This window comes from Pseudomonas sp. M5 (genome assembly GCF_016907075.1).
GTDB lineage: Bacteria > Pseudomonadota > Gammaproteobacteria > Pseudomonadales > Pseudomonadaceae > Aquipseudomonas > Aquipseudomonas putida_E.
Window position 1 is genome coordinate 2,831,213 of sequence record NZ_JAFBBH010000001.1, and the last position, 57,671, is coordinate 2,888,883.

49 protein-coding genes, 1 tRNA gene and 2 pseudogenes (2 of these 52 running past the window's edge) are annotated in these 57,671 nt (G+C 58.9%); 23 read left to right on the forward strand and 29 right to left on the reverse strand.

The window, feature by feature from the left end:
• On the forward strand, window positions 1–758 hold the 3' portion of the coding sequence (locus JOE27_RS12910) for a FecR domain-containing protein (RefSeq protein WP_204918900.1). 175 nt of this gene lie to the left of the window's left edge; only the last 758 of its 933 coding nucleotides appear in the window; its start codon lies off the left edge, out of view; it ends in the stop codon at window positions 756–758.
• Between the two features lie 95 nt (window positions 759–853).
• A tRNA-Met gene (locus JOE27_RS12915) sits at window positions 854–930 on the forward strand.
• 76 nt (window positions 931–1,006) lie between these two features.
• On the opposite strand, the gene JOE27_RS12920 is transcribed toward JOE27_RS12915, so the two are convergent.
• The gene (locus JOE27_RS12920) at window positions 1,007–1,618 is read right to left on the reverse strand and encodes a LysE family transporter (protein ID WP_204918902.1); all 612 of its coding nucleotides are present in this window, start codon (window positions 1,616–1,618) and stop codon (window positions 1,007–1,009) included.
• Between the two features lie 145 nt (window positions 1,619–1,763).
• Here JOE27_RS12920 and JOE27_RS12925 point away from each other — a divergent pair, with 145 nt between their 5' ends.
• Window positions 1,764–2,678, forward strand: a complete 915-nt coding sequence (locus tag JOE27_RS12925; protein WP_161871131.1) for a LysR substrate-binding domain-containing protein — start codon at window positions 1,764–1,766, stop codon at window positions 2,676–2,678.
• On the opposite strand, the gene JOE27_RS12930 is transcribed toward JOE27_RS12925, so the two are convergent.
• The 3 genes from JOE27_RS12930 to JOE27_RS12940 form a co-directional block, all read right to left on the reverse strand.
• Entirely contained in the window at window positions 2,618–3,202 is a 585-nt protein-coding gene (locus tag JOE27_RS12930; protein WP_174141596.1) for a D-Ala-D-Ala carboxypeptidase family metallohydrolase, read from the reverse strand. The genes JOE27_RS12925 and JOE27_RS12930 overlap by 61 nt on opposite strands.
• Window positions 3,203–3,308: 106 nt before the next feature.
• Window positions 3,309–3,764 carry a ribosomal protein S18-alanine N-acetyltransferase gene (rimI, locus tag JOE27_RS12935; RefSeq protein WP_012316291.1) on the reverse strand — a complete coding sequence of 152 codons (456 nt, stop codon included), beginning with the start codon at window positions 3,762–3,764 and terminating at the stop codon, window positions 3,309–3,311.
• Window positions 3,761–4,549, reverse strand: coding sequence for a hypothetical protein (locus JOE27_RS12940; RefSeq protein ID WP_046784589.1), 789 nt, complete (start codon window positions 4,547–4,549; stop codon window positions 3,761–3,763). Before JOE27_RS12940 ends, rimI begins: the two co-directional genes overlap by 4 nt.
• 220 nt (window positions 4,550–4,769) lie before the next feature.
• On the opposite strand from JOE27_RS12940, the gene mksB reads away from it, so the two are divergent.
• From mksB to mksF, 3 genes are read left to right on the forward strand one after another with little or no spacing between them, the layout of a single operon-like run.
• Window positions 4,770–6,047: an Mks condensin complex protein MksB gene (mksB, locus tag JOE27_RS12945; protein ID WP_012316293.1), complete on the forward strand. Its 1,278-nt coding sequence runs from the start codon at window positions 4,770–4,772 to the stop codon at window positions 6,045–6,047.
• Entirely contained in the window at window positions 6,037–6,744 is a 708-nt protein-coding gene (gene mksE, locus JOE27_RS12950) for an Mks condensin complex protein MksE (RefSeq protein ID WP_204918905.1), read from the forward strand. The genes mksB and mksE overlap by 11 nt, the downstream gene beginning before the upstream one ends.
• Window positions 6,741–9,572 (forward strand): Mks condensin complex protein MksF, encoded by a 2,832-nt coding sequence (gene mksF / locus JOE27_RS12955; RefSeq protein WP_115273842.1) that lies wholly within the window; start codon window positions 6,741–6,743, stop codon window positions 9,570–9,572. Before mksE ends, mksF begins: the two co-directional genes overlap by 4 nt.
• 118 nt (window positions 9,573–9,690) lie before the next feature.
• Here mksF and JOE27_RS12960 read toward each other — a convergent pair whose 3' ends face one another.
• The 5 genes from JOE27_RS12960 to rplU form a co-directional block, all read right to left on the reverse strand.
• The gene (locus JOE27_RS12960; protein ID WP_039603157.1) at window positions 9,691–10,152 is read right to left on the reverse strand and encodes a CreA family protein; all 462 of its coding nucleotides are present in this window, start codon (window positions 10,150–10,152) and stop codon (window positions 9,691–9,693) included.
• Window positions 10,149–11,267 carry a glutamate 5-kinase gene (gene proB / locus JOE27_RS12965; protein WP_012316297.1) on the reverse strand — a complete coding sequence of 373 codons (1,119 nt, stop codon included), beginning with the start codon at window positions 11,265–11,267 and terminating at the stop codon, window positions 10,149–10,151. Before proB ends, JOE27_RS12960 begins: the two co-directional genes overlap by 4 nt.
• 87 nt (window positions 11,268–11,354) lie before the next feature.
• A complete protein-coding gene (gene cgtA, locus JOE27_RS12970; RefSeq protein WP_046784592.1) occupies window positions 11,355–12,581 on the reverse strand; it encodes an Obg family GTPase CgtA in 1,227 nt (408 codons plus the stop codon).
• Window positions 12,582–12,770: 189 nt separating this feature from the next.
• Entirely contained in the window at window positions 12,771–13,028 is a 258-nt protein-coding gene (gene rpmA, locus JOE27_RS12975) for a 50S ribosomal protein L27 (RefSeq protein ID WP_008092023.1), read from the reverse strand.
• A gap of 38 nt (window positions 13,029–13,066) precedes the next feature.
• Window positions 13,067–13,381, reverse strand: coding sequence for a 50S ribosomal protein L21 (gene rplU / locus JOE27_RS12980; protein ID WP_008092021.1), 315 nt, complete (start codon window positions 13,379–13,381; stop codon window positions 13,067–13,069).
• Window positions 13,382–13,626: 245 nt separating this feature from the next.
• On the opposite strand from rplU, the gene JOE27_RS12985 reads away from it, so the two are divergent.
• From JOE27_RS12985 to JOE27_RS12995, 3 genes are all read left to right on the forward strand, one after another.
• A complete protein-coding gene (locus tag JOE27_RS12985; protein ID WP_039603156.1) occupies window positions 13,627–14,595 on the forward strand; it encodes a polyprenyl synthetase family protein in 969 nt (322 codons plus the stop codon).
• 160 nt (window positions 14,596–14,755) lie between these two features.
• A complete protein-coding gene (locus JOE27_RS12990) occupies window positions 14,756–15,097 on the forward strand; it encodes a zinc ribbon domain-containing protein YjdM (RefSeq protein WP_012316300.1) in 342 nt (113 codons plus the stop codon).
• 83 nt (window positions 15,098–15,180) lie between these two features.
• On the forward strand, window positions 15,181–15,426 hold the full coding sequence (locus JOE27_RS12995; protein WP_039603155.1) for a hypothetical protein: 246 nt from the start codon (window positions 15,181–15,183) through the stop codon (window positions 15,424–15,426).
• Between the two features lie 114 nt (window positions 15,427–15,540).
• On the opposite strand, the gene JOE27_RS13000 is transcribed toward JOE27_RS12995, so the two are convergent.
• The 5 genes from JOE27_RS13000 to JOE27_RS13020 form a co-directional block, all read right to left on the reverse strand.
• Entirely contained in the window at window positions 15,541–16,158 is a 618-nt protein-coding gene (locus JOE27_RS13000) for an FKBP-type peptidyl-prolyl cis-trans isomerase (protein WP_012316302.1), read from the reverse strand.
• A gap of 85 nt (window positions 16,159–16,243) precedes the next feature.
• Window positions 16,244–16,549 (reverse strand): DUF6482 family protein, encoded by a 306-nt coding sequence (locus JOE27_RS13005; RefSeq protein ID WP_046784593.1) that lies wholly within the window; start codon window positions 16,547–16,549, stop codon window positions 16,244–16,246.
• A gap of 144 nt (window positions 16,550–16,693) precedes the next feature.
• Window positions 16,694–17,182, reverse strand: coding sequence for a TIGR00645 family protein (locus JOE27_RS13010; RefSeq protein ID WP_012316304.1), 489 nt, complete (start codon window positions 17,180–17,182; stop codon window positions 16,694–16,696).
• 201 nt (window positions 17,183–17,383) lie between these two features.
• A complete protein-coding gene (locus tag JOE27_RS13015; protein WP_012316305.1) occupies window positions 17,384–17,722 on the reverse strand; it encodes a hypothetical protein in 339 nt (112 codons plus the stop codon).
• A 163-nt stretch (window positions 17,723–17,885) separates the two neighbouring features.
• The gene (locus JOE27_RS13020) at window positions 17,886–20,324 is read right to left on the reverse strand and encodes an ATP-binding protein (protein WP_046784595.1); all 2,439 of its coding nucleotides are present in this window, start codon (window positions 20,322–20,324) and stop codon (window positions 17,886–17,888) included.
• A gap of 251 nt (window positions 20,325–20,575) precedes the next feature.
• On the opposite strand from JOE27_RS13020, the gene JOE27_RS13025 reads away from it, so the two are divergent.
• From JOE27_RS13025 to JOE27_RS13035, 3 genes are all read left to right on the forward strand, one after another.
• Window positions 20,576–21,064 (forward strand): DUF3015 domain-containing protein, encoded by a 489-nt coding sequence (locus JOE27_RS13025; protein WP_012316307.1) that lies wholly within the window; start codon window positions 20,576–20,578, stop codon window positions 21,062–21,064.
• Window positions 21,065–21,138: 74 nt separating this feature from the next.
• The gene (locus tag JOE27_RS13030) at window positions 21,139–22,992 is read left to right on the forward strand and encodes a DUF4105 domain-containing protein (RefSeq protein WP_046784596.1); all 1,854 of its coding nucleotides are present in this window, start codon (window positions 21,139–21,141) and stop codon (window positions 22,990–22,992) included.
• Window positions 22,993–23,193: 201 nt separating this feature from the next.
• Window positions 23,194–23,691: a GreA/GreB family elongation factor gene (locus JOE27_RS13035; RefSeq protein WP_119687790.1), complete on the forward strand. Its 498-nt coding sequence runs from the start codon at window positions 23,194–23,196 to the stop codon at window positions 23,689–23,691.
• Window positions 23,692–23,727: 36 nt separating this feature from the next.
• Here the strand turns inward: JOE27_RS13035 and gdhA are convergent, their stop codons facing one another.
• The 3 genes from gdhA to JOE27_RS13050 all read right to left on the reverse strand — a co-directional run bounded on the left by gdhA (window position 23,728) and on the right by JOE27_RS13050 (window position 27,585).
• Window positions 23,728–25,068 carry an NADP-specific glutamate dehydrogenase gene (gene gdhA / locus JOE27_RS13040; RefSeq protein ID WP_046784598.1) on the reverse strand — a complete coding sequence of 447 codons (1,341 nt, stop codon included), beginning with the start codon at window positions 25,066–25,068 and terminating at the stop codon, window positions 23,728–23,730.
• A gap of 244 nt (window positions 25,069–25,312) precedes the next feature.
• Window positions 25,313–26,980 (reverse strand): energy-dependent translational throttle protein EttA, encoded by a 1,668-nt coding sequence (gene ettA, locus JOE27_RS13045; RefSeq protein ID WP_012316311.1) that lies wholly within the window; start codon window positions 26,978–26,980, stop codon window positions 25,313–25,315.
• A 206-nt stretch (window positions 26,981–27,186) separates the two neighbouring features.
• Complete coding sequence (locus tag JOE27_RS13050) at window positions 27,187–27,585, reverse strand: hypothetical protein (protein ID WP_046784618.1); 399 nt, start codon at window positions 27,583–27,585, stop codon at window positions 27,187–27,189.
• Between the two features lie 258 nt (window positions 27,586–27,843).
• Between JOE27_RS13050 and JOE27_RS13055 the strand changes: the two genes are divergently transcribed.
• The 3 genes from JOE27_RS13055 (at window position 27,844) to JOE27_RS13065 (ending at window position 34,243) form a co-directional block, all read left to right on the forward strand.
• Entirely contained in the window at window positions 27,844–31,674 is a 3,831-nt protein-coding gene (locus tag JOE27_RS13055) for a GGDEF and EAL domain-containing protein (protein WP_204918907.1), read from the forward strand.
• A gap of 195 nt (window positions 31,675–31,869) precedes the next feature.
• Window positions 31,870–33,123 (forward strand): serine hydroxymethyltransferase, encoded by a 1,254-nt coding sequence (gene glyA / locus JOE27_RS13060; RefSeq protein ID WP_012316314.1) that lies wholly within the window; start codon window positions 31,870–31,872, stop codon window positions 33,121–33,123.
• A 163-nt stretch (window positions 33,124–33,286) separates the two neighbouring features.
• The gene (locus JOE27_RS13065; RefSeq protein ID WP_204918909.1) at window positions 33,287–34,243 is read left to right on the forward strand and encodes a bile acid:sodium symporter; all 957 of its coding nucleotides are present in this window, start codon (window positions 33,287–33,289) and stop codon (window positions 34,241–34,243) included.
• A 136-nt stretch (window positions 34,244–34,379) separates the two neighbouring features.
• Here the strand turns inward: JOE27_RS13065 and JOE27_RS13070 are convergent, their stop codons facing one another.
• The 4 genes and pseudogenes from JOE27_RS13070 to JOE27_RS13085 all read right to left on the reverse strand — a co-directional run bounded on the left by JOE27_RS13070 (window position 34,380) and on the right by JOE27_RS13085 (window position 36,095).
• Complete coding sequence (locus JOE27_RS13070; RefSeq protein ID WP_204918911.1) at window positions 34,380–34,622, reverse strand: hypothetical protein; 243 nt, start codon at window positions 34,620–34,622, stop codon at window positions 34,380–34,382.
• A gap of 488 nt (window positions 34,623–35,110) precedes the next feature.
• Window positions 35,111–35,335, reverse strand: a pseudogene (locus JOE27_RS24985) (XRE family transcriptional regulator); the annotation flags it as partial.
• Window positions 35,336–35,365: 30 nt separating this feature from the next.
• Window positions 35,366–35,563, reverse strand: a pseudogene (locus tag JOE27_RS24990) (LysR family transcriptional regulator); the annotation flags it as partial.
• A 25-nt stretch (window positions 35,564–35,588) separates the two neighbouring features.
• Window positions 35,589–36,095 carry a MarR family transcriptional regulator gene (locus tag JOE27_RS13085; RefSeq protein WP_012316321.1) on the reverse strand — a complete coding sequence of 169 codons (507 nt, stop codon included), beginning with the start codon at window positions 36,093–36,095 and terminating at the stop codon, window positions 35,589–35,591.
• 125 nt (window positions 36,096–36,220) lie between these two features.
• On the opposite strand from JOE27_RS13085, the gene JOE27_RS13090 reads away from it, so the two are divergent.
• Together JOE27_RS13090 and JOE27_RS13095 are read left to right on the forward strand one after the other, a co-directional pair.
• On the forward strand, window positions 36,221–37,033 hold the full coding sequence (locus JOE27_RS13090) for an alpha/beta hydrolase (protein ID WP_012316322.1): 813 nt from the start codon (window positions 36,221–36,223) through the stop codon (window positions 37,031–37,033).
• Entirely contained in the window at window positions 37,026–38,198 is a 1,173-nt protein-coding gene (locus JOE27_RS13095) for an MFS transporter (protein WP_204918913.1), read from the forward strand. The genes JOE27_RS13090 and JOE27_RS13095 overlap by 8 nt, the downstream gene beginning before the upstream one ends.
• Before the next feature lie 154 nt (window positions 38,199–38,352).
• Here the strand turns inward: JOE27_RS13095 and JOE27_RS13100 are convergent, their stop codons facing one another.
• From JOE27_RS13100 to JOE27_RS13120, 5 genes are all read right to left on the reverse strand, one after another.
• Window positions 38,353–38,574: a hypothetical protein gene (locus JOE27_RS13100; protein ID WP_012316324.1), complete on the reverse strand. Its 222-nt coding sequence runs from the start codon at window positions 38,572–38,574 to the stop codon at window positions 38,353–38,355.
• 812 nt (window positions 38,575–39,386) lie between these two features.
• Complete coding sequence (locus JOE27_RS13105) at window positions 39,387–39,857, reverse strand: helix-turn-helix transcriptional regulator (RefSeq protein WP_204918916.1); 471 nt, start codon at window positions 39,855–39,857, stop codon at window positions 39,387–39,389.
• A complete protein-coding gene (locus JOE27_RS13110; protein WP_204920635.1) occupies window positions 39,854–41,218 on the reverse strand; it encodes a HipA domain-containing protein in 1,365 nt (454 codons plus the stop codon). The genes JOE27_RS13105 and JOE27_RS13110 overlap by 4 nt, the downstream gene beginning before the upstream one ends.
• Window positions 41,219–41,375: 157 nt before the next feature.
• Complete coding sequence (locus JOE27_RS13115) at window positions 41,376–41,954, reverse strand: plasmid pRiA4b ORF-3 family protein (protein ID WP_204918919.1); 579 nt, start codon at window positions 41,952–41,954, stop codon at window positions 41,376–41,378.
• An 845-nt stretch (window positions 41,955–42,799) separates the two neighbouring features.
• Window positions 42,800–44,452: a Shedu anti-phage system protein SduA domain-containing protein gene (locus JOE27_RS13120; protein ID WP_204918921.1), complete on the reverse strand. Its 1,653-nt coding sequence runs from the start codon at window positions 44,450–44,452 to the stop codon at window positions 42,800–42,802.
• Window positions 44,453–44,623: 171 nt separating this feature from the next.
• On the opposite strand from JOE27_RS13120, the gene JOE27_RS13125 reads away from it, so the two are divergent.
• Window positions 44,624–45,427 carry a restriction endonuclease gene (locus tag JOE27_RS13125; protein ID WP_204918923.1) on the forward strand — a complete coding sequence of 268 codons (804 nt, stop codon included), beginning with the start codon at window positions 44,624–44,626 and terminating at the stop codon, window positions 45,425–45,427.
• Window positions 45,428–46,218: 791 nt separating this feature from the next.
• Here JOE27_RS13125 and JOE27_RS13130 read toward each other — a convergent pair.
• Entirely contained in the window at window positions 46,219–46,941 is a 723-nt protein-coding gene (locus JOE27_RS13130) for a hypothetical protein (RefSeq protein WP_204918925.1), read from the reverse strand.
• Between the two features lie 625 nt (window positions 46,942–47,566).
• Between JOE27_RS13130 and JOE27_RS13135 the strand changes: the two genes are divergently transcribed.
• The 5 genes from JOE27_RS13135 to JOE27_RS13155 all read left to right on the forward strand — a co-directional run bounded on the left by JOE27_RS13135 (window position 47,567) and on the right by JOE27_RS13155 (window position 55,410).
• A complete protein-coding gene (locus tag JOE27_RS13135; protein WP_204918927.1) occupies window positions 47,567–49,747 on the forward strand; it encodes a hypothetical protein in 2,181 nt (726 codons plus the stop codon).
• Window positions 49,748–49,929: 182 nt separating this feature from the next.
• Window positions 49,930–52,194, forward strand: a complete 2,265-nt coding sequence (locus JOE27_RS13140) for a DEAD/DEAH box helicase family protein (RefSeq protein ID WP_204918929.1) — start codon at window positions 49,930–49,932, stop codon at window positions 52,192–52,194.
• Window positions 52,195–52,368: 174 nt separating this feature from the next.
• Window positions 52,369–52,728 (forward strand): IS66 family insertion sequence element accessory protein TnpB, encoded by a 360-nt coding sequence (tnpB, locus tag JOE27_RS13145; RefSeq protein WP_009687920.1) that lies wholly within the window; start codon window positions 52,369–52,371, stop codon window positions 52,726–52,728.
• An 18-nt stretch (window positions 52,729–52,746) separates the two neighbouring features.
• Complete coding sequence (locus JOE27_RS13150) at window positions 52,747–54,327, forward strand: IS66 family transposase (protein ID WP_204918931.1); 1,581 nt, start codon at window positions 52,747–52,749, stop codon at window positions 54,325–54,327.
• A 162-nt stretch (window positions 54,328–54,489) separates the two neighbouring features.
• Window positions 54,490–55,410 carry a hypothetical protein gene (locus JOE27_RS13155; RefSeq protein WP_204918933.1) on the forward strand — a complete coding sequence of 307 codons (921 nt, stop codon included), beginning with the start codon at window positions 54,490–54,492 and terminating at the stop codon, window positions 55,408–55,410.
• A 222-nt stretch (window positions 55,411–55,632) separates the two neighbouring features.
• On the opposite strand, the gene JOE27_RS13160 is transcribed toward JOE27_RS13155, so the two are convergent.
• Window positions 55,633–56,205, reverse strand: coding sequence for a hypothetical protein (locus tag JOE27_RS13160; protein WP_204918935.1), 573 nt, complete (start codon window positions 56,203–56,205; stop codon window positions 55,633–55,635).
• Window positions 56,206–56,599: 394 nt separating this feature from the next.
• On the reverse strand, window positions 56,600–57,671 hold the 3' portion of the coding sequence (locus tag JOE27_RS13165) for a phospholipase D-like domain-containing protein (RefSeq protein ID WP_204918937.1). Its footprint extends 770 nt past the window's final position; the window shows 1,072 of its 1,842 coding nt (coding positions 771–1,842); its start codon lies beyond the right edge, outside the window — the gene reads right to left on this strand; its stop codon occupies window positions 56,600–56,602.

Genomic DNA, 57,671 nt, shown 5'->3' on the forward strand with positions numbered 1-57,671 from the left:
AATTGCAAGCGCCACCAGCACGGCCTCGCCCGCGCCAGGTCACCGTGCGACGCAGCCACCTCGGCAAAGGGCTGGCATTGCTGTTCCTGCTGGCGCTGGCCGTGTTGGCGTACCTGTATTGGCCACTGATGCAGCGCCTGGGCAGCGAGCTGCACACTGGCGCTGGCGAGCGGCGCAGCGTACGCCTGGCCGATGGCTCAACACTGCACCTGGACAGCGCGAGTGCACTGAATGCCGACCTGCGCGGGCGTACCCGCCTGCTGCAGGTTGTGCAGGGCCAGGTCGAGCTGCACGTGATGCTCGACGGCCGCGCCCTTGAACTGCAGGTGGACGATGCGCGTATCCAGGTATTCGGCACTCGCCTGATGGTGGGGCGCCATGCCGGGCATGACGAACTGGTGGTGCTCAATGGCAAGGCCATGATCGCCCAGGGTAGCGACCAGCGCATGGTGTCGGCGGGTGAGCGGGTGACCTTCACCGATGCCCGGATCAACCCCGTGCAGAAGGTCAATGTCAAAAACGCGAACGCCTGGCGCAGCGGCCACCTGCGCGCCATCGACATGCCGTTGGGCCAAGTCATCGAACGCCTGGCCAGCTACCAGGGCCGCCGCGTATGGATGATGGACGAACAGGTGGCCGATCGGCGGGTAAGTGGCGACTTCAACCTCGACCGCGCCGGCGAAACCCTCGACGCCCTGATTGCCGAGCAGCGCCTGCAGGTGTACAGCATTCTTGGTCAATGGCTGATCGTGCGCTGAAAACAGGCTGGGCGGCTAAGTTTTTGAAAGCGTGCAAATTTTTTTTGAAATGAGTGTTGACACAGGGGCATCACAAGGGAATAATGCGCGCCATCGGCTACATAGCTCAGTTGGTTAGAGCATAGCATTCATAATGCTGGGGTCCGGGGTTCAAGTCCCTGTGTAGCCACCAAACTTGAAAAGGGCTTACCGCAAGGTAGGCCCTTTTCTTTTGCCCGCAAAAAAGTTTGCACCCTTCTCTATCGCTTTCAGCGCACCCCCGACACCGCCACTGCCAAGCCAAGCCCTATCAGCGCTACACCAATCAGGCGGTCGACCAGCCGCTGGCGCTCGATCATTACCTTGCGCAACCCGGCGTAGGAAAAAAACACCGCCACCAGACTAAACCACGCCCAGTGGGCCAGCGACATGAACGCACCATAAGCGAAGTCCAGCGCCAACGGGCTACCTGGCTGCACGACCTGGGTGTAGGCACTGATCACGAACAGCATGGTTTTGGGGTTGAGGGCGTTGGTCAGGAAGCCCGTGCGCAAGGCAGCCAGCAACCCCACAGCCGATTCCTGGCAATCAAGACTGATGCGGGTGGTGCTGGTCAGCGACTGATATCCCAGATAGATCAGGTATCCCGCGCCCAGCATTTTCATGGCCAGGAACAGCGCAGGGCTCTGACTGATGACCACGGCAATGCCCAACACCGTGTACAGCACATGCACCTGAACGCCGAGGGCTATACCCACAGCCGCCGCCAGGCCGGCCTTGCGGCCCTGTGCATAACTGCTGCGGGTGACCATGGCGAAATCCGCGCCAGGGCTGACGACGGCCAGCAGGGTGAAAAGGGCGATAGCGAAAAGCTCAGTCACGAAGGAAGTCCTCGATATGCGATGAAAATGCACAGATGTCGCCATTATCGAAATAACAGTTAGCTGGGAAAATCGATTTATAGTTACGCGAATCCGCTAGTTTTTCTCACACAGGTGCCGTGCCGTCGCTGGCAACTTCAAGCCCATGAAACTTCCCCCACTCACTGCCTTGCGTTACTTCGACATCGCCGCCGAAACCGAAAGCTTCGTGCGGGCCGCCGAACGCCTGCACGTCACCCATGGCGCCGTCAGCCGCCAGGTTCGCCTGCTTGAGGAAAGCCTAGGCGTCGAGCTGTTCGAGCGCCGTAACCGGGCAATCTTCCTGACTCCGGCCGGTCGCGCACTGCACGGCACCACCCAGGCCATCTTCGAGCAACTCGAAAGCGCAGTGCAGCGCCTGCAGCAGCAGGAACCGGACAATGTGCTGGTCCTTTCTTGCGAGCCGACCATCGCCATGCGCTGGCTGATCCCCCGCCTGCCCCGCTTTCATGCCGCCCACCCGGACCTGCAACTGCACCTGGTGGCCGCCGGTGGGCCGCTGGACTTTGCCCGCAGCGGCGTTGACCTGGCACTGCGACGTGATGACTTCCATTGGCCGCCCACCCTGCACGCGCTGAAGGTCTGCGACGAATGGATCGGCCCGGTCAACCGCGATGGCGGCACCGCACTCGATGGCCAACGCCAGTTGCACAGCAACACTCGCCCCAGTGCCTGGCCCGCGTGGCTGCGCCTGAGTGGCCAGCAAGCGCGACACTGCCAACGCAGCGACTACGAACACTTCTACCTGTCACTGCAGGCCGCCAGTGCCGGCCTGGGCCTGGCGATCGCCTCGGCGCTGATGGTGCGCGACGAACTCGACAGCGGGCAGTTGCAGGCGCCATTCGGCTTTCTGCGCGATGGATCCGCCTATCACCTGCTAAGCCCGCAACCGCTGGATGACGGCGGCAAGCGCCAATGCTTTGCCGATTGGGTAGTGGGAGAAAGCCAGGCCTGCCTCGCTCACCTGGGCTTGCTGCAGAACGACGACGCCGCACTGCCATCACCGCCCCAGGTGCGATAACCCGCGGTATCGATATGGATGCGGCCTGTCGGGTAGCGCCCCAGCCCCATGCCCCAGGCCTGGCCATGCTGCTGCCAGAAGCGGCACAACGGGTTGGGGTCGGCCCAGGCCGGCAGGAGGATATCGACTGCGAAGGCACGGGTATGGGCACTGCCCGCGGCCCCACCTGCGCACCTGTTCAAGCCGGGGTCACGGTAGGCGGAGACCACTTCGAACTGGCGCAGGATGCCTTGCTTTTCCAGCGTATTGATCAGCGCCAGCGTAGAGCGCACCGCCGGCCAGTTGCCAGGCGGCGGCACGGCAAACGGTGAAGCCTTGCACAGCCGCCAGTCCGACGCCGAGCGCAGCAATTGATGAATCGGCACCACGCCATACAGGCGGGCGTCCACCAGCATCTCCCGAAAAGGGCGGGTGTGATGATCCCCGGCCCATTGCGCGAACATCCACAGGTCACGCTCATCGGCCTGAGCCACGCCACCCAGCATCACGCTTGCGGCCATCAGCAGCCATTTCGTCCTTCTCATCCCCGCTCCTTCTGCCCCAGCATGAGCACGGCCGCCCATCGGGGCGGCCATTACAAGGAGTTAAGCATGCACAAATTACTGGCAACAGAGCAGGAAGGATTGAAAGTCAGTCTTCGAGCAACGTACAAGCCATCACCAGCGCATCCTCGCGCCCGCCAGCCACCGGGTAGTAATCACGCCGACGGCCGATCTCGTTGAAGCCGTACCGCTCATACAAGCGATAGGCCGACTGGTTGCTGGCCCGCACCTCCAGGAAACACTCGCGCCCATTGAGCTGATAGGCCCGAGCCATCAGGTGCTCGAGCAAGCGCAAACCCAGGCCACGCCCCTGGTTCTCCGGCTTGACGGTAATGTTCAGCAGGTGCGCTTCGTCGATGATCACGTTGATCACACCATGGCCGACCTGCTGCTGACCATCGAACATCAACCACACTTCGTAGGACTTGAGCGCATCCTGGAAAATCCCGCGGGTCCAGGGATGGCTGAACGCGGCATATTCGATCTTAAGCACGGCATCCAGATCCGCCTCGGTCATGGGGCGGAAACTGATCGATTCACTCATTCAACGCTCTTCCAGCGCGCCATCAGCTGGCGCATCGCTTTCCAGACGTCCGCCTTGCGCTGCGGCTCGTCCATCAACAGTTCAAGGCCCGGCAAGGCCCAGGCATCGCCCAGACCGTCGAGCTTGAGTACTTGGTAATAGGCCTGGGCGTCGGTATTGGCGGCAAAGCGCAAGGCCGGCATGCCGATCAGCCAAAGGCAGGTACAAGGGGCTTCTTCAAGGCGCGCCTGGATGAAACCCTGGACGAAATCACGCGCGGCATCCGGCCCCTGGTCCATGTTGCCACGCACCAGCAGCGGCCAGCGTACCGGCTCGCCGATGATCTGCGGGGCATCTGGCAGGCCTGCGGCGCGCAGCATGTCCTTGAGCAGCAGGTAGGATGGGTCGCGGCTCTGGAAGGGTTGGCCGGTGGCCAACTCCACCAGCAGCAGGCAGTTGCCGGCGCGCAGCAGTTGCAGCGAAAAACGCGGTGGCGGCACGGGGGCCGGGCGTGGCGCAGGGGCTTGTTCCTCGGCCTCGACCGGTTTGGCGGCGGGCTTTGGCGTGTTGCCCGGGCGCGGAATTTCGATTTTCGGCCGTTCGCCGGAGCGCGCCTGGGGTGCGACCGGCGCTTCGTTGGCAGGGGCTGGCGAAGGCCTGACCTCGAACGCGGCGTGCTCGACCGGAACCTGCGGCAACAGCAGCTCGGGCCGCGACGGCGCAGCGAACGGCAGTTCGGCGCGCGGCAGCCAATGCACCACTTGCATGGCGGAAAGGTAGGCGCGGCGGCGGGACTCGGTCAGCAAGGCACGGGTATCCGGGGGGCTTGAACAATCGGGCATTCTAACGCTGTTGGCTGCCGAGCGCCGCAACTGGTCGGCAGAAAATTGCTGCCTGTACCGCCGAGGGGCCAGGGAAACCCCCAGCCAATCCGGGGTTATCCCTCATTACAGACCAAGGGGTGAAATCCTCCCCCCCGGATGCAGTACAATCGCCCCCTTTTTACTTGGCAACGAGTAGACGCCAATGATCGAACCCAAGCGCGTCCTGCGCGCCCTAGCCGAACACTGGGCCCTCATCGAGCCGCTGTGCGAGCGTTTCGACCAAGGCACCCTGAGCCTGGTCGAACTGCGCCAGCAGCTGGGCCGCCAGCAAGTGGAAAGCACGCCGCAGGACATCACCCAGCTGCTCGACGTGTGGATCCGCCTGGATATCCTGGTCCCGGTGGCCAAGAGCCCGAACCGTTTCGAGCTCAACGCCCAGATCCACGACTTCCTCGCCTACCTGCGCCGCGAGCACCGCCTGGGCCTGTGCCTGGAGATCGAGGCCTACCTGCGCCACCTGGAGCGCCTTGCCGGGCACATTCAGGATGCCTTCGACAACCGCGACAGCGATGACCTGGCGCGCCAGCTGCGCCTGCTCGACATGCGCGTGCGCGACGTGCTGAAAAAGCTCGACAACGACGAACAGGCGCTGGTCGCCGTGGCCGAACGGGCCAAGACCAGCAACCGCCAGATCCCGCTACGCCAGCGTTATGCCGAAGTCCTGGCGACCTGGGACGAATACGTCGAGCCGATGATCCAGCTGGTCAATGCCGACGGCGCCTTCGAACAGGGCGTGCGCAAGGTCGAGACCGTGCTGCTGAAACTGCTCGGCGAACAGGCGCGCCTGGGCCATCTGGTCGACGACGACATGCTGCTGCGCACCCATGCGCGCATCCTCGAGATGCAGACCAGCGCCCAGCTGACCCTGCGCCACGCCCGTGAACTGCTGCTGCCGCTGCGCGAAGAAGCGCGCCGGCACAATGCCGTGACCCGCGGCGCCGCCCTGGCCCTGTCGGTGATCCGGCGCAAGGGTATCGACGCCGTGCCGCAGGCCGCCATGCCATTGTTCACCCGGCCGCAGAGTACCTTCCTGGGCAGCGCCAGCCAGGTCGAGGCGTACGTCTATGCCCTCGCCCGCTTCGAGCCGAAACCGGCCAAGTTCCCCAAGGCGCACAAGACCCAGACTGGCCCGCTGCCGCGCGCGCCACGCACGGTCAAGGAAATGCTCGAACGCTGCGAGGATGCCCTGCCACTGCCTGACCTGATGGTCTGGCTGCTGGACCAGGAGCCCGAAGGCGCCACCGACGAACTGTTGTACTGGTTCTCGCGCCTGTCGCGTGAGAAGCGTTTCAAGCGCGAACGCCTCGAACGCCGCGAGTACACCACCCACGAACACCTGGTCAGCCTGCGCTCGTTCGCCCTGACATCCAGCCGCGAAGCGCAACCTGAAACCAACGCGAGCCCAGCCAATGCATCTTGATCTTTCCGAACTGTCCCAGCTCGCGCCGATCTTCCGCGAGCTGTTCAAAGGGTTCCACGTCAGCCGCCGCGACCCGGAGCTGTACGCTCAGCTGTCGAACTTCCAGGACCAGTACCGCACCCTGTTCAAGGCTTTGGGCTTCGAGCTGGTGTGCGATACCCGCGGCTTCTATTACTTCGTCCCCGAGCAGGCCGCCGCGCAGGTCAACAAGACCGCCCAACGCCTGTCGCTGTTCACCTTCATCCTGGTCGAACACCTGGCCGACCAGGGCCGCGACCCGATGACGGTGCTCGACGGCGGCAGCATCGGGCGCGACGAGCTGCCCTCGCTGCTGGAAAAATACCGTGACCTGTTCCTGCAGGCTGAAGTGCAGACTGTCGACGAGCTGGAAGAAAAGATCATGCGCCGCATGACCCAGCTCGGCTTCGCCCACGAAGAAGGCGGGATCTACCGCTTCCTGCCGCCGATGCACCGTTTCCTCGACGTGTGCCTGTCGGTGCAGCAGGACCGCGACCTGGCCGCCAGCCTGCACAGCGACCTGCCGCTGCCAACGCCGGTGCTGGTCGAGGAAGAAAGCCCCGAAGCGCTGGCCCGCACCGACGACCCGCTCGACCTCACCCCGTTCGAGGGCGAAGAAAGCGAAGAAGAGGCCCTGGCCCGGGCCATCCGCGAAGAGCAACAGGAGATTGACGCATGAGCCAGGAACGCTACGGCATCCGCCGCTTCGCATTGCTCAACACCGCCGGCTACAGCCTGGGCCTGTTCCCGCTGGAGCACCCGCTGTCGGTCTACGGCGCCAACAACCTGGGCAAGTCCGCCTCGATCAACGCCCTGCAGTTCCCGATCCTGGCGCGCATGTCCGACATGAGCTTCGGCAAGTACAGCCTGGAGCAATCGCGCCGTTTCTACTTCGCCAGCGACACCTCGTACATCCTCTGCGAACTTAATCTGCCCCACGGCCCCCACGTGATCGGCGTGGTCGGTCGCGGGCCGGGTGGCGGTTTCGGCCACCAGTTCTTTGCCTACAAGGGTGAACTGGACCTGGATCACTACCAGAAGAACGACACCTGCCTGCGCCAGAAAGAGCTGTTCACCAACCTCGAGCGCCTGGGCCTCAAAGCCTACGAGCTCAAGCCGGACGAACTGCGCCGGTTGCTGGTCGGCGGCCACACCTCGGTGCCGCTGGACCTGACCATGATCCCGCTGCGCTCGACCAGCGAGCAGAGCCTGAAAACCTTCCGCGCACTGTTCATCAACCTGCTGCACATGCGCGAAATCACCGCCGCCAAGCTCAAACAGCTGTTCCTCGACGCGTTCGAGCACAGCCTGCGCTCGGGCAGCGTCGACTACATCGCCGCCTGCGAAGAAGCCTTCCGCGACGTACGCCGCATGGAGCAGGACTACAACGCCCTGGTTGCCGCCGGCCCCCTGGTCGAAGCCCTGGCCGGCGGCGTGGCCCAGCGCGACATCCTGCGCGGCAAGCTGCACCGCCTCTCGCCACTGCTCGACAACCTGCTGGGCACCTGGCAGGAATACGCCATGGCGCGCAAGGAAGAGCTGGTAATCCAGGCCGAGCACTACCGGGGCGAGCAGGACCGCCTGCAGAACGACCAGCGTGGCGGCACCCAGGAGCTGATGCGCCTGGAGCGTGAAATCACCGGTATCCAGCGCTGGCTCGGCGAGCTGTCGGTACTCAAGCACCGCTTCGCCCTGGTTGATGACGTCAAAGTGCTGGAGCAGCAGTTGCTGGCCGCCAAGGATGCCCACGACGAACTGGCTGGCGCCCTGGCCCAGTCGCGGCAGTTCTCTGCCGAGGACCTCGACGAGCGTGTGCGCGACCTGGAAAAGCGCCTCAAGCAGGTCAAGCAGCAGCTCGACCACGCCGACAACAACAGCTACGCCCGCCTGCGCGAAGAGTTTTCGCAGGCAGACGTCGACCGCCTGATGCGCCTGTTCAACGGCGCACTGTTCAGCCTGCCGCTGGGCGAGCGCGGTATCGAACTGGACGATAGCGACCTGTGGGTGAAATCGCTGGAAGCGGTGCTCGATGGCTTCAAGGGCGAGCGCTTCGAGGCCCCAGGCATTTCCATCGACCTTTCGCACATCGACCCACCGGCCCTGCAAGCCCTGGCCGACCGCGCCGCCCTGCGCGACCAGAAGGACCGCCTGGAGCGCGAGCTCAAGCAGCTCAAGACCCAGCAATCGGTGGCCGCCGACCGTACCGCGTCCAAAGCGCAGACCGAAGCCCTGTACCAACAGGTGCTGGATGCGCAGAAGGCCCTGGAGGACTACCGTCGCAGCGAAACCCTGGCGGCTGAAGAACCGGAGAAGATGGAGCAGCTGGCGCAACTGGAGGCGGCCCAGGACGAACTCAAGCGCTCCAGCGATGCGTTCACCGAGCGCGTGCAGCAGCTGTCGGCCAAGCTGCAGCTGGTCGGCCGCCAGATCGCCGACCTGGAAGCCAAGCAGCGCACCCTGGAAGACGCCTTGCGCCGTCGCCAGCTGCTGCCTGCCGACCTGCCGTTCGGTACGCCGTTCATGGAAGCGGTCGACGACTCCATGGACAACCTGTTGCCCCTGCTCAACGATTACCAGGACAGCTGGCAGGGCCTGCAGCGCGTCGACAACCAGATCGAGGCGCTGTACGCCCAGGTACGCCTCAAGGGTGTGGCCAAGTTCGACAGCGAAGACGACATGGAGCGGCGCCTGCAACTGCTGGTCAATGCCTATGCGCACCGCACCGACGAGGCCCTGACCCTGGCCAAGGCGCGCCGCGCGGCAGTCACCGACATCGCCCGCACCCTGCGCAACATCCGCAGCGACTACGACAGCCTCGAACACCAGCTGGCCCTGTTCAACCGCGAGATCAACAAGCGCCAGGTTTCCAACCTGCAGAGCTTCCGCGTGGTACTGGCGCCGAACAAGGAAGCGCTCAAGCACATCGACCAGATCATCCACAGCGCCGGCCAGTACGAGGAAGGCGAGACCTTGTCGGTGTTCGACCTGACTCAGAATTCGGAGCAGGATCACAAGAACGAAGAAGCCAAGGAATACCTGGCACGGCTGGTGGCGGCCAACCACAACCAGCTGGGCCTTAAAGACCTGTTCGAACTGGCTTTCGAGATCACCAAGATCAACAGCCAGCCGGTGATCCACGCCGACATCGACGGCGCCGCTTCCAACGGCACCACCATGACCATCAAGGCGCTGACCAACATGTACCTGTTGCTGCACTTGATGGACCGCGACCTGGCCGGGCGCATCCGCCTGCCTTACTACCTCGACGAAGCGGCGGACATCGACGAGCGCAACCAGGCCGCACTGCTGGAGACCAGCCTGCAGTTAGGCTTCGTACCGATTCTGGCGAGTGTGAAGCCACAGGTATCGGCGCATGTGGCGATCGACCTGGAAGGCGGTAGCGGGCCGAATGGCATCTATATCGACGAGGCGGACTGGAAGTACATCAGCCGACGTGATGTGGAGAAAGCGATCGTGCGCGAGGATCAGGCAGAGGAGCTGGCCTGAGGAACTGGGGCCGCTTTGCGGCCCTTTCGCGACACGAGGCCGCTGCTACAGGCATATACGTTCGCCTGTAGGAGCGGCCTCGTGTCGCGAAAGGAGGCCAAAGGCCTCCCCTAAAGTATCAGTGAGCCCAAGGCAGAATCGGAATCGCCGTCACCGCATTCTGCGGGCTGCCTTCGATCATGCGGTCGCTGTACACCAGGTACACCAGTGTATTGCGCTTCTTGTCCAGGAAGCGCACCACCTGCATGGTCTTGAACACCAGCGAGGTGCGCTCCTTGAACACCTCCTCACCGTCTTTCAACTCACCCTTGAAGTTGATCGGCCCGACCTGGCGGCAAGCAATCGACGCCTCCGCACGGTCCTCGGCCAGGCCCAGGCCACCCTTCACTCCGCCCGTCTTGGCGCGCGACAGGTAGCAGGTCACACCTTCGACCTTGGGGTCGTCGAACGCCTCGACCACGATGCGATCGTTGGGCCCGACGAACTTGAACACAGTAGATACCTGGCCGATTTCCTCGGCCCCTGCCAGCATCGGCAGCGCCAGGGCTGCCACGGCAATCACGCGCTTGAGCATGTTCATACCAGCACCAGGTTGTCGCGGTGGACCAGCTCCGGCTCGGCACTGTAGCCAAGCAGGGACTCGATGGCATCGGACGACTGGCCAATGATTTTCTGTGCTTCCAGCGCGCTGTAGTTGGCAAGGCCACGCGCCACTTCAAGGCCGTCCGGGCCTACGCACACCACCATTTCGCCACGGCGGAAGCTGCCTTGGACGGTCTTCACGCCTACCGGCAGCAGGCTCTTGTTGGCCTGGCGCAGGGCCTGAACCGCACCGGCGTCCAGCACCAGCGTGCCGCGGGTTTGCAAGTGCCCAGCCAGCCACTGCTTGCGCGCCGCCAGCATGCCGCGCTCAGGCGACAGCAGGGTACCCAGACGCTCGCCAGCCTTGAGGCGGTCGAGTACGCGTTCGATACGGCCACCGATGATGATGGTATGGGCGCCGGAACGGGCTGCCAGGCGTGCGGCGCGCAACTTGGTCTGCATGCCGCCACGGCCCAGGGCACCGCCGGTACCACCGGCTACGGCGTCGAGCGACGGGTCATCGGCACGGGCCTCGTAGATCAGCTGTGCCTCTGGATTGTTGCGTGGGTCGGCGTCGAACATGCCGTCACGGTCGGTGAGGATCACCAGCAGGTCGGCTTCGACCAGGTTCGCCACCAACGCGGCCAGGGTATCGTTGTCGCCGAAGCGGATCTCGTCGGTAACCACGGTGTCGTTTTCGTTGATCACCGGCACCACGCCCAGGTCGACCAACGTACGCAGCGTGCTGCGGGCGTTGAGGTAACGCTTGCGGTCGGACAGGTCGTCGTGAGTCAGAAGGATCTGCGCGGTGTGCTTGCCGTGCTCGCCAAAGCTCGACTCCCACGCCTGCACCAGGCGCATCTGGCCGATAGAAGCGGCAGCCTGCAGCTCGTTCATCGCGCTCGGTCGTGCGGTCCAGCCCAGCTGGCTCATGCCGGCAGCCACGGCCCCGGAGGACACCAGCACCAACTCAACGCCCGCCTCACGCAGGGCAACCATCTGCTCGACCCATACGGCCATGGCACCGCGGTCGAGGCCCTTGCCATCGGCCGTGAGCAGCGCACTACCGATCTTCACGACCCAGCGCTTGGCGCCAGTCACCTTGCTTCGCATCTTCTCTTCCAACCTATGTCGAATCTGTAGATACCGTGGATACAAAAACGCCGCTCCAGAGAGCGGCGTTTAGTGTACTGCAACCGGTCAGTCGCGCACGTAAATGATTTCCGGGCCGTCTTCGTCGTCCTCGAAATCATCGTCCCACGCGTCATCGTCGCCGATGTCATGCACGCTCTTGACGCCGGTACGACGCAGGGTACGGGCGTCGTCCAGGGCCTGCAGCTGGGCGCGGGCTTCGTCTTCGATGCGCTGGTCTAGGTCGGCCAGCTCTTCAGCGTAGGCCGGGTCATTGGCCAGGCGATCGGCACGGTCTTCGATGTAGCGCATCAGGTCATGAGTGAGTTGCTCGGTGCCCTGCTTGGCGATGGCCGAGATCACGTAGACCGGGCCTTCCCACTGCAGACGCTCGACCACTTCCTTGACGCGCTCGTCGCGCTCGTCGTCCATCAGCATGTCCGCCTTGTTCAGCACCAGCCAGCGCTCACGGTCGGTCAGCGACGGGCTGAAGCGGGTCAGCTCGTTGATGATCACTTCAGCGGCATCGGCCGGGCTGCTACCGTCCAGCGGCGCCAGGTCGACCAGGTGCAGCAGCACGCGGGTACGCGCCAGGTGCTTGAGGAAGCGGATACCCAGGCCGGCACCGTCGGATGCGCCTTCGATCAGGCCAGGGATGTCAGCGACGACGAAGCTCTTCCAGCGGTCGACGCTGACCACGCCCAGGTTCGGCACCAGGGTGGTGAACGGGTAGTCGGCAACCTTCGGCTTGGCGGCCGACACCGAACGGATGAAGGTGCTCTTGCCGGCATTCGGCAGGCCCAGCAGGCCCACGTCGGCCAGGACTTTCAGCTCCATCTTCAGGTCGCGCTGGTCACCCGGCTTGCCTGGGGTGGTCTGGCGCGGCGCACGGTTGGTGCTGGATTTGAAACGGGTGTTACCCAGACCGTGCCAGCCGCCTTGGGCGACCATCAGCTTCTGGCCAGGGGTGACCAGGTCACCGATCACTTCCTGGGTGGAAGCGTCGATCACCGTGGTACCGACCGGCACACGCAGGAACAGGTCCTCACCCTTCTTGCCGGTGCAATCGGTGCTGCCACCGTTGGCGCCGCGCTGGGCTTCGTGGTGACGGGTGTAGCGGTAGTCAACCAGGGTGTTGAGGTTTTCGTCGGCCACCATGTACACCGAGCCGCCATCGCCACCGTCACCCCCGTTGGGGCCACCGTTCTCGATGAACTTCTCGCGGCGGAAGCTCATGCAACCGTTACCGCCATCACCGGCCTTGACCCGGATGGATACTTCGTCAACAAACTTCATTCAAAAACCGCCTCTCGCCTTCCGACGAGCTGAATACTAAAAAACCTGAGGCTCTTGCAAAAATGAGCGCGGCGACCCCGTACGACCGAAGAAACCCACGCCGGCAGCCCATACAAACAGCTTTGCAAGAGGCTCACCACAAACGAAAAAGCCCCGTCGCATGACGGGGCTTCTGGAGCGACGTCGCGATTAAGCGGCGACGATGCTCACGTAACGGCGGTTGAACTCGCCTTTCTTCTCGAACTTGATCACGCCTTCGATCTTGGCGAACAGGGTGTGATCCTTGCCCATGCCAACGCCGTAGCCGGCGTGGAACTGGGTGCCGCGCTGACGGACGATGATGTTGCCGGCCTTGACGACCTGGCTGCCATACATCTTCACGCCAAGGCGTTTCGATTCTGAGTCGCGACCGTTACGAGTACTACCACCAGCCTTCTTGTGAGCCATGGTTCAATTCTCCAAATAAATTCAGGGGATCTGAGCGATTAAGCCTGGATACCGGTGATTTTGATCTCGGTGAACCACTGGCGGTGGCCCATACGCTTCATGTGGTGCTTACGACGACGGAACTTGATGATGCGTACTTTATCGTGACGGCCTTGCGAAACGACTTCGGCAACAACTTTAGCGCCAGCGACGACTGGAGCGCCGATGGTGACTTCTTCACCGTTGGCAACCAGCAGAACGCGATCGAAAGTCACGGATTCGCCAGTGGCGATTTCCAGCTTTTCGATTTTGAGGAATTCACCTTCAGCGACTTTGTACTGCTTGCCGCCGGTAACGATTACTGCGTAAGACATGGGTATTTCTCCGATAATCCTGCTCACCCAGCGCTTTATATGATGAGTATTGGCTGGCATGGCTGCACAGGGCTGGAACGGCCCGGCGCAATTGCGTAAGGCAGGTGCTGCCCAGGAAGTTAGGGTGCGCGATTGTACGCAACCCGGGTTTTGCTTGCAAGTACCGGCCCTGCTCACCGGGCGGCGCGCCTTGACACACCGGGACCCGCGACCTAGCATGCCGCGCAACCTCACTGGAGCAGCCGATGCAACCCCAAACCTTCTACCGCGCGGTAGCTGACGATTTCAGCGCCGTCGACGAGATCATCAAGAAGCAGCTGACCTCGCGCGTGCCGCTGGTATCGAAGATCGGCGACTATATCACGTCGGCCGGCGGCAAGCGCCTGCGCCCCCTGCTGGTGCTGCTGTGTGGCAAGGCCCTGGGCCGCGAGGGTGACGACCTGCGCCTGCTGGCCGCAACCATCGAGTTCCTGCACACCGCCACCCTGCTGCACGACGATGTGGTCGACATGTCCGGCATGCGCCGCGGCCGCTCCACCGCCAATGCCCTGTGGGGCAACGCACCGAGCGTGCTGGTGGGCGACTTCCTTTATTCGCGCTCGTTCGAAATGATGGTCGAGCTGGGCTCCATGCCGGTCATGCAGATCCTCTCCAAGGCCACCCGGGTGATCGCCGAAGGCGAAGTGCTGCAGCTGTCGCGCGTGCGCGATGCCAGCACCACCGAAGAGGTGTACATGGAGGTCATCCGCGGCAAGACCGCCATGCTGTTCGAGGCCTCGACCCACAGCGCCGCCGCGCTGGCCGGTGCCACCGACGAGCAGCGCGAGGCCCTGCGCACCTTCGGCGACCACCTGGGCGTGGCCTTCCAACTGGTCGACGACCTGCTGGACTACAAAGGCGATTCGCAGACCCTAGGCAAGAACGTCGGCGACGACCTGGCCGAAGGCAAGCCAACCCTGCCGCTGATCTACACCATGCGTGAAGGCACGCCAGAGCAGGCTGCACTGGTGCGCAAGGCGATCCAGAAGGGTGGCCTGGAAGACCTGGAGCAGATCCGCGTGGCGGTCGAAGCTTCGGGTGCGCTGGACTACACCGCGCAGCTGGCACGTGATTACGTGAAGCGGGCCATTGAGTGCCTGGAAGTGCTGCCGGCCAGCCAATACCGGGATGCACTGGTCGAGCTGAGTGAGTTTGCGGTAGCGCGCACACACTAAGATCGCGCCACCCTCTTCGCGGGCAAGCCCGCTCCACAGGATCCGCGTGGTTCCAGAGGAGCAGGCTTGCCCGCGATGCATTTGTACGGACAAAAACACTTCCCCGTTAAAACCTTATACAATATGGGCCTTTAACCGTCTGTCTGTTTAAGGAACCGAAGTGAGCACTTTGCCGCCCTGCCCCAAATGCAATTCTGAATACACCTACGAGGATGGCACCCAGCTGATCTGCCCCGAATGCGCCCACGAGTGGTCGGCCAACGGCGAAGCCGATGCCGGCAGCGATGACGTGGTGAAAAAGGATTCGGTGGGCAACGTGCTGCAGGACGGCGACACCGTCACCGTGATCAAGGACCTCAAGGTCAAGGGCTCCTCCCTGGTGGTCAAGGTCGGCACCAAGGTCAAGAACATCCGTCTGTGCGACGGCGACCACGACATCGACTGCAAGATCGACGGCATTGGCGCCATGAAGCTGAAGTCGGAATTCGTGCGCAAGGTCTGATTACATAAAAAACAGCCAATAGTCTCTTGCTATTTTGATAATAAGAATTATTCTCATTGGACTGCTATCCAAGGAGAATAGCCATGACTTATCTGATCGACGCCTGGCTGGACCGCCCCCACCCTTACCTGCGCATCCTGCATCGCGAAACCGGCGAAGTGTGCGCCATGCTCGAAGAAGAAGCGCTCGACGAGCTGCGTGACCAGGGCGACCTGGACATGAGCGGGCTGAATTCGAGTGAACCGGTGGTGCTCAAGGAGCTGGTGCGCAATCTGTTCCTGTTTTGCTATGCGCGGGCATTGCGCCCGGTGGGAACAGACTGGAATTGATCGGCATAGCGAGGGCTTTGCCCTCGTTCGCGACACAAGGCCGCTCCAAGAGCATCATGGGCCTGTAGGAGCGGCCTTGTGTCGCGAATGGGCCGCAAAGCGGCCCCAGAGGCATTACAGAACGTCGAGCAGCTCGACGTCGAATACCAGCACGCTGTGCGGCGGGATGCTGCCAACGCCTTGGGCGCCGTAGGCCAGCTCGCTCGGCACATACAGGCGCCATTTGCTGCCAGCGTTCATCAGCTGCAGGGCTTCGGTCCAGCCAGCGATCACGCCACCGACCGGGAATTCAGCCGGCTGGCCACGCTCGTAGGAGCTGTCGAACACGGTGCCGTCGATCAGCGTGCCGTGGTAGTGGGTACGCACGTTGCTTTCGCGGGTCGGCTTGGCGCCTTCGCCAGCGGTCAGCACTTCGAACTGCAGGCCCGAAGCGAGGGTGGTGATGCCTTCACGCTTGGCATTTTCGGCCAGGAATTCCTTGCCGGTGGCAGCCGCGGCTTCAGCCTTGGCAGCAGCTTCTGCTTGCATCACGTCACGGATGACCTTGAAGCTGGCCGACAGGTCGGCTTCGCTGACGCGGCTGTCGGCACCGTTGAAGGCGTCGGTCAGGCCGGCCACGATCGCTTCCAGGTTGACGCCAGGTGGCGGGTTGTCGCGCAGCTGGCCGCCCAGCTGACGGCCGATGCCGTAGCTTACGCGGGTTTCGTCGGTGGACAGGTTGAGTTCGGACATTGTCGTGCTCCACTGCAGGGCGCAGTGCAGCCGCGCCCTTGATGAAAAGGGCGAGCAGCCTAGCACACTGGGAAGCTGCAAGCAGCTACCAGGCCGAACGCTGGGAAATGGGTACCTTGAGGTCTTCTTCGGGGTGCGAACCCATGCCGCACATTTCGTCCTGCACAGACCAGTGCACCAGGTTCATCGAGACCATCGGGATGGCTTGCAGCAACTTGCGGGCGTCTTCCACCGAGTGCACGCGCAGGCGTTCACCGCGGGTATCGGCAAGGGGGTGGGCGTGGCCCTTGATGCGGGCCTCGAGCAGATAATCACCACCTTCGATGGCGATCAGGTTCACTTCGTCGACATGGCCGGCCCTGGCCTCGGTATTGAGCTGATGCAGGTTCATGAGAGCACCTCGCTGCTGGAACCAGGCATGAGTGCTCATTTTTCGTACAGGACCTGGGAATACACAAGGCATTGCTGACGCCGCTCGTCAGTTGGGCCGCGCTGGCCCCAGCACCGGTACGCCGGCGATGGGGCCCGAAAGCACTCAGTGCTTGGTGACTTTGTCCAGGTAGCCCATGCAGAACGCCGACACCACGAAGGTCATGTGGATGATCACGTACCACATCAGGTAGTCGGTAGAAATGTTCTGCGCGTCCATGAACACCCGCAGCAGGTGGATGGAGGAAATGGCCACGATCGAGGCGGCGACCTTCATCTTCAGCGACGAAGAGTCCATCTTGCCCAGCCAGTTGAGCTTCTCCTTGCTGTCGTCGATGTCCAGCTGCGAGACGAAGTTCTCGTAGCCGGAGATCATCACCATGACCAGCAGGCCGCCCACCAGCGACATGTCGATCAGCGACAGGATCACCAGGATCAGGTCGGCTTCGCTCAGGGCAAAGACGTTGGGCAGGACGTGGATGACTTCTTGGAAAAACTTCAGCGCCAAGGCCAACAGGCCGAGGGACAGGCCGAAGTAGATGGGGGCGAGCAGCCAGCGCGAGGCATACATCGCGTTTTCGAGAATACGTTCCATGGAGGGTTGGGACTCGTCAGGTGACTAAAAAAGCGACGCCGAGTATAGCCAGCCACCTGTTACAGCAAAAGCCCGGCCTGAAGGGGGCTGCCGTGCAGCACAACCGCCGACCAGCCGGCTACCTCAGGTACACCACTGCCTTGGTAAGCAGTGAGGCCCCAGTGCGAGCGGGCTTGCCGGCGATTGGGCCAGAAGAGGCGCTCAGGTTTCAGGATGGAACTGGTAATCCCCCAGGTTGCGACAACGTTCACCGTTGATCCGGCGCAACTGCGCCTGCAGGTGCAGGCACCAGATCTGCGGATCCTCGGCCACCTGGTACCCATGCAGGGTCAGGCTGTCGACAATGGCGTTGAGCACCGACTCGGCCACCAACGGCCCATGGAACGGCCCTTGGGCCTTGATGGCTGAGGGTTGTTCACCGGCCATGCCGGCAGCGAACAGCAAGGTCCACATGCCGTTATCACCGGCCAGCGGGCGAATGCTGCATTCGATACGCGTCACCAGGCCCAGGCACTGGCGAGTGAGGCAGAGGTTGCGCATGGCCGCGTCCCCCTCCAATAAGCCGTATTCAGCTCGAAACGTTCGGGCTGTTTCCATCCTGAACCCTGATACCGTCCTAAGTTCCAGCATAGAATAGCGGCGCAAAAAGATGGAAAACCGGCGCTGAACGGTAGCACATGGCCGCTAGCGCCGATTTATTGACTCAGGCCGGCTTGGCCTGGGCAATCACCTCTTCCAGGCGTTCCTTTTCCGCCTTCTCGATGTCTTCCTCGCTGATCATCTCGGCGATCTCGCGCAAGCGCTCGACCACCCGGGCGTTGACGCTGCCTTCGGTGAACTGGCCCTGCTCGTCCTGCTCCCCGGCGTCCTCACCCACCAGCAGGCTCAGCGCCTCGTCAGCCTGGCTGACCGCATACACGTGGAACACGCCGTTCTCGACCGCCTGCAGCACACGCTCATCGAGCATCAATGTCGCCACATTGGCACGCGGGATGATTACCCCCTGCTCGCCCGTCAGGCCACGGGCCTCACACAGGCGGAAGAAGCCTTCGATCTTCTCGTTGACCCCACCCACCGCCTGCACTTCACCAAACTGATTGATCGAGCCGGTGATCGCGAAGCACTGCTTGAGCGGGGTGCGCGACAGTGCCGAGATCAGCGTGCAGGCCTCACCCAGCGAGGCACTGTCACCGTCCACATAGCCGTAGGACTGCTCCAGGGCGATGCTCGCGGAAATCGCCAAGGGGAATTCCTGGGCATAGCGGCTGCCCAGGTAACCGGTGAGGATCATCACCCCCTTGGAGTGGATCGGCTGGCCCAGGTTGACCTCGCGTTCGATGTCGACGATGCCGCTGCCGCCCGGGTAGACGGTGGCGGAAATGCGCGCTGGCATGCCGAACGCCGAGTCGCCGACCTCCAGCACGGTCAGGCCGTTGCACTTGCCGATAGCGGCGCCTTCGGTGTCGATCAGAATGATGCCGGCGAGCATGTCGTCGAGCACGCGCTGCGAAACGCGCCCGGTGCGGGTGGCCTTGGCCTTGAGCGCACGCTCGATATGCCCGGCGTCAGTCATCTCGTCACTGGCCAGCTGGCGGATGAAATCGGCCTCGCTGACCAGCTGGAACAGGTCACCGATACGCGCCGACAGGCGCGACTGGTTTTCCGCCAGGCGCGCACTGTAGGTGGCCAGGCGCGCCACCGCATCGCTGGTCAGCGGCGCCATGCCCTCCTCGTTGGTGCGGGTGCGCAACAGCTGGGCGAACTGCTCGAGGTTCTCGTCGACCATCGGCATGTCTTCGTCGAAATCCACCAGCACCCGGAACATCTCCTGGAAGTCCGGGTCGTGGTCCTGCAACGCGTAGTACAGCTGACGCGAGCCGATGATCACCAGCTTGACGTTGAGCGGGATCATCTGCGGCGTCAGGCTGACGCTGGCGACACGGCCCAGCTCACCGATCGGCGACTCCATCTTCAACTTGCGCGACTGCAGGGCGCGCTTGAGCGCATCCCAGACGAACGGCTCGCCGAGCATCTTCTCCGCTTCAAGGATCAGGAAGCCACCGTTGGCACGGTGCAGCGCGCCTGGGCGCAGTTGGCGGTAGGAGGTGTACAGCGCCCCTTGGTCGGTGCTGTATTCGATCCGCCCGAACAGGTTGTCGTAAGTCGGGTGCGGTTCGAACACCACAGGGGCGCCACCGACGGCGTGGTGGCCGACCACCAGGCTTGGGGCGTACTGCTCTTCGAGCAGCTTGCGCGCCACGGCGTCGGTCTTGCTGTCATCGACCAGTTGCTCGACCACGGTACGCAGCAGGTTCAACTGCACCGATTGCAGGTAGGCGCACACCGCGGCGTTCTCGGCGTACTTTTCCGACAGCGGCGCCAGCAATGGCTGCAGGGCCAGGGTAATGGTTTCTTCGTTGAGCTGGCGCAGGTGGTTGTTCGACTCGCGCTTCCACTGTGGCAGGCTGGCCAGTTCTTCGTTGAGGCGCTCCTCAAGGAAGGCGATGTCCTCGTGAAACTGCTCGCGGACCTCTTCCGGCAGCTGGGCGAATTCGGCTTCGTCCAGGGCCTTGCCGTCGGCCATCGGGGTGAAGGCGACATTGCTGGCGTCGCGATACAGGGCCACGTCCTTTTCCAGCGAGGCGCGCTCGATGACATCCAGGGCGCGGTCGTAACGCTGGTTGAAGGCGCGGTCGATGGCGCCCTTCTTCTGCTGGTAGGACGGGTGCTCGAACACCGCCGGGAAGGTCGCCAGCAGGTTGTCGATCAGGCCGCCCATGTCGCTGATGAATTCTGCGGCGCTGCCCGACGGCAGCTCCAGTGCCCGTGGCTCGCGGGTGTCATCGAAGTGGTTGACGTAGACCCAGTCGGCCGGGGTCTGCTGGCGCTTGCCCTCGGCCTTGAGGTAGCGCTTGACGAACGAGAAGCGCCCGGTGCCGGGCTCGCCCATCACATACACGTTGTAACCAGGGCGTGGCATGGCCACGCCGAACTGCAGGGCCTCGACAGCACGTTCCTGGCCCAGGACTCCGCGAAACGGCTCCAGATCGTCGGTATTGGCAAAGGCAAACTGCTCGGGGGAAAAACGCCTGGTCAAAGCTTCAGGCGCGAGACGCAGGCGCGCAGCGACGGGATCGGGCATTGGGTTTCCTTACTTCGGCGGGGCAGATACGCAGCATTCTGGCGCTGCCCGCGCGCGCCTTGCAAGGCTCAGCGGGACTTTATGTCGCAGTATCGATTAGCGACTCAAGCAAATTTTTCGCAATCAACGACGCAACCTTTAGATCGTGCCTAAACTCCAAGCTGCGCGGGTGGGTGAAAAGCTTTCCCGACCTGGCAACCGAGTTGCCAGCAACCCTGACCCTTGGTTAAGACAAATAGAGAACAAATGCTATGAAACGGATTCTTCTGGGTACTCTGTTCACCGTAGTCTCACTCAATGCCATGGCCGAAGCGCCAGGCGGCCCGAACTGCGGCTGGGGCAACATGCTGTTCGAAGGCCAGCGCGGCACGCCGGCTCACTTCCTGGCATCCACCACCAACGGTACGTCCGGTAACGCCACCTTCGGCATGACCTCCGGCACCAACGGCTGCTCCACCAAGGCCTCGCTGACCTATGGCGGCAAGTCCTGGTTCGCCATGAATGGCATGATGAACGAACTGTCCGAAGACATGGCCATGGGCCAGGGCGAAGCACTCACCACCTACGCGGTGGTACTGGGTGTGGCGCCGGAAGACCGCGGCTACTTCAACTCGGTCACCCACCAGCACTTCAACCAGATCTTCAGCAGCGCTGACGTGAATGCCGAAACTGTCCACAGCAACACCCTGGCCGTTCTGAAGAACGACCCACGCCTGGCCAAGTACGCTACCGAGGCCTAAGCGCAGCTGCTCCCGCCCCGCTCGGGGCGGGTTTTCGCCTTTTTATCGGCATCGTTAAGAAGTAGTTGCCCGACATGCTCAAACGCCTCGCTTACCTGGCGCTGTGTGCCTGCGCCCCTGTTCATGCCGCGCCTGCGCTGGATGAAGGCCGTCTCCAGCAACTGGCCAATACCCCCTACTGGATTGCCCTGGGCCATTACGAAACCGCCAAGCTCGGCGGCTGGCGCAGCTATGTAGACGACCGCAAATTCTTCCTCGCCGAGGACGGTGCGCACCACCCGGACCAGGAACTGCGGGCTACGGTGCAAGCGCTGTATGCCCCGGCCAGCCTGGGCGACAAGCATGCCCAATGCGTGTTCCCCGCACGCACCCGCTGGCTGACCGAGCAACTGGGCCTGCAAGGTTTGCCGCAGCCGGACTGCCAGGAGTTCAAGGCCTGGTACAAATCGGTCGACCCGCACAGCGCGGCACTGATCTTCCCGGCGGCCTACCTGAACAGCCCGTCATCGATGTTCGGCCATACCCTGCTGCGCATCGACCAGTCCAACACGCGCAGCGACGACACCACGCTGCTGAGTTACGCCATCAACTTCGGCGCCTATATCGAAGGTAGCGACAACAGCATCCTATACGCCTGGAAGGGCCTGATGGGCGGCTATCCCGGGCTGTTTGCCCTGATGCCCTACCAGGAAAAACTGTCGGAATACCGCAGCCTGGAAAACCGCGACCTGTGGGAGTACCAGCTGGACCTCACGCCGGAAGAAACCGGGCGCATGGTCGAGCATGTGTGGGAACTCAAGCAGGTCCAGTTCGATTACTTCTTCTTCGACGAAAACTGCTCCTACCGCCTGCTGGAACTGCTGCAGGTGGCGCGGCCGAGCCTGGACCTGACCTCGCAGTTCCCGCTGACCGCGATCCCCACCGACACGGTCAAGGCCGTGAAACAGTCGGGCATGGTCGCCAGCGAGACCTACCGGCCCTCGCGTGAACGGGAGTTGTTGGCCCGGGCCGAACCGCTGGACCTCGATGAGAAGCGCCAGGTGCTGGCCGTCAGTGCCGACACTGCGCAGTTGCAGAGCCCGGCATTCACCGCCCTGCCCCGCGAGCGCCAGGCCTTGGTGCAGGATGCCGCCTACCGCCTGGAACGTTACCGAGCCAACGGCCAGGAGCGCGACCCCGGCCAGGCACGGCGCAGCTTCGAGCTGTTGCGGGCGATCAACCGCAACCCGCCACCGCCCCTGCAAATTGAACGCCCCGGCCTGCCCGAGGACGGGCACGACTCACGCACCTGGCAGCTAGGCGTCGGCACCCGGGAAGACCGCGCCTATGCCGAATACGGGCTGCGCATGGCGTATCACGACCTGAACGACAATGCCTACGGCTTCCCGCTCGGCGCGCAGATCGAGATCCTGCAGCTCAAAGTGCGCCAGTACGAAGGCAACGACTGGCAAGTGCAACGCCTGGACTTGGCCACCATTCGCTCGCTGACCCCTCGCAACGAACTGCTCAAGCCTTGGTCGTGGCAGGTCGCCGGTGGCCTGGAGCGGGTGCCGGGCAAGCATGACGACGAAGTGCTGGTGAGCCATGTCAACGGCGGTGCCGGCGGCACCTGGCAGTTGGCCGATGGGCTGCTGGGCTTTGCCTTGGGCACGGTGCGGGTCGAGCACCATAACGACTTCGCCCAGTTCATCGCCCCGGCGGCGGGGTTCAATGGCGGGCTGCTGTGGCGCAACGGGCTGGGCAACATGACACTGGAAGCCAAAGGCGATTACTTCACCAATGGCGAAGTGCGGCGCAGTGTGAGCCTGAACCAGCAGTGGGAGATCAGCCAGAACCTGGGGCTGAGGCTGAGTGCCTCACGGGAGTTCAGCCACCTGGCTACTGCCCAGAATGAGGTGATGCTGGAGCTGAAGTGGTATCACTACTGACGCGCCCTGCTCTTCGTAGGAGGGGCCTTGTGTCGCGAAAGGGGCGCGCAGCGGCCCCAAGGCCTATGGCGTGGCAAGTAATGCCGGGGCCGCTGCGCAGCCCTTTCGCGACACAAGGCCGCTCCTACGACGGCCGCATCAAGGCCGGCGAGTGTGAACCCACCGGCTCTTTCACGCTGTTTTGAGCAAAAGGAGGTCCCTATGAGCCGCGCATTCGTCAACGAGGACCAAGCCGCCGCCCAGGCCGACCAGCCGGTGGAGCGGCACGTCAGCGACCAGCCCAACTACGTCACCACCAATGGCCTGCGCCAGCTGCAGCAGCGCGTGGCCGAACTCAATGCCTTGCGTGCCGAGCTGCAGGCCCTGGGCGAACAGGGCGACAAGCAACGCCTGGCCGATGCCGAGCGTGACTTGCGTTATTTCAGCGCCAGGGTGCAGAGCGCGCAGGTGGTGCCAGCTGCCACCTCGACCAGCAAGGTGCAGATTGGCAGCCGGGTGCGGTTTGCCGATGAGCAGGGGCAGGAACAGACCGTGCAACTGGTTGGGGAGGATGAAGCCGATGCCAGCCGGGGGCTGATCAATTGGGGGTCGCCATTGGGGCGGGCATTGCTGGGCGCAGGGCCTGGGGATGAAGTGATTTGGCGGCGGCCGGCGGGGGACCAGGTGATCGAGGTGATGGGTATCGTGGGTGAGGCCTGAAACAAAGGGGCCGCTGCGCGGCCCCAATCTTTCGAATCAGACCACGCCCTGGGCCAGCATGGCGTCCGCGACTTTGACGAAGCCGGCGATATTGGCGCCTTTCACGTAGTTGATCTTGCCATCGGCCTCTTCACCGTAGTGCACGCAAGCATGGTGGATCGACTGCATGATGTGGTGCAGCTTGCTGTCCACTTCACCGGCGGTCCACAGCAGGCGCATGGCGTTCTGTGACATCTCCAGGCCCGAAACGGCCACGCCGCCGGCGTTGGATGCCTTGCCCGGTGCGTACAGGATGCCAGCCTCCAGGAAGATATCCACAGCCTCCAGCGTGGTCGGCATGTTGGCACCTTCCGCTACGCAGATGCAGCCATTGCGCAGCAGGGTGCGGGCGTCTTCGCTGCCCAGTTCGTTCTGCGTGGCACACGGCAGGGCGATGTCGCACGGCAGGCTCCATGGCGTCTGCCCCTTGCGGAACTCCAGGCCGAACTGATCGGCCAGTTCGCTGATGCGGCCACGCTTGACGTTCTTCAGCGCCATCACGGCGTCCCACTGGGCGTCGGTCAGGCCGGCTTCGGCGTAAAGGGTGCCTTCGGAGTCGGACAGCGAGATCACCTTGCCGCCCAGGTCCATGACCTTGCGCGCAGCGTACTGGGCAACGTTGCCGGAACCGGAAATTGCCACCCGACGACCGTCGATGCGCAGGCCCTGACGCTTGAGCATTTCTTCGGCGAAGTACACACAGCCATAGCCGGTGGCTTCAGGGCGGATCAGGCTGCCGCCGTAGGTCATGCCCTTGCCGGTCAGCACCGAAGTGAACTGGTTGGCCAGGCGCTTGTATTGGCCGAACATGAAGCCGATCTCGCGGGCGCCCACCCCGATATCACCGGCAGGCACGTCCAGGTCGGCGCCGATGTGGCGGTACAGCTCGCTCATGAAGGCCTGGCAGAAGCGCATCACTTCGGCGTCGCTCTTGCCCTTGGGGTCGAAGTCCGAGCCGCCCTTGCCGCCGCCCATGGGCAACGAGGTGAGGGAGTTCTTGAATACCTGCTCGAAGGCCAGGAACTTGAGCACACCCAGGTTTACCGAGGGGTGGAAACGCAGGCCGCCCTTGTAGGGGCCGATGGCACTGCTCATCTGGATGCGGTAGCCGCGGTTGACCTGAACCTTGCCTTGGTCATCGACCCACGACACGCGGAACAGCACCGCGCGCTCGGGTTCGACCATGCGCTCGAGAATGCCGGCCTGCAGGTAGTGTGGGTTGGCTTCGAGGAACGGCCAAAGGCTGCGCAGCACTTCTTCCACCGCCTGGTGGAATTCGGGCTGGGCCGGGTCGCGCTGCTTCAGGCGCTCGAGGAAATGGTCGACAGATTCGATCATGGGTAGACATCTCACCAAGAGGGATTGGACTTATTGGTTTTTTCTGGAATGTACCAAGAAGCAATCGCACTGGAATAGGGCGAAATGTCGTTTTTATGAAATTATTTGGTGCGTTTTATATAAGTGTATACAAAACAAGGTGCCTTCCGATGGCCGATCAGCCCGCCTGGCGGGACAGGCCACTTCATGCCAGGCACAAAAATGGGGCCCCTGAGGGCCCCATTCTTGTGCATCGGAAACCGGCTTACTGGGCCAGCTTCTTGTGCCGTACCCGGTGCGGCTGGGCAGCGGCGTCGCCCAGGCGCTTCTTGCGGTCGGCTTCGTACTCGGTGTAGTTACCTTCGAAGAACACCACGTTCGAGTCGTCTTCGTACGCCAGGATGTGGGTAGCCACACGGTCCAGGAACCAACGGTCGTGGGAAATCACGATCGCGGCGCCCGGGAAGTCCAGCAGGGCTTCCTCCAGCGAACGCAGGGTTTCGACGTCCAGGTCGTTGGACGGTTCGTCGAGCAGCAGCACGTTGCCGCCCTCTTTCAGGGTCAGGGCCAGGTGCAGACGGCCACGTTCACCACCGGAGAGGTCCTTGACGAACTTCTGCTGGTCGCCGCCCTTGAAGTTGAACCGGCCAACGTAGGTGCGCGACGGGATCTCGTAGTTGCCGATGCGGATCATGTCGGAGCCATCGGAGATCTGCTGGAACACGGTCTTGGCACCGTCCAGGTCTTCGCGGCTCTGGTCCACACAGGCCAGTTGCACGGTTTCGCCGATCTCGATGCTGCCCGAGTCCGGCTGTTCCTTGCCCATCAGCATGCGGAACAGGGTCGACTTACCGGCACCGTTACCACCGATCACGCCGACGATGGCACCTTTAGGCATGGCGAACGACAGGTTGTCGATCAGCACGCGGTCGCCATAGCCTTTGGAGACGTTCTTGAACTCGATGACCTTGTCGCCCAGGCGCGGGCCAGCCGGGATGTAGATCTCGTTGGTTTCGCTGCGCTTCTGGAATTCCTGCGACTGCATCTCTTCAAAGCGCTGCAGACGGGCCTTGGATTTGGACTGGCGGGCCTTGGCGCCTTTGCGCACCCACTCCAGTTCCTCTTTCATGGCCTTCTCGTGGGCGCTCTGCTGCTTGGATTCCTGCGCCAGACGGTCCGACTTGGCCTCCAGCCAGCCCGAGTAGTTGCCTTCGTATGGGATGCCGGCGCCGCGGTCCAGTTCGAGGATCCAGCCTGCGACGTTATCGAGGAAGTAACGGTCGTGGGTAATCGCTACCACGGTGCCCGGGAAGTCGTGCAGGAAGCGCTCCAGCCAGGCCACCGAGTCGGCGTCCAGGTGGTTGGTGGGTTCGTCGAGCAGCAGCATGTCGGGTGCCGACAGCAGCAGACGGCACAGGGCCACACGGCGCTTCTCACCACCGGACAGGTGTTCGATGCGGGCATCCCAGGCCGGCAGGCGCAGGGCGTCGGCGGCGACGTCGAGCTGGCGCTCGAGGTTGTGGCCGTCGGCAGCCTGCAGGATGGATTCGAGCTTGGCCTGCTCGGCGGCCAGCTTGTCGAAGTCGGCGTCGGGTTCGGCGTAGGCAGCGTAGACCTCGTCCAGGCGGGCCTGGGCGTCCTTGATCACGCTGACCGCTTCTTCGACCACTTCGCGTACGGTCTTGCTCGGGTCCAGCTGCGGCTCCTGGGGCAGGTAGCCGACGTTGATGTCGGGCATCGGACGGGCTTCGCCGTCGAATTCCTTGTCGACGCCCGCCATGATCCGCAGCAGGGTCGATTTACCCGCGCCGTTCAGGCCGAGTACGCCGATCTTGGCGCCCGGGAAGAACGACAGGGAAATGTTCTTGAGAATTTCCCGCTTCGGCGGCACGACCTTGCTCAGCCGATGCATGGTGTAGACGTATTGAGCCAAAACCAAGCCCTCTAATCAGATAGGTAAAGACATCGACGATCGCCCCGGCCAGGTGGCCAGGCGGATGTGTTTACGGGGTGTCATTGAACAAAGTCGACCATTCTACGCCAACGCGCCGCGTTGCACAGGGTGGTCGGATGGTGGGGTCAACAGGGCCGCTGTGCGGCCCATTGGCGGCGGTGAGGCCGGTGCTGGCCCCACACAGATCAGACGTGACGCTGCTTTGCCTTGCCCCGCGGCAACCGGCAACGGTCGCCCTGCCCGGCCAGGCGCGCGGCCCAGGCAGATTTCACGCTGAAACCACCCTGGCGGGCAGGCTGCTCGGCAGCCTTGGCCGGCTTGGCGGCAGGTTTGTTCACGGCCTTGCTGGCCGGTTTCACTGCAGCCTCAGCCCCAGCTTCGACCGGGGCTACTGCCGCCTTGGCGGTCTTGCGCAGCTCGGCCAGCGACGGCGCCTTGGCTTTCGAGGCCGAGGCCTCAGGTTTGACCAGCGAACGCTGGCACGACTTGCAGGATACATCCTCGGTCACGGCAGTGCTGACAAGGGTCTGACTGCTGCGCCCACAGGCGGAATCGAGGCCATTGGTGGAAAAGTGAGTAACCAAAACCGAACATCTCCGATGCGTTGTCATTGAAGCGGGCGGCATTCTCGCACAGCAAGCAAGGCATTGCCGAACGGGCAGGTTTCATCGCGACCATCGGCACCCGATAGCAGGGCTGGCACTTTGCCATAATGACAGGCATGCTAGCCCGTTTCGGGTATACGGCCTTATAGTGCGCAACCGCGGTGCGGTCGCCCAGGCACCGGCATACACCGTGCATATCAATCCCTGCCGTCGCCAGCCCAATAGCAGGACCAAGGTTTGACCAATCTCAATCATCCGTCCTCGCCGCGCACTGTCACGCCGGCCCCAGCCGCTCCGGTGCGCGGCTCGGTCAAAGGTGCGCTGGCCCTGCTGGCTTTGCTGCTGCTGGGTTTGCTGCTTTGGCAACTGTTCTCGCAGTTCCGCCACACCCAGGCCGAGCAGCGCCAGCAGCACCTGGACGCAAGCGTCGAACTGGCAGACCACTTGGGCCTGAACATGGCGCTCAAGGCCCAGCAGGCGCTGAATGTGGTGCAGCCGTATGTCAAAGCGCCTTCGCCTGCCGCCTTGCCCAGCCTGCTCGACACGCTGCGCGAGCGCCTGCCAAACCTGCGCGACCTGGCCTGGCTGGACCACAGTGGGCGGCTACAGAGCGACAGCCTGGCCGGCAGCCCCGACCGCCCGCTGATTGACGAGCTGTTCGGCTTGAACCAGGGCCGGCCTTACTTCTTCGCCAACTCGGCGGACAACCGCACCGTCTACCTGCTGTTGCGCCAGGCCACCGAGCAGGGTCGCGGCTACTGGCTGCTGCGCCTGTCCAACGATTTTTACCGCACCCTGACCCAGCACCTGAACGGCCCCGGGCACCCCCTGTGGCTGCTGGAGAACAGCCGCAGCGGCGAGGTGCTGGAACGCCACGCCCCAGCGCAGACCAGCGACCAGCCGCTGCAAAGCGTGATGCTGGTCTTCATCGACAACAGTGTCTGGCAGCTGCGGGGCCTGTTCGATGCCGGCCTTGCCCAGCAGAAACTGTTGCCGGCACTGCTGGGCAAGTGCCTGCTGGCGCTGTTCTGTGCCCTGCTGCCGGTACTGGCGCTGATCAACATGCGCCGCCGCCAGCGCGCCCTGCAGGAGGACCGCCGGCGCTACCAGGAAATCTTCGAGGGCACCGGCGTAGCCCTGTGCGTGCTCGACCTCTCCAGCCTGCCCGGCCAGCTTGACCGCTACCACCTGCGCAACCTCGCCGCGCTCAAGCAGAGCCTGGCACTCGACTCCAGCCTGCGCCGCTCGCTGCTGCTGGAGCTGAAGATCACCGAAATCAACCAAGTGGCGCGCCAACTGCTCAACGTCGACTGCCACGCAGGCGCCTGGCAACGGCTGATCGACGGCAGCGGCGACGGCCGGGACAGCGTCGGCATGCAACTGATCGATGCGCTGATCGAGCAGCGCCCGCTGCTGGAACTGGAAGTGCGCCTGCCCGCCCCCCTGGGCGGTGAGCTGCACCTGTGGCTGATGGCGCGGCTGCCGGAACAGCGCCGCGACTACCAGGCGGTGATCCTGAGCATCAGCGACATCACCAGCCGCAAGCAGGTGGAGCTGTCGCTGCTGGAGCGCGAAAGCTTCTGGTCGGACGTGGTGCGTACCGTGCCCGACCAGTTGTACGTGCAGGACGTGCTCAGCCAGCGGATGATCTTCAGCAACCGCCACCTCGGCCAGACCCTGGGCTACGACCGCACCGAGCTTGCGCAGATGGGCGACCGCTTCTGGGAGCTGCTGCTGCACCCCGAGGATGCGGCGCACTACCAGGCCCTGCGCCAGCAGCAACGCGCCAACGGCCACGGCCAGTCACTGCATTGCCAGCTGCGCTTCCGCCACCGCGACGGCGGCTGGCGCTGCTACGACATCCGTGAGCAAGTGCTGACCCGCGACAGCGATGGCCAGGTTACCCGCATCATCGGTGTGGGCAAGGACGTCACCGTGCAAATCGAGGCCAGCCAGTCGCTACGCGACAGCGAGCAGCGCTACCGCATGCTCGCCGAAAGCATCAGCGACGTGATCTTCTCCACCGACAGCAAGCTGCAGCTCAACTACGTCAGCCCCTCGGTGCAGGCAGTGCTGGGCTACAACACCGACTGGATCTTTGAAAACGGCTGGCAGTCGATTGTCGCCAACCCGTCCCAGCTCACCGGCATCTACAGCCTGATGGAACGGGTCAGCAAGGCCATGGGCGACCGGGAACAGCTGGCACAACTGCGCCAGCACCTGCCCAACCAGCTGTTTTTGTTCGACTGCCTGCGCGCCGATGGCCGCAAGATCCCTATCGAGCTGCGCCTGGTGCTGGTGTGGGACGACCGCGAGCGCTTCGAGGGTGTGCTGGGCGTGGGCCGCGACATCAGCCAGCAACGCCGTGCGGAAAAAGACCTGCGCATGGCCGCCACGGTCTTCGAACACTCAACCTCGGCCATCCTCATCACCGACCCGGCCGGCTACATCGTGCAGGCCAACGAAGCGTTCAGCCGGGTCAGCGGATATTCGGTCAGCGATGTGCTCGACCAGCTGCCAAGCATGCTGACGGTCGACGACCAGCAGGAGGGCCACCTGCGCTACGTACTCAAACAGCTGCACCTGCGCGGCAGCTGGGAAGGCGAAGTGTGGCTCAAGCGCCGCAGTGGCGAACACTACCCGGCCTGGGTCGGTATAACCGCGGTGCTCGATGACGAGGGCGACCTGGCCAGCTACGTGTGTTTCTTCACTGACATCAGCGAGCGCAAGGCCAGCGAACAGCGCATTCATCGCCTGGCCTATTACGATGCCCTGACCCACCTGCCCAACCGCACGCTGTTCCAGGACCGCCTGCACACTGCCCTGCAACAAGCTGAGCGGCAGAAGTCGTGGGTGGTACTGATGTTCCTCGACCTGGACCGTTTCAAGCCGATCAACGACTCCCTGGGCCACGCTGCGGGCGATCGCATGCTCAAGGATATGGCCCTGCGCCTGCTGGCCTGTGTCGACGATGACGACACCGTGGCGCGCATGGGCGGTGATGAGTTCACCCTGCTGCTGCAATCGCGCGCCACCCGCGAAATGGCGCTCAACCGCGCCATCCATGTGGCCGAGAACATCCTCGCCAGCCTGGTGCGGCCATTCGTGCTCGAAGGCCGCGAGTTCTTCGTCACCGCCAGTATCGGCATCGCCCTCAGCCCGCAGGACGGCGGCGAACTGAGCCAACTGATGAAGAACGCCGACACCGCCATGTACCACGCCAAGGAGCGCGGCAAGAACAACTTCCAGTTCTACCAGGCCGAGATGAACGCCAGCGCCCTGGAGCGCCTGGAGCTGGAAAGCGACCTGCGCCATGCCCTGGAGCAGAACGAATTCATCCTCTACTACCAACCGCAGTTCAGCGGCGACGGCAAGCGCCTGACCGGTGCCGAGGCGCTGCTGCGCTGGCGCCACCCCACGCGCGGCCTGGTGCCACCGGGCGACTTCATCCCGGTGATCGAGGAGCTGGGACTAGTGGTGGATGTCGGCGACTGGGTGCTGCGCGAGGCCAGCCGCCAGCTCAAGGCCTGGCACAAGGCCAAGGTGCGCGTGCCGAAGGTGTCAGTGAACATCTCGGCCCGGCAGTTCTCCGACGGCCAGCTGGGCAAGCGCATCGCCACCGTGCTCGAAGAAACCGGCCTGCCGCCTGCGTGCCTGGAGCTGGAGCTGACCGAAAGCATCCTGATGCGCGATGTGAACGAAGCGATGCAGATACTCGACAGCCTGAAGGTGCTGGGCCTGAGCATTGCGGTGGACGACTTCGGCACCGGCTACTCGTCGCTCAACTACCTCAAGCAGTTCCCCATCGACGTGCTGAAGATCGACCGCACCTTCGTCGACGGCCTGCCCGAGGGCGAGCAGGACGCGCAGATTGCCCGGGCGATCATCGCCATGGCGCACAGCCTGAACCTGGCGGTGATCGCCGAGGGCGTCGAAACCCACGAGCAGCTGGAGTTCCTGCGTGAGCATGGCTGTGACGAGGTGCAAGGCTACCTGTTCGGGCGGCCGATGCCGGCCAGCCAGTTCGAGGCGCAGTTCAGCAACGAGACGCTGTTCATGTTCCAGTGATCCGGTGCCCGCCGGCGCGGCCCTGACCTGTTCAAACCGGACTTCAAAGTCAACTCCCGCCCCCATCCAGCCCAGGCAGGGCGCGGGATGCAACATGAAAGCCATTGGTCCGCGACTTGATGCCACTTCATATGCCAGGCGCGAATCAATCGGTTAGAATGCCCCCCCAATTCAGCCCGATCCTTGAGGACCGTTATGTTCAGCCGTGATTTGACCATTGCCAAGTACGACGCCGAGCTCTTCGAAGCCATGCAGCAAGAAGCTCTGCGCCAGGAAGAGCATATCGAGCTGATCGCTTCGGAAAACTACACCAGCCCAGCCGTCATGGAAGCCCAGGGTTCGGTCCTGACCAACAAGTACGCCGAAGGCTACCCGGGCAAGCGTTACTACGGTGGTTGCGAGTACGTCGACGTGGTCGAGCAACTGGCCATCGACCGCGCCAAGGAGCTGTTCGGTGCCGACTACGCCAACGTTCAGCCGCACGCCGGCTCCCAGGCCAACGCCGCTGTCTACCTGGCCCTGCTGTCGGCCGGTGACACCATCCTGGGCATGAGCCTGGCCCACGGTGGCCACCTGACCCACGGTGCTTCGGTAAGCTCCTCGGGCAAGCTGTACAACGCCATCCAGTACGGCATCGATGCCAACGGCCTGATCGACTACGACGAAGTCGAGCGCCTGGCCGTCGAGCACAAGCCGAAAATGATCGTTGCCGGCTTCTCGGCCTACTCGCAGGTCCTGGACTTCCCGCGCTTCCGCGCCATCGCCGACAAAGTAGGTGCCTACCTGTTCGTCGACATGGCCCACGTTGCCGGCCTGGTTGCCGCTGGCGTGTACCCGAACCCGGTGCCGTTCGCCGACGTGGTCACCACCACCACCCACAAGACCCTGCGCGGCCCGCGTGGCGGCCTGATCCTGGCCCGTGCCAACGCCGACATCGAGAAGAAGCTGAACTCCGCCGTCTTCCCGGGCGCCCAGGGCGGCCCGCTGGAGCACGTCATCGCGGCCAAGGCCATCTGCTTCAAGGAAGCCCTGCAGCCTGAGTTCAAGGCTTACCAGCAGCAGGTGGTGAAGAACGCCCAGGCCATGGCCAGCGTGTTCATCGAGCGTGGTTTCGACGTCGTTTCCGGCGGCACCCAGAACCACCTGTTCCTGCTGTCGCTGATCAAGCAGGAAATCTCCGGTAAGGATGCTGACGCCGCCCTGGGCAAAGCCTTCATCACCGTCAACAAGAACTCGGTACCTAACGACCCACGTTCGCCGTTCGTGACCTCGGGCCTGCGTTTCGGCACCCCGGCCGTCACCACCCGCGGCTTCAAAGAAGCCGAGTGTAAAGAACTGGCCGGCTGGATCTGCGACATCCTCGCCGACCTGAACAACGACGCCGTCATCGACGCCGTACGTGAAAAGGTCAAGGCCATCTGCAAGAAGCTGCCGGTGTACGGCAACTGATTGGCGATAGCCTGATGTGAAAAGCCCGGCCCTTGTGCCGGGCTTTTTCATGCCTGCGGGCAAGCCTTGCCATTGCAAGCCACAACAAGCGGGCGACCACAATTGCGGCGCAGCGTATTACCCTGTGCACCCTCACGCCCACCGCGAACGCCAGGACGCCGCCTTGACCAGAGAGCAACTCGAAACCCATCAGATTGCGTTGTATTTCGCCGCCGTGCTCGCCGCCGCTGCCTTCGGCCTGCTGGCCACCGACACCGCGCGCCACCTGGAAGCACTGGTCACCCCGGCAATCGCCGTGCTGATGTACGCGATGTTCCTGCAAATCCCCTTCCTCGACCTGCGCCAAGGCCTGGGCAACCGCCGCTTCATGGCCGCGCTGCTGCTGGCCAACTTCATCTTCGTCCCGTTACTGGTGTGGGCCGCCACCCGAGGCTTGGTCGAGCACCCGGCCATCCTCATAGGCGCCCTGCTGGTGCTGCTGACGCCCTGCATCGACTACGTGGTGGTGTTCACCCACATCGGCAAAGGCGACTCGCGCCTCACCCTCGCCGCCACCCCCGTGCTGTTGCTGGTGCAACTGGTGCTGTTGCCGGTGTACCTGGCGGTGATGCTGGGTGACAGCAGCGAAGTGGCGATTTCCATCACGCCATTCGTGGAGGCGTTCGTGCTGCTGATTGTGCTGCCGCTGATCCTGGCGGTGCTCACCTCGGCCGGAGCACGCCGGTCACGTAGCGTTTCTGTGTGGAATCAGGCCTGGGCGTGGATGCCGGTGCCGGCGATGGCACTGGTGCTCGTGGCAGTGATCGGCTCGCAGATTGCCGTGGTAGTGCGCGATTTCGACCGCCTGCTGCCGGTGATCCCGGTGTACATCGGCTTCATGCTGCTGGCGCCGGTGCTCGGGTTTGCCTCGGCGCGGCTGTTCCAGTTGCCGGTGGAAGAAGTACGCTCGGCGACCTTCAGCGCCGCGACACGCAACTCCCTGGTGGTGTTGCCCCTGGCGCTGGCGCTGCCGGAGGACATACGTGGGCTGGCGGCCGCGGCGGTGATCACCCAGACGATGGTGGAGTTGGTCAGTGAGTTGATTTACGTGCGAGTGGTACCAGCACTAATTCGAGCCTGATACCCGCACCCCCCTGTAGGAGCGGCCTTGTGTCGCGAAAGGGCTGCAAAGCAGCCCCAAAATCCCACAGGCAAATTACTGAACTGCTAACCGCCCTGGTTAACGGTTCAGTAACTTGCCGTTTATACAACCTACCTCACCGACTTCCCTTCCCCGCCTCGCCAGCTTCGCCCTGCAAAAGGCTCGTTTTCGCACACTGCTCACTGGCCAACTGGCTGATGATCCGTATTGCTTGGTGGATACCTGCGGTGTTCCGGAAGCTCAAGTGAGAGTTGTGTTCACACTCGAGCATCTCGTCATGCTGCACCAGGGCCTCGCCGAGCAGTTCGAGGGTCCAGGCGTAGCTCTGGATTGTGGACAAGCGTTCTTGGTCAGTCATGGGGCACCTGCTTGGGTGCGCTGTGCGGACGTGATGGGTCGTAGATGGGGTAGAACCGGTGGGGTTCGGGAGCCGGCGAAGGGCGACGGCGGCGGAGAACGAATGCGAGGATCAGTAACGGATTTCGGGTGGTCATGCATGAGTTCCTTTCGTTGTGGAACTGCCACCGCTCGCGGCCAAGCAAGTTAAGGTGGCAGCAGTACGCGGGTTGGCCGACCGGGACGAAAGGAGCCCGGCACACCCGAAGGTGTCCCGCGCACCACCGCCAAAACACGACATCGCGGGCACAAAAAAAGCGCCTGCGATGAAGACTGAGCGCTGATGCGCCTTTCGAATCCGACCGGCCAAGGTCGCATCACCGATGCTTCGGCGACTGAGGCAATTTATCCCCATGCCACCGCTTTCGCAAGTGCCTTCGGCCAGCAGTACGTCAGGCTGCCCCGCTTATAGCTACGCAAACGTGACCCGATTTGCATCCCACATCAATCTTACTTTTCCTGACTGCTTTTCCGTGCCCGTGGCGATGCTGGCCTCGACACTGCCTTCTTCGCTTTGGCTGCCGCAGGGCTTTACCCTCGCTTGGGTCCGGCCACCACGTAGGAGCTGGCCAGCGGCACGGCCACAGCGATTGGCGCACCAGCCTTCAACTGGCCGACATTGTTGCCGACGACCGTTGCGATGGGCTTGTCTTTGGCAGTCATCACCATACGCAGGTAGGGCGCGATTTTCTCGGCCTTGGTGGTGGGCAGCAGCACGCCCTGGGAAGAAGCGAACAACGTGTCATCGAAGCAGCCACGCAGGCGCTTGAGGCAATAACTGACGGTGGGCTGGCTGACGCTCATCAACTCGGCGGTGCGCTTGGCGCTGCGCAACTCGAGCAGGTTGAGAAACACCACGATGTCCTGCAGATCCAACTGCTTGAGGTAGTTGCTGTGCAGCATGAAAATTCCTCCTGAATTTTCCAGTTCATTGGCTGGGCGCCCCTTCGCCAGGCAGACACGCGAGCATCTGCTTCAACAGCTGCGCAAACCCTGCGCGCTGTTTCGCACTCAAAGGGGCCAGTACCAGCTCCTGAATCTCAGTATGTGTAAGCAGAGCCTTCTCAATCAACACCTTACCTGCCGCGGTCAGTGCAACCTGGTAGCTGCGCTTGTCGTGATCGTCGGCAATACGTTCGACCATGCCGGCGCTTTCCAGCCGGGCCAGCCGGTTGGTCATCGCCCCGGATGTGATCAGCAGCGAGCGGTAAAGCTCGGTTGGCGTCAGGCGGTACGGCGCCCCTGCCCTTCGCAGCGTCGCCAGCACATCGAACTCGCCTTCCTTGAAGCCGTACTGTGCCAGCGCTTCGGCACGCATGCGCTCCAGATGTTTCTGGATGCGCGCCATGCGCCCGAAAATCTCCATGGATGTGACGTCCACCGAGGGCATCGCCTGCGCCCACTGCGCGACGACGAAATCCACATGATCGTTCATAGCTCCCCTTCACCGGGCAATTGATCAATTGTTAACCCGCGCAAACTCCTGAACTCCGACGCCTTTAAACTATCTTAACGTTAAGTTATCTTGCTGACGATACGACTGAAGGATCAGGAGAACACATGGCATTTTTCATACACGGACCGCATCGGCACTACTACTACGACTCAGGCGCTGGCAGCCCGGTGCTGCTGCTGCATGGCCTGGGCAACAGCGGGCGTGCCTGGGCGCCCCAGGCCAGTGCACTGCTCAGCCTGGGCCACCGCGTTATCGTATCCGACCTGCTGGGCCACGGCGCGTCCAGCGAAGCGCCCGAAGGTATCACGGCCCATGCCCAGGCACTGGAAATGCTGGCACTGCTCGACCACCTGGGGCTGGAAAGCACCCACCTGATCGGCCTCTCCCTGGGCGGCATGGTGGCGCTCGAAATGGCCTGCCATGCACCTGAGGCCGTACAGCAACTGGTGGTCGCCGGCACATTCGCCAGCATGAACAGCACGTACCGCCAGGGGTTGCTGAACGACTGGGCCGCAAACCTTGCGCAAGCGGACGGCTGCCTGAAGCGGTTCAAGGCCACCTGGCCGGCGTTGGTTGGCGCTGATTATGCCGCCTCGGCCGAAGGCCAATGCCTGTACCAGGCCTGGCACGCCCAGGCCGCTCAACTGTCAGCGCAAAGCCAGATCCGCTGGTGCAATGGCATGAAGCGCTACGACCTGAGCAATCAATTGCCAGCAATCCAAGCGGCAACCCTGGTGCTCGCCGCCGAAGGCGACCTCATCAGCCCACGCTCGGAAGCCGAAGACATCACCCAACGTATCGACCACGCCCGCCAGATCACCCTGCCGGGTGACGGCCACGTATTCAACATTCCGTACGCCCAAGCCTTCAACCAGGCGATATGCACCTTCCTGCAGGAGCCACTCCAACATGCGTGATCTGCCAAGCAAAGCGTGCATCGGCCTACTGGCCATGCTGATCGGTTTGAACCTACGCCCCATCATGGCGGCCATCGGCCCCTTGCTCGGCACCCTGCAACAAGACCTGGGCCTGAGCAACGCCCAAGGCGGCCTGCTGACCACCCTGCCAGTGATGATGATGGGGTTGTTCGCGCTGTCCGGCCCCTGGCTGCTGCGCCTGGTAGGTGAAGTGCGAGGTGTGGCGATGGGTATCACGCTGATCGTCATCAGCTGCGCCGCACGGGCGTATATCACGTCCGGCACGGCGCTGATCGCAACAGCCGCGTTGGGCGGAGTCCGCATTGCGGTCATCCAGGCTTTGATGCCCGCGTTCATCAAGCGCAGCCACCCGCAAAGCGCCGGCATGCTGATGGGGCTGTTCACCACCGGCATCATGGGTGGCGCCGCGCTGGCCGCTGCCTTTGCGGCGCCGGGTGCCAGCACCTTTGGCTGGCAACTGACGTTGGGGGTTGCAGCCTTGCCGGCGCTGGTCGGCTTGATCGCCTGGTTGCTTGCCGCCGGCAGCGACCCCGGTAGCCACAGCGATGCCACCTTGCCGTACCGCAGCGGGCGAGCCTGGTTGCTGTTGTTGTTCTTCGGCATTGGCACGGGTGCCTACACCCTGGTACTGGCCTGGTTGCCGCCGTTCTATGTTGAATTGGGCTGGACGGCCACCCAGGCGGGTTACCTGCTTGGCGCCCTCACCGTCACCGAGGTCATCGCCGGCCTACTGGTTTCAGCCCTCATTCACCGCTACCCAGACCGCAGACAGCCGCTGACCGTGGTGATACTGCTATTGCTTGCCGGCCTGGCCTGCCTGATGCTCGCCCCCGTGCAGCTCGCGGTGGTGGCCACCCTGTGCCTGGGGCTTGGCATCGGCGCATTGTTCCCGCTGTCGCTCATCGTCACCCTCGACCACACCCACTCGCCAACCGAAGCCGGCGCCTTGCTGGCGTTCGTACAGGGCGGTGGCTACCTGATCGCAGCGACCATGCCACTGATTGCCGGCATCGTCCGTGACCAGCTCAGTTCGTTGCACTGGGCCTGGGGGATAATGGCCATCGGTGCGGTGTTGTTGCTGGGGTTGAGCACGCTGTTGCGACCGAAGGCCGTGCAGTTGCCGGGGGCGGTGCGCGAAGCGTGAGCGGGTGAGGTTTCAATCGAAGGGCACCCTGTGTGGGCGGGCCTCCGGTACGAACCGGAGGCCGCGTTCGCGGTTCAAGGCAGGGACGGTTTACAGGCTAAAACGCGTGATCAGGTGGTACCTGAACGTGCCCTGTAACCGGATGTGCCCCTCCTTAGCAGGCTTCGCCCTTCAACAGGCTCACTTTCGCGCACTGCTCACTGGCCAACTGGCTGATGATCCGTATCGCCTGGTGGATACCTGCGGTGTTCCGGAAGCTCAAGTGAGGGTTGTGTTCACACTCGAGCATCTCGTCATGCTGCACCAGGGCTTCGCCGAGCAGTTCGAGGGTCCAGGCGTAGCTCTGGATTGTGGACAAGCGTTCCTGGTCAGTCATGGGGCACCTGCTTGGGTGCGCTGTGCGGACGGGATGGGTCGTAGATGGGGTAGAAACGGTGGGGTTCGGGAGCCGGCGAAGGGCGACGGCGGCGGAGAACGAATGCGAGGATCCTGGATAGACTTACGGTGAGCATGCATGAGGTCCTTTTCGTTTGGAGCACCACGCTGACCGTCGCCAAACGATTAGGGTGGCAGCTGTACGCAGGTTGGCGAACCGAGGAAAAGGAACCCGGCAGACCCGAGGGTCTCCCACGCACAGCCGCCATTACACGAGACAGCGGACGCAAAAAAAGCGCCTGCAATCGTGATCGGGGCGCCGTTGCGCCTTTTCATACGGGTCGCCAAACCCGGTCGCACAATTGGTTGCGACCCGATGAATTTATCCCTCCAGGCCAGCTTCCGCAAGGTTCAGTGTGGTCCGAAAGTGCATCATGAGCCGTAGGAGTTGTCACGACAGCACGCCATAGCGCGCAGTGGCGCGACAATCATGCTGAACTGTCACGTTCGCCCGTAAGGATCAGGCTTGGGATTGTTACCCAGCAGCCTAATCGCTACTTCCGGCAGGATTGGGGGGTGGCAGCTTTGTATGGGGTAGGAATACCGGGGAACTTGGAAACCCGGCCAGGCCGAAGCCTGCCCACACACAGCCGCCATTTTCTGTGGAAAACCTCAACCCTGGATTACCCATGGTTATCGTTACAAGCATGGAGCCGTCTTGGTTTGGAACTACTGCGAGCAACCGGGCTTAATGCCGCAACCGATCAGTTAGAGGCAAATGGGATGAGACTTTATTTGCATCCCACATCAATCTCACTTTTCCTGACTGCTTTTCCGTGCCCGTGGCGATGCCGGCCTCGACGCTGCCTTCTTCGCTTTGGCTGCCACCGGGCTTTTCCCTCGTTTCGGTCCGGCCACCACGTAGGAACTGGCCAGCGGCGCGGCCACAGCGATTGGCCCACCGGCCTTCAACTGGCCGACAGTGTTGCCGACTACCGTTGCGATGGGCTTGTCTTTGGCAGTCATCACCATACCCATCCGCACGCCAAAGAGACGCAGCACGGCCTCCAAAGTGCTGAGCTTCGGATTCGACTTCCCGCTTTCCAGTTCGTACAGGCTTTTCGTGGATATCCTGCACATGACCGCGAAGGTCTCTTGATCAAGCCCGGTGACCTCCAGCCGCAGACGGCGAATGGATGTGCCGATTGGATCGAGCCCCGCCGCGTTGCGCTGGACGATATCCTCTACGAGCTGAGCGCGCTCTTCAGGCTGTAGTTTTTTCATCGCAGTCCCCACTCCACGAGTCGCTTATCCAGGTTATTCACCGGTAGAGAGGCTGCATTGCGCATCGATTCAGGAGCATCGGTCAGCAGATCGGGCAACGCCCTGAATTCCTCAGCCGCATTCATCAACCGTTGCAGCAGAACATCGGGATCAGTGTAACCAACGAGCTCAGCGCAGTTGTCGCTCCAATTGGAAGACCCCTTGCGCTCCGCCGCCCACTTCGTCGTCCGTGTGATGCCCTCTTCATCCAGAATCATTGGCGCAAGGTCATAGATTGGCGCCAAACGAAACCTCCCACCCACACGCATGATGGAGGTGTTGCGGCCGTGGTTATCGGTGTTCCCTAGAATGCGGTTCAGCAGATCGCGCCGCACGTACTCGAACACCAGGTCGTCCACCTCATCCTGCTGGCCGTTATCGATCCATAGACCTACCAGTCGGTGAACCACTTCGGCATGCGCCATCGGATGCGCGTAGCCGGTAATGCCGCAGATCGAGTACACCGACTCCAGCGGTATCCGCTCCACCCCGCCATCCACTACTCGGCGATCAAACCGTGGCATCCAGAGGCTTGGCTTCACTGCCTCTTCAAGCGCCAAACCATCAGTGGGAACCGTATCAAGGCCGAGGGCAGCAACCGCCTTGTAGTAATGAAACTCTGTTCGCAGGATGTCTTGGTCGCGCTCGCCGCCTCGATTACGCGCGAACTTGATCAGCCAGTGACGGCACGCCTGGTCATCGGGGAGCATCGCATCAGCATACAGAGCACCGTCGTGGGCTTGGGTCATGACCAGCTTGGGGGCTTGACCGTTGGCACCGGTAGCACCGCCCAACGCCGCGCCGCTTTCATAGGCGTACTCAAGAAATTCGTTCGTCCTGTCCACGACCTCAGCATGCGCGAAAGCCTCGTTCCGATCCGGCTGAAGGCCTTCCACCGACTCCTTGATGCGCAGATGCCCAATAGGGGCCGGCGTGAAGCGTTCCAGAAGGTACAGCCCCATTTCCACGCCTTCGGGCTTAAAACGCCCGTAGCGGGATTCAAGAGAGTCCTTGGCAGCACCAGAGGGAATGATGTCGTAGAGGAATGCTGGATACCCTGTGACGTCATGGTGGTCCCAGTTCAACGGAAGGTTAACGCTCAGGGCCAGTTCACAACGATCTTCCATGCGATCAAAGTTCGCGATGATGTAGTCGTTGTCGTATGCGACAAGGCACCGTCCATCAGCAACACGCTCGGGGTTCTCGACCGTGAGTGTCGCTGCATCGCTCCATGCACCACCGGAGAAAGCCTGGATTGTGAGTCTGAGCGGCATCGCCACACCATTAATCAGCATTTGAATGCTGATTATCATAGTGGGCATAGCGGAAACCGGCAATACGATGCTGATTAAAAGCTTAAGCACGGGTAAAACCGGCACCGAACTACCGATTATGCATTCACAGCGCACGGGTGGTGCTAGAGGTAGTTGCCACGCCTGGTAAGCAGCAAAGCGCGAGAATCCGCACCGCCCGGGACTGTCAGACCCTGAATTCCTTCAGCCAACCATTTGTAAGCTCACAGTCAAAAGCCGCCGGGTCGAAGATATCCCCATGCCATTCCATCATGGCCTCATGCTCTGGGTGATTGGGGTCTGCCATGGCTTGAAGAAACTCGGCATAGCCCGGCTCACCGCCCACATCTTCCGGCGGGCAGGCATTGGCACCATCGACGCAATACGGCACCTGCGGACAGGCGATGGCGGGCAGCACTTTCACGACTTTGATCCGGTGATCCCAGCCGTCACCAAAGTCATACACATAGCGGAAACTCTTCTTCCCGCACAAAGCTTTGACCAAGGTCTTGCGCGCTTCCGGCTTTACCGGCGGCCCCCAGCCATCGGGGTCGGGTATGCCGTAATTCTCACCGGCAATTTCAAATTCATGCAGGTGCCCACCCTCCCATCCCATCACGACCTGGATCACTGAATGCAATCTGCCCAGGGTGATGTTTTCCGGTACCGCCACGCGGCGCCAGATGGCCGGCTCGATGTATTTCAATTCAATGTGCAGCAACAACAGGTCGGCCGCGGGTTTGGGCAAGCGAACAGTTTTGACCATGGGTAAGGCCACCTCGCAGAGTTCAGTAGGGCGAAAGAACCGTACCACGGGAGGCAGTTTATCGACCCAATTGATCGGGTGTTCGGCGATGCGCTCCAAGACGTGGATAAAAAGTATTCTTCACGGGTTGCCGTTGAGGTGGCGAATTTGGGAGTGCATGCCGCTGCCTTTTGCGGCGCCCCGTAGATCAAGCGCCGCGCCGGCGATGCTCGACATCAAAACGCCAGCACGCTCAAGCCATGCACCTGGCCGCATCGCCTAAGGCCTGATAACAACCTAACAAAAAACAGGTACAAAAAAACCCGCACAAGGCGGGCTTCTTTGTGGTGCCAGCGAACGAGAAATCGCCTTTGGCCAATCTTATGGTGCGGAGACAGACGGACGGTTGTTGGCCGTAAGGTCCCGATTTTCGCGGGACTGGAATTTAGTGGATTTTTGACGTACCTCTTAGGGTATCTATAATACGATTCAGCTAGTTATGGATTTCATTGGAATCGAATCTGAAATCTGCCTGTGAAAGCTTAGCAAATCCTGATGAGCTGGAATTTTGTAGAGCTGTCCGCACCGTGATTTTCCACCCCCGATTGTCCATTCAAAAACGGCAGCAACGGCTCCAGGCTGTGTGAAAACGCTTGGCGCGATCCGACTGGTTAGAAAATGACCAGAATTTCGCGCTCCTGCGCGAAATCTGGGTTAGCTGAATAACCAAGCCATTTCAGATTTCACGTACGCTCGCGATCTTCAGAGACCCGTTTGGGTTTTCACACAGCCTGGCTCCGTAGCTGCCGCTGTAAATGGTCACTTTTAGTTTTTAAATCGGCGCCTCAGTGGGGATGTTAGGAAACTTACTCACAAGTTTTATCCCTCTGTTTGTCGAGCACCTCGATCAAGCGCTGAAAACGCTCCAAAAGGTCATCGTAGGTGAGAATCTTGATGTCGGACTTGGCGTTGTGGATCATCAAGGTGTCTTTCTGTTCCTGTGTCAGGTCCTTGGACCGCCCGATCACCACCATCCCTTCTGCGGTGTAGTTGCCTTCCAGCCACTTGGGTAGGTTGCTTGCGTTGTTATGGATTTCCCTAATCCAGTCCTGCACCTGCTGCACGGCGTGGATCACCTTATGCCTTAGGCTATTGCGCTTGGTGAAGATCTGAGCGCTGTGGGGCTCGAGCTCAACCAGCACCACACGCTTGTCCGACTGGTGGTATTTCAGCACGAGGTCCGCGCGGTATTTGCCGATTCGAACTTCGCTGAGGACCGCTGCCACATGGGAATCAAGCACTTGGGTGTGCCGCTTAAGGAAGTTGTGCAGATCTCTTTCACGCGTGCCGACCCGTCCCAGTAGATGGCACAGCTCAATGAAATTGCGCTCAAACCTGGCCGACTGAGAGAGTTTCGGGCGCAGCGCCGATACCTTACGTTGCAGCAGGTGCTGCTTGTCAACACTGCCCCGGCGCGAACGATATTGCTGGCGCGTGACTCCCACGGGCGGGATAAGCTCACGCCCTCCTACCTCTAGTACTTCAACAAGGGGCTGATCAAAGGCGCCGACTATCACAGCGTTCACCCGCGTGAGGCCGAGCGTCCTGCACGCCATGTAGACCAGATAGTCGTCATCCATGACGAGCACGCCGTCCTCTTCGTACAAGAGGATGTCGGTGGTTCTGGCATGGGTGATGAACCGACTGATCTCCTCATCCGGGGTACGCAGTGCGTAATCGATGTCCCTAGGATGCATCAAGGCCAGGTCTACCCGTACTCTCGTGCAGGCGACCTGGCCACAGTACGCCTTGGTGATGAGCTTCACGAGAAACGGGTTGTCACGGGGGCTGTCACTACGGGCATCGATGATCGACTTCACCGGCAGTACTGGGTATAGGTATTTCCTGTACTGGTACAGACATTGAAGCAAGAACATGATACGCGCCTCCTGCAGGGCGCGCTCTCGCTCAAAATAGATCCATCCCTCTGCCGTACACACGGAAATGAAGGGTTCTGGTCGAGTACTAGATAGCTGCAGGTTCAAATGCCACACCTCACCAGCTAGCCCTTCTCGCCCAAAAACCGTGATTTCAAACAGAACACCGCCCTCCTCCATCTCCGAGCCCCTAAAGAGTACGCCACAGGGTTGACCCTCGAAGGTGGAGGAAACAAAGAAATCGCGGTCCAACTTCAATTTCGTCAGGCGTTGAAGATCGAGCCGTACTTCGTCGGGGATAGGCAACTCGGTGTAGGCCACCACTAGGTCTTCGTTGATCACGAACATCGCACGGGCAATATCGCCGACAAGGGGGTTCTCGCGATAACAGTTGCGCACCCAGCTGACGACCTCATCGCTACTTGGTGTACGCTGTTCGCCCTGCACGATCTCACGCAGGGTACCCTGGCGGACGTGCTGTAGCATGGGCTCGGTACCAGGTGGGAGTTCGTTCTCGCTCAGCGATAGCCGGGCTTCCGTTGCCAGCGAACAGTCCATGTAATGTGCTTCCAGCTCTTGCATCCGGGCTTTCCTTAGGTGTCAAACGCGGGGTACTAAGGGACTTAACGTATCAACCAGTACAAAAAGGATCAAGTACAACGTATGCCAGCCAGAACTAATCACTACCAAAAGCTAGTTAAAATAATTAATAGAGAGTTGGCCTCAGCAGATGCGAACTTGACGGAGTCTGCAATGCTTTATGATTATGAAGGCAAGTGCGAGCGTGAAGTAGACATTCTAATAGAAAGCGAAATTTCCGGCTGCGCAATCAAGATAGCAGTGGAATGCACTGAGCTTTCCAAACCAGTTGGAATTAGAACACTCGAAAGCTTTAAAGAAAAGCACAGAAAACTTGGGATCAACAAAACTGTCGTGGTGAGCCACTCAGGCTTTTCCAAGCCCGCGAAAGAGTATGCTATTGCAAATGATATTAAAATTCTAACATTTAATTCGGCCCGATCAGAAAACTGGTCAAAATACTTCGCACCACTCAAAAACCTGGCAATGTATGGACGCACTTATAAACTAACCAAACTTGCCATGGACTGCAGCGCTGAGTATGCCAACTCCGGATTTCAGTTCGGCGTAGACACGAAAGTGATTATAAACGGAGTACTGATGGACGTGGGGAGTTTCGCTACAAAAGTCTGGAGCGAAAGCAACGTTGCCCAATCTCACTTTAAGGAACTAAGAGAAAATGAATTGGGCGGCGCCCAAAACCCCTGGGCCGAGATCACAGTAGAACTAGGCAACAACCATACTTTTGAGGATCGTAATGGCGTGCGCATTCAACCAGAAAAACTCCATATCCGCATGAGCTATTCATCAAACTATAGAGAGCTCAACCCAAAACCAGTTGAATACGATGGCAAGCGATACCTCGCAGGCGGATTTTTCGATAAGAAAAAATCTGAATATGCACATCTTGCACTAACTGAAAGCTCTGGAAAATTAAAGGGCAGCATGGAATTTAGCCCTAACTTAATACCTGATTGACAATACCATTTATGTAATCTCCAGACGATTTCTTATGGCTGGGGAAGCTACAAGCGTACGGTGCTTCGAGACCACCAGCCTTCGGGCCGCTGGATGTGACGTACAGGTACATGCTCCGCGCCGTACAACAGTTTGTAGGCGCGATTACGCGGTTCGGCCGTGCGGCATCTGAGGTCGCTGAGCGGAGTGGCCCAGCATAGGGGTACGTACTTCATTCAGGAAACACACTGCACTCCAAATACCCCCGGTTATTGCGGATTTTGTTGGTTCCCGACGGAGGGTCGTGGAAACGACAAACCGGCCAGAAGGCCGGTTTATAGAGCTTCCAAAGCATTCAGCGGAATACAGTGGAGCTGGATGTGGTGCGGAGACAGACGAACAGTAATGGTCCGCGAGGCCACGTGTTATGCGGGTCTGGAAAGCTATGGAAAATTTGGCGCACCTCAACTAGTAACTATAATCAACGCTCCCAAGCGAGTTGTTAGAGGGACTTGAGCTTCTAGTTCGGGACGGCGATGAGCATGGTTCACTGCTCAGCGGTGGATCCTCGACTCCGCGCGCCGTGGTACTAATTAGGACGTAAATCTCTGCGCACAGCGAAAAACGGGGACAGAGTTATTTAATGGCACATCAACGAGCGCCGAAAAATAAATCTGTCACTTGTTTCTTGTCTTGCAAGACCTACCGATGTATGCAGCCAGATGCGCGCTGCTGGAATGCCTCTGGCGTTGATGTTGGGCCAGTTCTCACAGGTGGTTCGCACACGGGTTCACAACCCCTATGACGCGAGCCTAGCAGGATTTAATTACCCTTTGCTGATCGTAATCTCTCGGGGACGGAGCCATTACTGGGTAGGAAATACGAACATAGACGGAGTTCTCCCAGCGTCGAATCTTCAATCGGTTCGCTAGATTGATTGTTTCAGTTAGTGCGTATGATTGGAGGTCGCCTACTTTATGCGCTAGCTCGTGCTCTATCAGAAGCGTGGTATGGTCTTTGATTTTGGTTCCGGTGTCAGTGAATTCAATCACCGAACCTCCAAGATCTACATGTAGTTCTCCATCCACGTATTCGAATGAAAAGCTAGTGTGGCCAAGCTCATGTAGTGCTATCAGAACAGCCTCTATTTGTTCTGTAGATTCAGTCCAATCTTCAATGGCTTCTGACTCCGCGATCTCTAATACCCCAAGGAAGTCGCTAAGGAATAAATTAAGCTTGATAGGCAGGTAGATTCGTTGACCACTCCAGAGGTCGCACACGAAGAAAATTTCTCGGAAGGATGATTCGCGCAACGCACTTCTATCAAGGTGGTGGACAAAGAATTGATGGAATTTTTCGCCATCCTGCACGTGGAATAGACCGGAAGAGTCATTTATTATGAGTTCGACGGTATGGTATGAGCTAAGATATGTTGAGCTTTTTTTGCTTTTTTCTTTTATGGCGTGTTCGATTAGCTTTAGAGCGTCATCGAAGCTGATGACTTCGCGTATTACTGCTATATCTTCCGAGTACAACTCACCATCTTCATGGTAGATCTTTATCGTATCAACGGTTATTGTGTCTTTGTCCTATCTGAATACTTTTCCAGTTCCGCTCAGAAGGTTTTCAAGGTATCCGTCAGCGTGCCGTAGCCTTGCTTCAGTAGCGTCACAGTAAACTTCAGTGATTTCGACTCCGTGTATTTGGTCGCTTTTGATGATGAAGTCAGGTGACTCAGAATGTTCTAAACAACTATCAAAAGACTGTCCGAATACCTGTCTGAAAATTTTAAGTTCTTCATCCTTATTCATGTACAGCCTCCAAGTCAGCTTGTGTCAGCGGCTATCGTTTTCAGAATTGGCCCTGATATTTGGTTGTCGTAGTCTATCGCTTACATGTTGGGGGTAAAGAAAAACATTGGTCAAGTGAAGTCCCTGATTTTGCAATGTGGTGTGAGGCAGGCATGAGACGGAACCTGCATGGCCTGGGCGTTCGAGGGCAGGTGCTAGGCGTTGCCGATAAAAGCGCGCCCTCTTGGTGTACTCGACATATTCGTTACCTATCCAGATCCGCCCCGATGGGAGGCGGCATTGCCATCTGGACAAGGTGATGGCAAAACGATACTTTCCACAACGAGGCCTTTAGATCGGAGCAATAGACATGGATTTCTTAGATATTAAATTAGAAAATTGTTATGGAATTCAAAGGCTTGATACAAAGTTAATTTTTAAGGGGATGCAAAAAACACCAGATGGCTCAGCCTTCTCGATCTATGCTCCAAACGGTTTCATGAAGACATCACTTGCTCGGACTTTCTTAGACTTCCAAGAAGGACGCGACAGCCAAGATCTAATTTTCCCTACACGTACTACCAACCGCACAATCACAGCCGAGCCCGCGGCTTCGATCACCCCGGACTCCGTGTTCGTCGTCAAGCCATATGTGGAGCGTTACTCCGGCTCTGGAACTTCGACACTACTAGTCAATCCCAAGCTTAGAGAGGCATATGAGGAGGCGGTAAAAAATATCGAGTCTACTCAGGAAGCCTTGCTGAAAGCGCTGAAGGAAGCTTCTGGGTGGCCAGGAAAGGCTTCTCCTGCATCTGAAATAAAAGAGGTCTTCAAATTTTCTAATCCGTATGACTTCTTTGCAGAGGTAGCAGGTGAACTCGATGGTGATACCAGGTTCGCCGATTTATCTTATATAGAGATATTCAACGACAAAACTATAGCTGCGTTTAAGGCAGGTACGCTACATCAACAGCTTCAAGAGTACATGTCTAAATATCAAGAGCTAGTGGAAGGCTCCCCTCTCCTCAGTAAGAAGTTTAACCATGCTGGGGCAAGTGATGTCTCTAAAAATCTTCAAACTAACGGTTTCTTTGAGGCGAATCACACCCTGAATATTTCTAATGGAGGGGAAAGGACTGAAGTTTCATCTGCCAAAGAATTGGAGGGATTAGTTCAGGCAGAGAAACAACGCATATTAGGCGACAAAGAGCTATCTGCAAGATTCGAAGCGGTTGATAAGCAGCTTCAAAAAAATGCTGAATTAAAAAAGTTTAGAGAGTATTTGACACTCCATCCGGAAATCCTATCCGAGCTTAGTGACTTTGAAGGCTTCAGAAAAAAACTATGGTTCAGCTATTTCAACATAGCTCAATCAGCTATGAGTGTTTTTGCCATGGCGTATACGTCAGCAAAGGATGTAATTGCGCAGACAGCAAAGCAGGCTCAGGAAGAAAAAACCAAGTGGGCTGCCGTTGTTGCTCAGTTCAACGAGCGGTTTTACGTTCCATTTAAGCTAGTTGTTCAGAATCAACAAGACGTCATCCTAAAAGGCGAAAGTCCGAAAGTAACTTTTGAATTTCATGATGGCCAAGAAACCTGTGGTGTCGAGGAAGATAAATTGCTCCAGGTCCTCAGCCAAGGGGAAAAGCGAGCACTTTATATATTGAATGTCCTTTTCGAGGTGCACGCGCGCCGAGAATCTAATCAGGCCACCCTATTTGTGGTCGATGACATTGCCGACTCTTTTGATTATAAAAATAAGTACGCAATTATTGAGTATTTTAACGAAATCTCCAAGGTCTCATTTTTCAGGCTAATATTCCTAACTCATAATTTTGATTTTCATCGAACAATCAGCAGCCGCCTTCAGATTGCCAGGGAGCGAAGATTTTTCGCAAGAAAAGATCAGCATGCCCTGAGCTTTGTACAGGAAAAATATCAAAAAAATCCGTTTCTGATTTGGAAAAAAGGACTAGCCCAAAACTCTGCTTTTCTAGTGGCAAGCATTCCTTTTGTGCGAAACTTGGCAGAGTACTGTCATGGGACTAATAGCCAGCACTATCTGAGGCTTACCTCTCTTTTACATATTAAATCAGATAGTCAGGCATTAACAATTGCCGATCTTGAGTCCATCGTTAAAGCCACACTATCAGATCAAGCAGCTCTGTCCCTTCCAAACCCCACATTTAGCGCTCTTCAGCTGATCTACGATGAGGCAGAAAAACTTGCCGCCAATGCTGCTGACGATGTCGAACTAGAATCAAAGGTTATTTTGTCTATCGCCATAAGACTTAAAGCTGAAGAATATATGATCGCAAAAATCAACGACGCTGCTTTCGTAGATTCTATCAGCAGCAATCAAACATTTGAATTGTTTAGCAAATACTCATCAAAGTTTTCATCTGAAAATGATGGGATTATGGTGCTCTCGCAAGTGAATTTGATGACTCCTGAAAACATTCATCTTAACTCTTTCATGTATGAGCCCATACTGGATATGTCGGCACTTCATCTTTATGATTTGTACGGAAAAGTCAAGGCGCTGCCATGAAGGTTAATTATGGTCACAGGATTTGCTTTTTTGCTTGGCTTTCGCTGAGTATGTGCAATAGGTTAACCGAAAGTTTTCCTTCGATTTGATAAGTTGTTTGTGTATGACATGGCCGTTCAATTGCGCCGAATTTGATTGGTAGACATGTCAAATGAGTTTGAGATTTTAGGCTTGAGGTTTTAATGTTTAATCTTCATACATTGGGTTGGCGAAGCTTTCAGCAATTATGCTTATCCGTGTCGAGAGAAGTTCTCGGGCAAACTGTCGTGTCATTTTTAGATACCAACGACGGCGGTCGAGACGGCGCATTTTCAGGTGTCTGGAGTTCCCAGAATAATGAACTGTTATCGGGACAGTTTGTCATTCAGTGCAAGTTTACAAGTCGCGCTGGATATGCTCTTGCACTATCAGATATCAAAGATGAAATTAGTAAGATCGAACGATTGGTCGACAAGGGAGAGTGCGACGTTTATGTTTTGATGACAAATGCCGGAATTTCCGGGGAAACCGAATTAAAAATAAAGGATGCGTTGAAAGGTATTGGCGTCAAGAGCATTCTGGTGTGTGGTGTTACTTGGCTTGAGGATCAAATTCGAGAAAGTAAGCATCTCAGAATGATGGTTCCACGTGTTTATGGGCTCGGAGACTTAAGCCAAATATTGGATGAACGGGCATATGCTCAGGCCACATCTGTACTCGAGTCCATGCGCGAAGAACTTGCCAAAATTGTTCTGACGGAGTCCTATCAGAGGGCAGCAAGAGCACTCGATACACATGGTTTTGTACTTCTGGTCGGCGAGCCAGCGTCAGGGAAGACAACTATAGCTTCATTACTTGCTATGTCATCGGCTGACCAGTGGGGCGCATCCGTGGTTAAGCTGGCGACACCAAGGTCCGTAGTGGAGCATTGGAATCCACATGAGAAATCCCAGCTTTTTTGGATCGATGACGCGTTTGGAGTGACCCAGTACGAACGAGATCTTGTCTCTAACTGGAACCACATACTGAATGAGGTCAAAACGATAATTCGCCAGGGAAATCGTGTAGTAATGACTTCACGCGACTATATTTACAATCGAGCGCGGCAGGACTTGAAGGAGGGGGCCTTTCCCTTATTTCAAGAAAGCCAGGTTGTGATTGATGTCCATGATCTCACAGAAGATGAACGGCGGCAGATTCTTTACAATCATATGAAATTGGGAGGACAGTCTCGTGAGTTTCGTTCTGCTGTGAAGCCACATCTGGAATCAGTAGCTCAACACAAAAGATTCATTCCGGAAATTGCCAGGCGACTTGCAGATCCATTCTTTACTAAGAGTATTTATTTGTCTGAGTGGAGTTTATCGACGTTTGTCGAAAAGCGCGAACAATTGCTCATAGACATCTGTAAGGAGCTAGATAAAGATAGTAAAGCGGCATTGGCCTTGATTTATATGTCCAATGGGCACTTGTCAAGTCCGATCTCATTGACAGTTGCTGAAGAAGAAGCCCTGAAGAGATTGAATAGCGATCTGGGTGCTTGCACAGCAGCACTCGAAGCATTGCGCGGTAGTTTAGCAGTGCATGTCATCTCCGACGGAGAGTCATACTGGACCTACAAACACCCCACCATCGGAGATGCATACTCCGCGATGCTTCGGGCAAGCCCAGAGCTACTAGGTATATATGTGCGTGGCAGCGATACTGAAAAGCTGATGCGGCAGATAACCTGTGGGGACACTGGTGTTGAGGGTGCCGTAATAGTTCCAAGTTCATTATTTGATCTGATCATTGAGCGCCTTTTGGCGCATAAAAGCACTACTGCCTACAAGACTGACTGGATGTCAAGCTGGCGGGCTCGAAGGGAGTTGATAGAATTCTTAGCCGGGCGGTGTAGCAAGAAGTTTTTAGAAGCGTATCTCTCGGCGGATATCGAATTGATTGAGTCCATCGCGAAGCCTAAATTGTACTTAGAATTTTCTGCAGAAGTCGATCTCGCTATTCGTCTTTTTAAATTCGGCTTACTACCTGAATACGCTCGCAAGTCATTTATCGAAACTGTTAGCCAATACGCTCTCAATGGCGACGATGCTCGTATACTATTCGATTCTGATCTGCGCTCACTGTTGAAGGACAAGGAGCGAATTAGATTGCGGGAAAGTATGCGTATTAAAGTGCTGCCGCGCATCGAGGAGGTTCGTCTTGAACATCAAGCAAACCGAGACCCAGAGGACGACCCTGAATGGCATATGCGGCGCTTCACTCAGTTGCTTTCTTCGATAGAGAATGAATACCCACAAAGCTGGCGTATTAGAGGGATCGTTAAAAGAGAACGCCTGCAGGTTCAAGAGTGGATTGAGGAAAATCCAATAGAGGTAGATAGTTCTGCTTCACGAAATATTGAAGTTGATAGGGTTGGTGCAAATTTTTATATCAGTCGTAGCATTTTTGATGATGTGGATGAGTGATTTGAACCCTGGGTTACTTTCAGGCGGTTTAGTGAAGAAGTTGCATAGGTTTGTTATGGTTTTTTTCTGACAACTACCGGTCGTTAATGGTATCCGCTCCATGAAGCCCACATTCCAAGCGACTACCTGAAGCCCGATGCTGCGCTCCCGATTTCTTTCTGGAGCCAGTCCGCCATGATGCGTCCTGACAGCAAAGTCGAAAAGGTGTACCTCTATCCCAAGCCCGTAGACTTCCGAAAGTCCATCGACGGCCTCACCGCGCTGGTCGAGTTGGATATCAAGGTCGCCGTGTTCGACCCCGTACTTTTCGTCTTCCTCAATAAAGCCCGTAACCGCATCAAGGTGTTGTACTGGGAGCGCAACGGCTTCTGCCTTTGGCTCAAGCGCCTCGAAGCCGAACGTTTCAAAACTTCCCCCGACGCTACCGACGAAGCCATCGTCCTGACCGTCCAGGAACTTAACTGGTTACTCGACGGCTTCGACCTCTGGCGCAACCGTCCGCATCAGGTTCTGACGCCCCGTTTCGTCGCCTGACCCGGTATAATCCGGGCCATGATTTCAGTGCCCGACAACCTCCCGGATGACCCTGTTCTGCTTAAGCAAATGCTGCTTGAGAGTTACGCTGCTCGTGCGTGTGAGCAATCGGCTGCCCGTGTGCGCGAGCAGGAGTTCAACGAGGCTTATGCGACACACATCGACGACCTGAAAGAGCAGATCAAGTTATGGCGTGACCGTTTCTTTGGCCGTAAGTCCGAGCAAACTGTCGATCCCAACACGCCGCAACTGGCGATGTTCAACGAACCCGAAAGCGACCCGCTACTGGCGGTGGTTGACGATGCCGACGAAGAAGTCGTTGCGCCTGCCAAACGTCGCGGCAAACGCAAACCACTGTCGGCCGATCTGCCTCGGGTCGAAGTCATCCACGACCTGCCCGAGCACGAACTGACCTGCGCCTGTGGTTGCCGCAAGCATGTCATTGGCGAGGAAACCAGCGAGCAGCTCGACATCGTGCCGATGCAGATCCGCGTACTCAAACACGTGCGCAAGGTTTACGGGTGCCGGGGCTGCGAAACCGCGCCGGTTACCGCTGACAAGCCAGCCCAATTGATCGAAAAGAGCATGGCCAGCCCCAGCGTGCTGGCCATGCTGCTGACGACCAAGTACGTCGATCGCTTGCCGCTGCACCGTTTTGAAAGCGTACTGTCCCGACACGGCATCCACATTCCACGACAAGCTCTGGCGCGTTGGGTGATCCAGTGCAGCGAACACTTCCAGCCACTGTTAAACCTGATGCGTGACCGGCTGCTGGAAAGTCCGGTAATTCACTGCGACGAAACGCGCGTACAGGTCTTGAAAGAGCCAGACCGCGACCCGACCAGCCAGTCCTGGATGTGGGTGCAGGCCAGCGGCCCGCCTGATCGACAAGTTGTGCTGTTTGACTACACCACCAGCCGGGCGCAGGAAGTACCGTTACGCCTGCTGGAAGGGTATCGCGGCTATGTGATGACCGATGATTACGCCGGTTACAACGTGTTGGCGTTGCAGCCCGGTATCGAGCGGCTGGCGTGCATGGTTCATGCTCGACGCAAGTTCGTCGATGCGCAGAAAGTGCAGCCCAAGGGTAAGACGGGCCGCGCCGATGTGGCGCTGGCGATGATCAACAAGCTGTACGGCATCGAGCGCGACCTCAAGGAAGTCAGCGACGAACAGCGGTTCATCGGTCGCCAAGAAAGAAGCCTACCGATCCTCGGCCAATTGAAAAGCTGGCTGGACAAGACGTACTCCCAGGTCACACCGCAAAGTGTGCTGGGCAAGGCCGTGCACTATCTGGCGAACAACTGGAGTCGGTTGGAACGCTATGTCGAGGCCGGCCATTTGCCGATCGACAACAACCTTGCGGAGCGTGCGATCAAGCCATTTGTCATCGGGCGCAAGGCTTGGCTGTTCAGCGATACCGTGAACGGCGCCAGTGCCAGCGCAAAGATCTACAGCTTGGTTGAGACCGCCAAGGTCAACGGCCAGGAGCCCTATACGTGGCTGCGCCACGTACTTGAGCGCCTGCCGTATGCATCGTCGGTGGCCGACTACGAAGCTCTTCTGCCGTGGAACTGCTCGCCAGAGATGCCACGGTAACCTGCTGCCCCATCATGTGATAGGTGGGGTTCATGGATCGCACTCGTTTGTCTAGGTGAGACAGCTAGGCTTCAGGGAACGAAACCTATCGGCTAGGATGTGTTGAATTTCGCCCGAAGGTATGGCTATTTGGCATCAACCTCCAATCAAGGATGAAATACGATGCCCGCTAAGAGAAAAATCCCATACGCCCATCACCTGCCTGGCTGGGGTTTCGATGGCGGCAACCGCGAAGCACTGAAAGCGAGCCGCCGAGTCGCGCCAGATGAGTACGAAGAAGAGATGATGGGAAGCCTATTCTGCCCAGGCTGCTATACAAACGTCGAGCGAACGCCTAAGGAAAAGGACATCTTCGCTAACCAGCGCGAACCTTTCTACCGCCACCTTAAGCGCTGGCAACACATCGCGTGCGTGCTTCGGGCGAAAAAGCCAGTAGGCAAACGGTATGACACATGGGAAGAGGCGAAGCGGGCAATTGAGCATGAACACTTGGCGATAGTGAAGGAGTTTCTGCAGGAGAAACCAGAGGTCAGATTGATCCAGGGTGGTGAATACGACGAAACGCCCGTCGAGGACATCGGAGGGCCTCTGTCGCAGACGCCCATTGGAAGGCACCAAGGGGAGTCCTTCGAGCTACCCAGCACCATTACTACCATTGCAGGGATCTGCCGGAACTTTGAAAAAAACAAGGATAAATACTTCTTCCTTCCGATGGCCACCCACGCAGTGAAGCTGGCAGAGCTCCTTACAGACGTGGCTGATGTTGAATACGACGTTCTGGAAGGGGATCGTACCCCGCGCTTGTACTACGGGAAGATAATCAGCAGCCGTAACGCGGGTAGTTACGACTATTCCACCCGTATGACAAAGCTTGCTTGCAATCCCGCCGTGAAAGACTTTTACGTAAAACTCCCCAACGGTTTCTGCCGAGACAAAGGGATTACTGACGACTCAAAAGGTCGCATCGTGATGTTTTTCGGGACTATCGTAGAAAGCGGCATAGGCTTAGCTGCCACAGATTTGGCTTGGGGGGAGATTGCACTGGTACCTGCCAAGTACAATGAGTTGTTGATACCTGAATGAATTAACTCCTGCCTTGACGTCCGATCCTCGGACCACTGGCCGAAACAGGCCAGATCGTCCGATTAGGGCCTCCAGGCCGGTCTAATATCCCCTGCCCTGACAGCAGGACGGGGCACGTAAAGCTGATCGTGGCTTACATTTGAGCCATGGGGATGACCAAAATTGCAGCGAGCACACCGCATGCAGATTTTTCTTATATGAAAAAATCGCATAAAGATTGATCTACAATAAAGCACTGCGCAGGATCGCATAGTTCTTATTTACCTCAGAGAGAGCTCTGGGCAAGCGCTTATCAATTATCATATTCAAGTGCTCAATGGTATCCATCCTTGGATCATTACCGAAATAATTTTTATCAAAAAAGTTTGAATCCTCCATAATCCGCGAAACCTGCATGAAGTTAATAAAGTCAGAATACCAACTTGCGCGCGCAATAGCATTGCTCGCGACAAAATAGTTTGACACCGCCATTGCAAACTCTTCTAACGCAACAAAAACAAATGGCACGGAAAACTTCCTATCCATACTCAATAACGCGTCTGCTAATGACTTCACCAGATCTCTTTCACCCACCAACTCGATTCTTCTCTGTTCTAAGAAGCTCAAAATATCAGTAACGGGCACCTCTTTATTTTCTAAAGAAGATTTTGCCGAGACGAAAGACTTCATATAGTCACGATGAATTTCATGCACACGGTCCTTCAAAGGCTCAACATGATAATTGAAAAGATCCGCCCTCCCCGCCTTATATCTATCTGCAAAATTTAAAACCAAATCAATAATATCTTTAATCACGAGACTAGCACCACAGAGTCAAAATTCAAGAAAACAGCCATCACAGTAAGTAATTCTAAGCACAGCCACACCAACAAGGCAAGTGGCATGCAAGAACAAATGCAACCCTAAGGCAAACTACAAGTTCGCGAAGACATTAGGACTACTGTTAGCTGTGAGTCTCCGGTTTTTACAGATTATAATTTAGTGGTATTTTTTTGACATGCCTCATAGAGCGTCCACATTCCGACAGAAATACCAATGTTATAAATAAAAAAGGCCCATTTGATAATGAGGCCTTTCCTATGGTGAATATATCAACGTCCGTATGCGTGATAGATTAGCGGTTTAGCGGGTAAAGTGCTATAGAGTGCATGACCATATAGTATACGCAGCCACCTGAGCAACAAGTAACTTACCCATAGAAATCATTAAAAGATTTCTTGATTTTCTTTGAAAAATCTCCACCCACAACGTGCACACCTAACTCCCCCATGTAATCACCTTTGGAAGACGCTGAAAGCCAGTTTAAACTGGTGATGATTAAATTCTCATCATCCCAGGTTAGAAACTTTGCGTGTATTTGAGGGTCGTCCGCTTTGATTACGTTAAATCCATGGCCCTCTAGCTCTTCTTTAAGTAGTCTGGCCTCCGGATTTTTCATTTCTCCGCTTGATCTGCCGAATGCAATTTTTATTTTAATTAAAGGAACAGCTTTGATCGAGGACTTCAAGGGTGTGAATATCGGTCTGTCGCCAGCGTAGCTAACTCGATGGCTACAAATGAATATTTCTCTTTCAGCTTCATCGCAAGCACATTTAGCCAATGTGTGATGCTCTGGAGCCGTAATTATCCGCACCGACACCGAGTCCTCTATTGAGGTCTTTCTCTCAACCTCCAAACAGGATGCTAATCTTGCGGCATGAACGGCCAAGTCCTTGCTTAAATTGTTTGCGAGACCACGGCGCCCCATAGCAAGAGCAGATGCAATATTAAAGGCAATAGAGGCGAAACTTTTATCTATAACTCGAACAGATGCTTCAACTCTATTAAAATTAGAGGATAGCCAGTTGCAAGACCCGAACGTAGTGTGCCACTCGCCACTTTCTCGATCGCTAATCAAGAATTTTGAATGCGAGTTGGTAGGCTCACGATGAAATTTAAGCTGCGTGGAGAGACCTTGCGAGTCAATATGATTTTGGAAAGACTCTATTGATTCGAGAACTCGCTTGTAGTCCGAGAGCTTATCCTCTACATCCGGCGGGCACTGTCCCCATAGTATGTCTATCTGCACAGAACGCCTCGCCGCACTTATCAACTCCTCAAGAATTATATCAATGCAGCTTGGATTGAGGAAGGTTGAATGAATGACCAATCTGGAGTGCGCATTTTTTATTTCTGAAGAAAAATGCTCTCGATGCTCTTCTGGGGTGGCCAGAACGTCTACACAGCTAGAATCAACTATAGTAGGTTGAAATGATTTCTCA

Coding starts and splice junctions, on each gene's coding strand:
- JOE27_RS12925 (WP_161871131.1), top strand. CDS start 1,764: ATGAAACTTCCCCCACTCACTGCCTTGCGTTACTTCGACATCGCCGCC.
- JOE27_RS12930 (WP_174141596.1), bottom strand. CDS start 3,202: ATGAGAAGGACGAAATGGCTGCTGATGGCCGCAAGCGTGATGCTGGGT.
- rimI (WP_012316291.1), bottom strand. CDS start 3,764: ATGAGTGAATCGATCAGTTTCCGCCCCATGACCGAGGCGGATCTGGAT.
- mksB (WP_012316293.1), top strand. CDS start 4,770: ATGATCGAACCCAAGCGCGTCCTGCGCGCCCTAGCCGAACACTGGGCC.
- mksE (WP_204918905.1), top strand. CDS start 6,037: ATGCATCTTGATCTTTCCGAACTGTCCCAGCTCGCGCCGATCTTCCGC.
- mksF (WP_115273842.1), top strand. CDS start 6,741: ATGAGCCAGGAACGCTACGGCATCCGCCGCTTCGCATTGCTCAACACC.
- JOE27_RS12960 (WP_039603157.1), bottom strand. CDS start 10,152: ATGAACATGCTCAAGCGCGTGATTGCCGTGGCAGCCCTGGCGCTGCCG.
- proB (WP_012316297.1), bottom strand. CDS start 11,267: ATGCGAAGCAAGGTGACTGGCGCCAAGCGCTGGGTCGTGAAGATCGGT.
- cgtA (WP_046784592.1), bottom strand. CDS start 12,581: ATGAAGTTTGTTGACGAAGTATCCATCCGGGTCAAGGCCGGTGATGGC.
- rpmA (WP_008092023.1), bottom strand. CDS start 13,028: ATGGCTCACAAGAAGGCTGGTGGTAGTACTCGTAACGGTCGCGACTCA.
- rplU (WP_008092021.1), bottom strand. CDS start 13,381: ATGTCTTACGCAGTAATCGTTACCGGCGGCAAGCAGTACAAAGTCGCT.
- JOE27_RS12985 (WP_039603156.1), top strand. CDS start 13,627: ATGCAACCCCAAACCTTCTACCGCGCGGTAGCTGACGATTTCAGCGCC.
- JOE27_RS12995 (WP_039603155.1), top strand. CDS start 15,181: ATGACTTATCTGATCGACGCCTGGCTGGACCGCCCCCACCCTTACCTG.
- JOE27_RS13000 (WP_012316302.1), bottom strand. CDS start 16,158: ATGTCCGAACTCAACCTGTCCACCGACGAAACCCGCGTAAGCTACGGC.
- JOE27_RS13005 (WP_046784593.1), bottom strand. CDS start 16,549: ATGAACCTGCATCAGCTCAATACCGAGGCCAGGGCCGGCCATGTCGAC.
- JOE27_RS13010 (WP_012316304.1), bottom strand. CDS start 17,182: ATGGAACGTATTCTCGAAAACGCGATGTATGCCTCGCGCTGGCTGCTC.
- JOE27_RS13015 (WP_012316305.1), bottom strand. CDS start 17,722: ATGCGCAACCTCTGCCTCACTCGCCAGTGCCTGGGCCTGGTGACGCGT.
- JOE27_RS13020 (WP_046784595.1), bottom strand. CDS start 20,324: ATGCCCGATCCCGTCGCTGCGCGCCTGCGTCTCGCGCCTGAAGCTTTG.
- JOE27_RS13025 (WP_012316307.1), top strand. CDS start 20,576: ATGAAACGGATTCTTCTGGGTACTCTGTTCACCGTAGTCTCACTCAAT.
- JOE27_RS13030 (WP_046784596.1), top strand. CDS start 21,139: ATGCTCAAACGCCTCGCTTACCTGGCGCTGTGTGCCTGCGCCCCTGTT.
- JOE27_RS13035 (WP_119687790.1), top strand. CDS start 23,194: ATGAGCCGCGCATTCGTCAACGAGGACCAAGCCGCCGCCCAGGCCGAC.
- gdhA (WP_046784598.1), bottom strand. CDS start 25,068: ATGATCGAATCTGTCGACCATTTCCTCGAGCGCCTGAAGCAGCGCGAC.
- glyA (WP_012316314.1), top strand. CDS start 31,870: ATGTTCAGCCGTGATTTGACCATTGCCAAGTACGACGCCGAGCTCTTC.
- JOE27_RS13070 (WP_204918911.1), bottom strand. CDS start 34,622: ATGACTGACCAAGAACGCTTGTCCACAATCCAGAGCTACGCCTGGACC.
- JOE27_RS13085 (WP_012316321.1), bottom strand. CDS start 36,095: ATGAACGATCATGTGGATTTCGTCGTCGCGCAGTGGGCGCAGGCGATG.
- JOE27_RS13090 (WP_012316322.1), top strand. CDS start 36,221: ATGGCATTTTTCATACACGGACCGCATCGGCACTACTACTACGACTCA.
- JOE27_RS13095 (WP_204918913.1), top strand. CDS start 37,026: ATGCGTGATCTGCCAAGCAAAGCGTGCATCGGCCTACTGGCCATGCTG.
- JOE27_RS13100 (WP_012316324.1), bottom strand. CDS start 38,574: ATGACTGACCAGGAACGCTTGTCCACAATCCAGAGCTACGCCTGGACC.
- JOE27_RS13105 (WP_204918916.1), bottom strand. CDS start 39,857: ATGAAAAAACTACAGCCTGAAGAGCGCGCTCAGCTCGTAGAGGATATC.
- JOE27_RS13110 (WP_204920635.1), bottom strand. CDS start 41,218: ATGCCCACTATGATAATCAGCATTCAAATGCTGATTAATGGTGTGGCG.
- JOE27_RS13115 (WP_204918919.1), bottom strand. CDS start 41,954: ATGGTCAAAACTGTTCGCTTGCCCAAACCCGCGGCCGACCTGTTGTTG.
- JOE27_RS13120 (WP_204918921.1), bottom strand. CDS start 44,452: ATGCAAGAGCTGGAAGCACATTACATGGACTGTTCGCTGGCAACGGAA.
- JOE27_RS13125 (WP_204918923.1), top strand. CDS start 44,624: ATGCTTTATGATTATGAAGGCAAGTGCGAGCGTGAAGTAGACATTCTA.
- JOE27_RS13135 (WP_204918927.1), top strand. CDS start 47,567: ATGGATTTCTTAGATATTAAATTAGAAAATTGTTATGGAATTCAAAGG.
- JOE27_RS13140 (WP_204918929.1), top strand. CDS start 49,930: ATGTTTAATCTTCATACATTGGGTTGGCGAAGCTTTCAGCAATTATGC.
- tnpB (WP_009687920.1), top strand. CDS start 52,369: ATGATGCGTCCTGACAGCAAAGTCGAAAAGGTGTACCTCTATCCCAAG.
- JOE27_RS13150 (WP_204918931.1), top strand. CDS start 52,747: ATGATTTCAGTGCCCGACAACCTCCCGGATGACCCTGTTCTGCTTAAG.
- JOE27_RS13155 (WP_204918933.1), top strand. CDS start 54,490: ATGCCCGCTAAGAGAAAAATCCCATACGCCCATCACCTGCCTGGCTGG.